The sequence below is a fragment of the Bacillus cereus group sp. BfR-BA-01522 genome (assembly GCF_022662635.1).
Lineage (GTDB): Bacteria > Bacillota > Bacilli > Bacillales > Bacillaceae_G > Bacillus_A > Bacillus_A cytotoxicus.
In genome coordinates, this window is sequence record NZ_JAKUDY010000013.1 from 1 (window position 1) to 57,671 (window position 57,671).

A 57,671-nucleotide genomic window follows, 5' to 3' on the forward strand; every position below is an offset into this window, starting at 1 on the left:
CTTACCATACACAAAGACCACAAAAAGGGCTCATTTTACATACTGATTTAGGAACACAATATACAAGTCAGGAATTTCAAACTTTACTCGCGAATTATAAAATAAAGCCTTATTTCAGTAAAAAAGGTTGTCCATACGATAACGCTTGTATTGAGTCATTTCACGCCATTTTAAAGAAAGAAGAAGTATATCGTACAAAATATGTCTCATTTGAAGAAGCAAATCTAGCACTATTTCAATACATTGAGGGATTTTATAATCGTAAGCGAATCCATAGTAGCATCGGTTATAAAACTCCTCAAACAATAGAAGATCTGGCTATAAAAGTAGCTTAGATTTAACTTTTTTGTGTCCAAAATATTGACTCAAATCCAGAGTATATTTTTTTCTAAATTCCGCATTAGTTATTGATTGTTTAATAAATAATAATTAATCTTAAATAAATTATTATTCTCTACTCATAATTTTGTTCCAGATTTTAATCCTCTTTTCTTTTAATTTTTCCCATTAAGAAGTTTAACGTTTCTTTTAGCCCCTCTTTATAAGGTGTAGCTATTATTTTACCTATTCTATTTTCATATTTTTCTCCGCTTAGAGTAAATCCTTCTTCTGTAAGATACATAATTTCTACTACTTCTTTCATAACTGGGTCAAACAATCCACTTATACGGATTGCATTTTTATTTAATGGAATAACCATTTTCTTATTCCCAGTAATTTCACGTGCATATTTTATTATTTCCTTTCCTGAAATCAAACCAGCACCAGGAATGTTCCAATTTTCTCCATAAGAATCATCTTTGTTCGCTATTTCTACAATCATCTTGGCAGCATCTGGTAAATAAACATATTCTCTTGGTGTTTTTAGATTACCAATAAAAATAGAAATTTTATTTTCTGCAAGTCCAGTCAATGTAGGATGTAAGTAAGAATTCTGCGAAGTTATACCATAATAGTCCGGCAATCTAACAATTAATGCTTTTGCATTTCTCCATTTCTTATCAAATATTAATTTTTCAAATTCAACCCTAATCTTCCCTTTTTTTGTATGAGGTTGTTTAGGATGATTTTCATCTCCTTTAGCTACTTGGTGACCATAAACATATATTCCATCAACAATAACTATTTTCTTGTTTAAAATATCTGCTGCCTTCATTACATTTTCGCCAAGTAAAAGGAGTTTATCTGCCATTTCGTGATATTGAACATTCGCGCATTGAAATATGACATCTACATCTTTTGCAGCCTCTATGATAGTTGTATAATCAAAAATATCGCCTAACTTATACGTTAACAAAGGTGTAGAACCATTCTCTTTCATTAATCTTTTTAATTTGCTTTCTGAACGTCCAAAAGCAATAACTTCTAATTCTCTAGATAATAGTTCTGATACAATCGCTTGACCAGATCCACCTGTTGCTCCTAAAACAATTGCCTTTTCCATATTATAAATCCCCCTTTAATTTTTCACTCAGTTAGTTATCAATCAATAACTAACTTTGAAATAAAAAACCGAAAAGAATCGGTTAGCTTATTTTCTTTCATTATAAATGAATTCTGGTAAATCTAGGTAATAAGAAATATTACAAAGTATTCCTCTAGCTAAAAAAGTTGTTACTTCCTCCTCTGCATTTGGAACATTCGCTGATTGGAATCTCTCCAAAATATAACTTCTAATACGAGACAATCCAGTTTTTGTACAGTTTCTTATTGTATCTTCTGTAACTGAAAGTCCTATTACCTGTAAGGCAATTTCATTAGGATAAGATATAGACAGCTTTTCATATGCTTCAACCATTTTAGATTCATTGCACAAGTGTTATATTTTTTGCGCCAGAACCTTTTTTCAGCTTGTCCAAAATTAATAATTGTTCCTTCATGTATTGTTGCCCCTCTCATATTATGGGCACCAACGAAAACACCTTTATTTTCTATTTGACTATCAATCAAATCCCTTGCCTTCTCTCCAAAATCTCTTTCAATACCGTTGTATCTTCTTGTAAATCCAAGCCGCCTAAAATTATCTCTTTCGGTTGACGAATTTGAACACCTAAAGCGGTTAACTTCGTATAATTTGGAACAGTCATAAACCGCCTTTCTGATAAAAGTTTCAAACGTTCCATTTCTTTTTCAGAAACATAGAACTTTACTTGTTTTTTAGTCATTTATAGTACTAAAATAAATATAAAAATCAAAAGACCAATTAGTACTACGTAAATAAGTACTAATTGGTCTTTTTTTACTGTTTATTGTAAAGGTGGATACTTTAACTTTTTCATCTCTGTATCACTAAGACCACTTCCACCCCACTGTTTATTCTTTATAGCTTTTTCAGAATTAAGATACGCTTGAAAGTTAACTTTTTTATCTTTATAGAAATATTCATAATGAATATCAGGATTTTCTCCTTCAACATAAACAGCCATCCAATATCCACCAAATTTAAGATCTTTATGAAAATCTATATATTTTAACTGGCTTTCTTGTATGCCTTGTTTAGCAATATAATCATATATCGCTTTTTTTGCTTGTAATCTATGAAATAAAATAAAACTACCCAATAAAACTAATAAGGTAAGAATTGTAAGGAGTATCATCTTTTTTTTCAAATTCAATCCTCCAAATTATTTGTTAATATGTTTTTACTAATGGTGGTTTATACGCTGCATTAAAAGTATCAATTAAACCATAAGGAGTTACGATTCCGCTAACTGCTTTCATCACATTTCTTGAACCAGAACCATAATATAATGCTTGGAATACTAATTTAGAACAATATGTTGGATTTTTTTCGTATAGACGTAAATTAATGCTATAACTTAAATGAATATTTTTAGTTGCACTTCCAGTAGTGGAATAAAAATTTCTATCAGCATATCTAGCTACATCCCTAGCAAGATTTTGATCTTTTAAACGATAAACCTTAATCCATTTTCCTGACTCAGTATATCTGTTCATCCACTTAGATGTAGTTAACTGTTCATTTTCTTTACCAGCACCAGGCATATGTAAAATATAATTATCGCCATTGGCAATAGCTGCATGTCCTAAAATCCCTGAAGAACTTGTAGCATTTGTTATAAATATATCACCAGCTTTTAACGTAAAACCACCCCAATTTGCTCTTCTGATAGTTACATCTTCCAAAATTTTATTATCTCCAGTTGGTGAAATAGGGGGTTGTCCATAATTATTTAATTTTAACCATTCAGTATAAGATAGTGGCTCTTGAAAAACACCTTGATTCAAACCATCTTGATATACAGGCATAAATTCTTTTTCATTTTGTTCAAGCCATTGATCAAAAGATACACTATTTTGATCTAAAACTCCTTTTTCAATTGCTTGGTTATAAAGAGACTGATAATCAATAACCTCTTCAGCTGAAAGCATCTTCAAATTAAAACCAAAAACAAAAAATAAAATAGCAATAAAACCAATCAATAGTTTTTTCATCAATCATCCTCCTGAATCATTATGTTATTTGTATAACCTTCCATAAAAATAACATAATTTTCAAATACAGGATGAAAATACATGTGACAGAAAACATACACATAGTTCACTAACTAAATAACTAATCTACTAAAATAAATAGAGGAATCCCCTTGTTTTCGGGTGTGAGTGCTGGCTGGGGGGTTAGGGGGCTAATCCTCTAGAACGTAACTTTATATAGAGTAAGCTTATCCCTTAGGACGATAGGACTGGCGGTTCGGTGGGTACAATTGCTAGTCCAAGTCGAGCAACCGATATCCTCGTTTTTAGTCTGTTCGACTTGGCGAAAGCGAAAAACCCGCCGAAAACAGTTCCGCAAGGACAACATCAAAAAGAAAAGACAATAGTCTTTAGGTGAGGATAAACGAACCGACTTTTTGATGGTGAGGGTGGAGATTTTTGAGTGGGTTTCTCAAAAATACGACCCGTTCCTTGCGGAACTTTTAGCTCTATATATAAGAGTGAGATAGGCAAAATGAAGAAATCTAGTAATATCAAGGGTTTATAAGACATAGGGTGTTGCCAAAAAGCCACACCTAAAACATCTAAAATAAATAAATTGGTAATTTATGTTTCTTTCCGTCTTCACCAAGAAAATTTCTAAGTGCCTTTTTAAAAATCTTTTGAGTTGCCTTATCCACTCCATCTTTCGGACTACAACACATAATATTAGGATTCACAAACCATGTTCGACTCGTACAAATCCGTCCGTCTTCTGTTGTAGTACCTGTTTCAGCAACCGCTAAAATTCCTTTTTTCATTAAAACATTCATCATTTTTGAAATCTTCGAACGATCTCTTTTTAATTCCTTAGCGAAATAACTAGGCGTAGCACTATCTGAATCAAATTCATTTTCTTCATTCGCTCGTTCTACAAGAATATTAGTTTTAAATTCTATATAAGGTATCAAATCCATCAAAAAAGCCTTTTCCGCATTGGTTAGATAGTTTATTTTAAGCAAGTAATTATAATTGTCCATAATAATCTGCACAAATTTCACCCTATCTGTAGGCTTTTTCTTTTTACCTATGAAATATTCTTCACCAGTAGTCTTGCTTAACAATTGCAAAAGCATTGCTTTTTCTTCTTCTGAATAACCACCAGCTTGTAACTGATCATAAATACTATCAATCTTGCTATCTCTTTCTTTTGCCCTTTTTTCAGCTTGTCCAAAATCAATAATTTTCTTTGTCATATCTAAGTTAATTCCTCCTTAATTGAGGGAATCAACAAAAATACCTTGTCCGTACTATTTATATTTTTCCATATTTTTTTGTTTGTATCTTTTTTAAATTATGATAATCTATAAATAGATGATTTAAGTTTTCAAGGTATTTACGTTGAATACCCAATAAACGAGCCATGTTAGCCGCATGGCTCGTTTTTTATTCTATCATTCTATCACACATATGCTCTCAAAATATTGTCAAACAAAGTTCCCCAAAAATTTTACTTAAATCGTTATAATATCTTCTAACGATTCATATCAAATCCCCGTTGTCTACTAGCTATTTCTCTTTTATGTTCACTCTCAAATTGATTACTTACACTCTTATTAACTAGTTCATTTTTAACATGTTCTCTAAACGTCTGAAATTTCTCTTTAAGGACTTTTTTAGTTTGTTGATATAAAACCCTTATATTCATCTCCAAATCTTTTATATGAGCCTTTAATGAGCTTATTTCAGTATTTAACATTCTAACTTCTCTTTCTAATTTTTTATTTTCTATCTTCAACTCTTTATTGTCTTGTATTAGATATTCTCCCCCCAATCGTAAACCTTCATTTTCCTGTACAAAATTTGTTTTTCTCAAACGCTCATAATCATTTTTGATAGTAACCGCTGCATTCACTTGTTTTGTAAATTCCTGATATTGTTCCTGTGATAATACATAATTTCTTGTCTGTTTCTTCGTAATTTCAGCTTTCCCAAACATTTTATCTTGTACTTCTGTTATTACTTCTCTACGTAAAAACGGAATCACAACAGGCTCATTTGGCACTTGATCCGTAGCACTATCTAATTCTTTTTGCATTTGTTCTACTCTTTTTTCTAACTCTACATGACGCTGGCTAATTAGCTGCAGCTTTTCACTTCCATTCTCTACTTGTCGTTTTACTATCTCTAATTCTTTGTACTTATCAATGACATCCCTTTCCAAACTCTTTTTTGTTACCTGTAATTCGTTTGTTTTCTCTTCAACATTTTTTAAATGATAGTCAATCCCTTGTAATTTTGTTTCTTTTTCTTGCACTTGGTTTTCAATAGTTGACTTTGCTTCTGCATATTCCTTATATTGACGGACTTTCATGTATTTATGGGAACCTACATTAGCACGTTCAAAGTTTGGAATTTGTTCTTTAGCCAAAGATTCAATATAATCCGTTTCCAATTGTCTCCAATTCGCAATTAGCTCCGTCCCTTTTCCTTTTACAGCTTGTTGTTGCAAAGCTCTATCCATTCCGACACGCCTTGTTAATCCTCGACTACTTTCGAAATTCGGTACATAATTAATATGTAAATGCGGATTGGCTTCATCATCATGTAAAACCATGTTATACACTGCCAGATTAGGATTTCGCCCTTGAAACGCCTCAGCATACCGTTTTAACGCTTCCTTTTTGGCTTCCCTATACTTTGGATCATCTTTTCCTTCCCCAATCGCTACGACCAATTCTCTTTGCTCATGCGTCTTTTCATCTTTACGTATTTTTTCATAATAGTCCTTAATTTTGCGATCATTCCGTTTTTTCTTTTCGTTGTACCTTGTCAACTGCTTCTTGAAAAACATCCTTGTATACACTTCGGATGTCCTTTTGAACAAAGTAAATATTCTGATCCAACCTGGTTGGGTCTATGCCAGGATTTCCATGAATGTTTTCCCTGTTATTATGGCTCAATGAACTTTTGTGAGATTGGTTAAATGAAATAGAGAACAACATAAAATGTCACCACTTCCCCTAGATGAATTGATACCATAAGTCTAGCAAAGCGACGAAATGGAGTCAATTTATGTAAAATCTATATGTATTTTGATGCTAACGCATCAAAATACATAGGGGTCTGCGACGCTTGTCGGCTCCGCCGACCCATGTTTAACATGGCAAAAAACCTCGGACTTTGTCCGAACCTACAAGGGGGAGAATCCCCCTTGACCCCTTCAATCGAACTCCCCAACCCCTCAATCCTTGAGGGACTCCCTCGCCAGTTGGCAGGCCAAAACGTAAACGTTTTGACAAACCAAGAGGGTCGCATAGTGAGTGTGTCAACTCCTTATCCTCCCTCACCCTTACGGGTTCAGTCCGGTACCGTTGACACACGCCATGTAGAGTCGGAAAAATAGAACATTACACAAAATATACATAATTATCCTAATTTAAAAATCTTGAATTATGGTAAATTAATATTGTGAATAGTCAAATATTCACAATTAATAATCTTTTTGTTTATCGAGTATCTAAATTAATTTAACAAGGAGATGTTTAGTATGAAAAAGGAATTTGAAAAACCTGTAACTATTCGCCAAAATGTTTGGGGAAAACATTAATTTAGATTTGCAGGAGTAGAAATTAATCTACTCCTGTTTCTATTTATTTTTATGACGAATTGTATTATTAAGTGCGACACCTAAAGAAAAAACAAAAAAGCCCACCTCGCTTCGTGTAAAATAGAAGTTACCACACAACCACTTACACGGAGGACGAGTATGAGCTATTCCCATTTTACCACGTTTGAGCGTGGACAACTAGAAGCATTTCATAAATTAGGGCGTTCTACTAGAGAAATTGGTAAGATTCTCAAGCGGCACCCTTCTTCTGTTGCGAGAGAATTAAAAAGAAACACACAAAAAAACGGTACGTACAGTGGCGAAAAAGCACAAGAACAATATGGACAGCGAAGAAAATCTTGTAAACCAATAGGAAAATGGTCTGTAGAACTTGCAAAAAAAATCCAGGAGAAGTTAGAAATTACTTGGTCTCCTGAACAAATCCAGTATGGCTATTTGAAGGGTGAGATTTCCTTTAAAACGATCTATAACTGGTTATATCAAGGGAAACGATTCAAAAAAGACCTTTCTCTACTCAGACAGAAAGGAAAACGTCAAAAACCTAGAGAAACACGTGGACGCTTTAATATCGGGACATCGATTCAAAAGCGCCCATCTGAAATTAGAAAACGAGAAACATTTGGGCATTGGGAACTCGATACAATTGTCTCGAGTCGCGGGAAAAGTAAAGGGTGCTTTGCGACATTTATAGAACGAAAAACACGGTATTATCAAGCGATTGTCATCCCAGACCGAACAGCAGAATCTATGGAATTCGCCATCAAACAAATTACTGCCATGTATCCAAGCGCTGCATTACAAACAGCTACAGTTGATAGAGGAAAAGAATTTTCGTGTTATCAACGAGTAGAAAAAGAGTTAGAAATCGCAGTGTTCTTTGCCGATCCCTATTCTTCTTGGCAACGTGGAAGTAACGAAAACGCAAACGGTTTATTACGGGAGTTTTATCCGAAAAAAACAGATTTGAGCCTTGTGTCACAAGAACAATTGAATCAAGCACTACTTCTTATTAACCAAAGACCAAGAAAATGTTTAGCGTGGAAAACTGCCCACGAAGCGTTTCAGGAGGAACTGTCGCACTTAGATTGACAAACTGTCTTATGAAAAGGAGTGTTTTTATGAGAAATTATTATACTGCGCCTTCTTTAGTAGATATAAGTATTACCAATAGATGTAATTTAAAATGTGATTATTGTTATGCATCTTCTAGTCCATTTGAAACAAAAAATGAAGAAATGGATCTAGTTCATTTAAACACCTTATTTCAAGATTTAGATGATATGAATGTTCATAGGATTTCTTTAACCGGGGCGAGCCTTTTATTAGAGATGATTTTTTCGAGATATTGAATGCTACTCAAAAATACAAATTTGCTAAAATAATTAATTCAAATGGAATTTTAATAAGTGATAAAATTGCAAATAAATTATCGAAATTTGATTTTGATAGAATATGTATCACCCTAGATGGAAGTTGTCCAGAAGTACATGATATAATCCGTGGTCATGGTAGCTTTAAAAAAACAATTAAGGGTATTAAAAATTTACAAAAATATAATTTACCTGTATCTACACTTTTTACATTAAATAAAACAAATGTTAATGACCTTATTAATACAATTAAACTGAATAAACTATTAGGGATAACTTATATGACAGTAATGGTAGTTTGTCCAACAGGTAGAGCCTCTGATGGAAGTATTTTAGCGGATAAAGAAAATTGGTATCCTATGTTTTTAAATTTATCTGAAATGAAAAGTAGAGACAATATTAAATTAAATTTTAAAATAATTCCCCCTAATGAAAGCCCTGTATTTTGGTTATATTATTTTCCTTTAGAATATTATAATCGTTTAGATTTATTATCTGTTTGGGATCAAGATTTAAATTTAGCGAATCTTAATACAAAAACAAGGGAAATATCATGTCAAGCTGGTGTAAAAGCCTGTTCTATTGCTTACAATGGGGATGTATTTGGTTGTGATTTGATGATGGGAATTGATGAATTTCGAGCTGGTAACATTAAAAGTACATCAATCAAGGAAATTTGGAATAACTCTTCTGTTTTTAATAGATTAAGAAATATAACATTCAATAACATAACTGGTAAATGTAGTTCTTGTAGTCATAAATGGTGTGGGGGAGGCTGTAGATCTTCTGCATTTAATTTAACAAATTCAATATATGGTTCTGATAGTAGTTGCTTTTTTGAGGAGAGTGTAAAAAATGGATGATATTAAATGTTTTACTATTGAAGGTAAAAAAAATATATTGTTTAGACAAGAAGGCAATCAATATGTGTTTTTTGATCCTATTGCTTTAGAATATTATGTAACAAACTACATAGGTGCAGAAATTCTATATTACATTTCTAAAGGAAAAAATTTCAAATTCATTGTAGATAAAATATCAGAGGAATATGACATAACTGAAGATATGGGTAAAGAAACAACAAAAGAATTTCTATTGGATTTCCCTCTATTGAGTATTATATCTTCTAATTTAATAGAATCTGATATTTATAAAGAGATTTCAGCATGAAGTTTAATTGTTTTAAAAATATTAAAGAAATTAATCACATAGCTATACCATTAATTGCGAATTCAATAGCTGGATTATTAATAAAATTAGTTGATCAAGCTATGATTGGTAGAATTTCTGTCGAAGCATATGGAGCTATCGGTGTAGTAAGTTCACTTTTATTTACCATTGCAGGTATATTAGGGGTAATGTCTGTTACCTTTAACATTTATGGGTCCAGAAGTATGGGACAAGAAGATATAAAATCATTTAACAATTATTTTATATCTTCAATTTTTCTTAATATAATTATAGGTGTTTCATTAACATTCTTATTACTAATATCTCAAAGACCTTTATTATCCATCGTTTTTGGATTTAAAGGAACTATCTTAGAAGACTCTCTTCAGTATTTAACAATTATGAGTGTGTATGTATTAATTCAATTATTATTATTTACATTTTCTACTTTTTTTAAAATAATAAAAGAAACTAAATGGATATTTATAGGTTCAACAATCGCTTCAGTTATGAATGTTATCTTAAATTTCCTCCTAATTTTTGGTAACTGCGGATTTCCTGAATTAGGAATACGAGGTTCAGCCATAGCAACTATAATTGCTTTAAGTACAAATTTGATTATTTATGTTTATTTGTGCAGAAAACATTTAACAGTTACTTTTACAAACTTCACAACATATATTAATAATTTAAAATTCATATGTAAAAAAAGCACTTCTCTAGTGGGTCAAGAAATCTTAGAAGGTGGTATTTTTATAATAGCCGTTAATGCAATGATTGCTCGAATAGGCGATATACAATTATCAGGATATTTATTAGTTTCTCAAATTTTAAGTATTGTTTTAATTCCAATGTATATGTATTCTTCATCTATTCTGACTTTAGTTAGTGAAAGATATGGATCTAATCAACTAACAGATTTAAGAGAATTTCCTAAAATAACTCTAGGGCTTATTATGCTATTTTACATATTTTTAAGTATTATTTTTATATATTTTAAATATGAGGTTTCAGCTTTTATTACAAATGATATTAATTTGATTAATTATGCTACAAATATTCTTATCTTTATTATTTTAGCTAATATTTTCAATCCCCTACATAATGTTTATAAATATGCTTTACAAGCTATTGGCCAAAGTAATTATGTATTAATAAAAACAGCTATAATAAATTTGATTACTTTTTTAATAATGCTAATTTCTATCTTTATGTTCAAATTAAATTTATTTGGTGTTTTTATTAGCTTATTTTTTAATTATGTAATGTTATCAATTATTTTTTCTAAAAAATACAAAGATGTTCTTAAAAATATCTCTAGTAATAGGGATAGTGATAAAATTGTATAGATAAGCCTAATACTAACATAACACTACTTATCGATAGTATCCAAAAAAGCTTAGAGTTCTCATATGATTCTAAGCTTTACTTTTGTAAAAGATTATTTCCAAAACTCATACCATTTCTTATCTTTACTTGCGGCAATCATCTTCTTAACTTCCTGGACTTCTCTTATTGTTTGCATAAGCATTTCATCACGCCCTTGGTTCTTCGCCACATCCTCGCTAGAATTTGTCGCTATAAGTACCTGGGATTCCTGTATCATTTGTATAGCGCTTAATAATTCTGATTCTCTTTGTGCAAATCGCCGGTCTTGTTCAATTAAACGTTTGCTTAATTCTTGTAGTAATTCATTTTGCTTTTTAATGACCTCGTTTTGATCTTGAAGCATCGTCTGTAGCGTTGTAGCGTTGAAATCCGGTTCTTCATAGCGCTCAACTTCATGTCGCTCTAATGGCAACACTTCAACACCTTGATGCCATTATACTATTTGCTTTGTGGCATTTTCTAATGTCATATCTGTGTCATTCTTCAAGTTTATGATCTTACGGAATACTATTACATCGCTTTCTCTATATTTCCTATGCCCACGTTCATTTTTAATGAAGGTATAACCCTCCTTTTCGAGTACATCAGCATACTTACGTAATGTGCTAGATTGGATACCTAATTGCTCTGCCACGTCGCCAGGACTATATAACGTCTTCATAGCGTTTCACCTCAAAAATATATTCGCTATAGCAATGATATATCCTTTTTCCTAATAATTCACGTATGATTTGTTTTAAAATTAAACATTTAATACCAACATCAAAATCTTTTTTCTATATACAAGATTTTATGCAAAAAAAGAATAGCGAGGATCCCTAGAATCCCCGCTACATCAACGATGTATAAAATCCTGTATACGAGATAACCAGACAAAAAAAGAATAATCCCTGATAATACAAGGATTCTATGAAAACGTTGCTACCGATAATGAGACGTTATGTTAACCTTACATGAATAGGATATACAATTTACATCAAGTTATTTAAGAAAAGGTTTACTAGTAGACATATAGATTTTGAATTGTTAAAATATTCAAGTTGTTAAAAAAGGAGGGGTATAGATGAAACAAGAACAAATGAGTAACCTTAATAAAAAAAGTTGGGAACATTCAGCTTATCAAGCTTGGGTAAATAGGCATGGGGTTCCAATAGATTTTGCTAAAACAATCACTGCAAACCCGCAAAAACAGATATCATATTACCTTCAATATACAGGAAATGTAGAAAAGAAAAGAATAATTAATCTGTTAGGATCCAAAGGAAGTAAAGCTGTCGCATTTGCTTTAATGGGCGCTGATGTAACTGTGGTAGATATTTCTGAAAGTAACGCCCAGTATGCAAATGAATTAGCTTACGAGTCAGGTGTTAATATTACATATATTGTATCCGATGTTTTGGATCTACCTATAGATATACAAGGATTTGATTATGTAGTGTTAGAACTAGGTGTGTTGCACTATTTCGTTGACTTAAGGCCTCTTTTCGATACAGTCTATAAATTACTAAAAAAGGGTGGTATGTTCATCTTGCGTGATTATCATCCAGTTTACTCTAAGCTTATACAGTTTCAAGATGGAGAAATAAAAGCCAGCGGTAATTACTTTGATAATGAAATTATTGAAGAAGAAGTAGTTTACACTAGTTTACTATCAGAAGATGAAACAAACTCTATACCCTCAGTAAGAATTAAGCGGTGGACCTTAGGTGAAATTATAACAAACTTAGTTCAATCTGGATTACAAGTACAATCACTAACTGAAGAATCTGGCCCACATCAAAAATGGGTTTTCCCCCAAGATGCACCTACGGAAACAGAATTTAAGATTCCTGGACTATATACACTAATAGCTATTCGATAATAGATAGATTATAAATTCAAGTGACTTCCGAAAACGGATTTTACGTCAACTAACCCTTTTTCGGGGTTAGTTGGTTTTTATTTCTCCTTGTTTTTGGGTGTGAGTGCTGGCTGGGGGGTTAGGGGGCTAATCCTCTAGAACGTAACTTTATATAGAGTAAGCTTATCCCTTAGGACGATAGGACTGGCGGTTCGGCGGGTACAATTGCTAGTCCAAGTCGAGCAACCGATATCCTCGTTTTTGGTCTGTTCGACTTGGCGAAAGCGAAAAACCCGCCGAAAAAAGTTCCGCAAGGACAACATCAAAAAGAAAAGACGATGGTCTTGTTGAACTGTACCCTATAAAATGGACAGTTCAATATTTACATACATCGTTTTGTTTTTATTCATGAAAGGAGTATGCGAAAATGAATTGGATTAAAAAAGTGTCTGTTAATCCATTAAATGAGAAGTCCTTTGAAATGAGCCCTGCAAATAGCAATGATGAATTAAGAATACAAAGTGTACATTTAGAAAGAGAATATAATAATATATCTATACTAGCACAATTATTTATGGCAAATCATATACTGTACGATGTGCCAACTTTATTATCTGCTATACCTATCACAAGCCCCCAAATAAATGAAATTGCAAATCACTTTAATAAATTCCAAAAAATATATGTTAATAACCAATTAAAACGTATTCAGTTCCAGGAATTAAAATCCTTTTCAAAAAATCAGTTTAAAGATATGCTCAAAAATAATGCCATCCATCCTATTGTTCAAGAACTATATTTTTTGACAGAAAAAGAATCTATAGAGGATAGATAAATAAATACAAGTGAAAAACAACAAGTAAAATATAAAGTGTTAAAAGAATATATAGAACCCTCTACCATTATCAATTCAGATTTAACTCGGGCCATGTGGTTTATTAAAAATACATTTTGTTTAACGGAGACATCATTTACTGTATTACCAATTGGATGGGAGTTAAAAGATAATCTAAAAGAATTAGAAACCCTTAAACTATTTAACGAAATGTCGGATTCCCTATTAATGACCATTGATTCAGAAAACAATAAGGTACTATATATTGATTGTATTAATAGGAATATAAAAAATGGTGCATAAGACGATCGTTTATTGAAGATACATTTAGCAAAAAATATTTTTTAATGATCCAATTCTTCATTGCTTGCAACAGGATATGTGAAAGTATGTACTTTAAAGTATTAGATGTTTTAGTTGAAGAAAAACTATGGAAATAGTTAAACTTTTTAAAAAATTTATATACCATTAAATAGAGCTTCTTGGGTTGTCTTTCAATCAATTTTGATTTACTTAAAACAAATATGTACCTTTTCCCTCTCCCTTCTCTTCCTTGTTTCTTTCTAAATATTGAGGCGAGAGTCTTAAGCGAGACAAAGAAAGGAAATGACAAGATCTGAAAAAAGTTCTTGTCATTTCCCTTCTTGCTTTTCTAATGCATATAAGTCTTCTTCTATATTTGTTAATTTATCGACAATTAACTTTCTTGCGTCTTCAATCCCTTGATTATACGCATATGGTCCTATTAATTTGACCATCTCCTCGATTAAACGTTCCGCTTGAAAGCGCCCAATTTCTTCTAAATCTTGTTCTTCAAAAAATCGCTGAATGTTTGCTACAAGTTGACCTTTTCTCTCATTTGATATTTTTACATTCATCATCTATAAATCGCTCCTCTATTTTTGCGATAACCCTTTTCTTAACTGTACCATAGAAAACCTTGTTCCCGGACAAGATTTTGTCACACCTTCTAATTCACGATGACCAAGTATGTGTTTTTCGCTTAATGCAAACTGCTTCATAAATGTTCGGCATAATGCATATAACGATTGTATTTGCGCAGGTGTTGGGTCATATTTATCAAAATTTCCCGACATACATATGCCAATCGTTTCACTATTATGTCCTTTTGCATGTGCTCCTACATGCAACCCTCGCCCTTCCAATACTGTTCCATCTTCTTCAATAAAATAGTTATATCCAATACCGCTCCACCCTCTTTCTTTTTGATGAAATTCATGCGTTTTATATATGTCCCATCCATCTTCAGCAGTATGGTGGATAATCAAACTGTTGACATTTTTTAGTGACTGTAATTCATCACGAAATGTTAACCGCGTTTTCTTCACATTCATTTTAACTCTTCTCATCCCTTTCTAAACGATAAAGAATGCGTTCTATATTTTTCTACATGCCAGACAGATCAATGCTCACTATCGTTTTATCATCGGGACGTACTCGATCTTGTTTCTCTAATTCTTCTATTATAGATATATATGTTTGTATACCATTCGCTCTTATATATTGCACCGTTTGCTCAAATGACCAATTCGGATGAAATATCCCATCTGAGCAAATAAAAATTTCCTTTATTTGTTCTACCGATATCTCTCCCTTTTGAATCCATTGCATCGCTTCTGGCATTCCATTGGCTACGGAATAACCATTTGGCATGTTTGCTAAATAACGATTATATTTTAGCTGCTCTTGAATATTTTGGAACACATGCTCATCCGGTACTGGTAAGCCTTTCTTCCGATCGTCTTCGCGCTTTCTTTTTGCACGTGCACTAATTCCTTTTACTGTATCCTTCGTTAGTACTTTCACTGTTTCATCATGAAATGTAACAGCAATCATACAATCGCCGAGCTGTGCATATTGAACGCTTGTTTCTCCTATTCGTACTGCAGCAATACATGTACACCAAAGATGATCTTTTTTTAATGTATCAACCTTATATCGCTCCATTTCTTTTTGCAACGCCTCATTCGCTTCTATTATTTCCTTTTCTAGCGATATGATCTCTTTTTGTGCTTTAAAACGATTGGCAAATAAATTTGATGCTAAATACGCCCCATTATGTCCGTTTTCATCTTGAAATGCAACAAGTGGTGTTGCCCCATCACATACGCCATACATCTTTACATCCTCATTACAAAAAAAGGTATCTTCACATTCTCTTTTTAAAGGGCTTTTCTTCTGCCACGTTTTGATTCTCAAAACCGCCCCTCCTTTACTATTAAATAATTTGTTTTTTCAAATTAATCTAATTTACCAAAATAAACTGTTTTTCCTTAAAACTTCCTCTTTCGTATATAATTTTGAAATAATATGATTTTTTAGTGAAGGACGGGAAAAAGATGGTCAGATTTCTTGGAGTTATTATCGGGTCTATTATTATTGCAATTGCCTTTAATCTTTTCCTTATCCCACACAAAATTTTAAGTAGTGGAATTGGTGGAATTGCTATTATCTTAGGAATTGTAACACCTGTAAATACAGGTATTATTAATTTTGTCTTAAACGTGCCCATTCTTATTTTAGGATACATAGGCCTTGGAAAAAAAGTTATTTTTAATACAATTGTTTCTGTAATTGTATTATCTGTTTCTTTATATTATGTTCCAGTGCAAATTGTCGCAAAAGATCCTCTTCTCTCTTCCATATTTGGAGGCGTGATTGCTGGAGCAGGTGCCGGTCTAGTTTTTAATTGTCAAGGCTCAACTGGTGGCTTCGATATTATCGGAATGTTACTATCTCGTAAAAAAGATATTAATCTTGGTGGGTTTCTCATTTTCTTAAACGGAATTGTTATCATCATTGCGGGATTTTTCTTTGACTGGGATGTAGCATTAACAAGCTTACTTTCCATCTATGTAACGGGTAAAGTAATTGATGCGACTTATACAAAACATCGTAAAGTTACACTTATGATTGTAACAAATCAAGCTGAAGAAATGAAGCAAAAGCTTCTTTCCACTGTTGTACGTGGCATTACACTTCTTGATGGTGAAGGTGCCTATTCTAGCGAGAAAAAACGTGTATTGATGACAGTCGTTTCAAAAGAAGAACTCGCTAGTATGAAACTAGCTATCTCCGAAATCGATCCTAAAGCATTTGTGAATATTACGGAAACAGTAGAAGTGCTAGGATTGTTTAGAAAAGCTTAAAAAGCTAGGTGCAACACCTAGCTTTTTATTCTATTCCCCATGCACTCAATTCTATTGCCAAATGGATCAAAAAGATAAAAGCGAATTACATCTGGACGAGCATCATCATCAATAACTTGAATTCCTTGTTCGATTAACCTTTCTTTCAATTCATCAATTCGTTGAACGAAAAAAGCTGGATGTGCTTTTTTTGCTGGCAAAAACGCTTCTTCAACTCCGATATGAATCTCTTGATCCCCGCACCGAAACCAACACCCGCCACGCTTTTTTAATTCCTTCGGTTTCGGTATCTCTTCTAACCCCAGCACCTCTCCATAAAATTGTCTCGCTTCCCTTTCACACCCTATAGGTGCAGCTACTTGTACGTGGTCAATCCCTTGAATATATGTCACCATTCCCTTCCCCCTTTACATGCTTATTGTACTGCACTGCGCTAAGAAATGAACTTATTTCATTGTTATACCACTCAATAGCATTTACTTATCGTTATTTTCACTTAATTCCGAATAAAACACAAAACACACTTCTGTAACTTTGTTTTATATAGAAATACATATTATTTTTCATATATGATATATTATAACTTATTGAATCTGTCTTACATGATTGTTGTACGGAGGAAAAGCTATGATTCGTAAAAAGTTGTCACCTATTTATAAAAAGCGTCAATCCATTAAACCACGACGTTTTCGCAATACTATAAAACAACATTCCTTGACAGAAGGGTACGCATCCCTTTTTCAGCATAATCCCGATGGTATTATCTCTTTAGATTTGCAAGGAACTATATTACATATTAACCCATCTGCGGAAAAAATATTAGGATATGCCTCACATGAATTAGAGCAAACAGTGATTACCGCTATTGTTGAAAAACATATTTCCGATCACGTATTGCGGTATATTAAAAACACGACGTCCGATTATCAAACAGAATATAGAATTTCTATTTATCATAAGAACGGTTCTAAAATAGATGTTATCACAAAATTAGTCCCAATTTTTATTCACAAGCAACTGACTGGCGTATATGCGATTATCAAACCACTTGAAAAATCTGAGAGAATTGCACAAATACTAAAAGAGAGCGAAAAACGTCTGCGAACGTTAATGAATGCAATGCCTGCTTTTGTTATTTTTAAAGATCATGAAGGGCGCTGGATAGAAGCAAATGATTATGCACTTTCTTGTTTTGACTTCCATGATGTTCCTTATCATGGAAAAAAAGATAGTGAACTGATCCAATATAATGAGGCATATCGAGAAGCTTTTCTACACTGTGAAGAAATTGATGAAATCGCTTGGCAAAAGCGAGAAATTATTCACGGTGAGGAATTTATTATACATAAAGGTACTTCTAATCTGATTCTAAATCTTTCTAAAGTTCCTCTTTTTCATTCAGACGGTTCTAGAAAAGGAATCATTGTTATGGGAAGAGATGTAACGGAGTTAAAGGAGACTAAAAAGTTATTAAGAAAGTCTGAAAAATTAGCGGTAGTCGGACAACTGACAGCCGGAATTGCTCATGAAATTAGAAATCCGCTTACGTCATTGAAAGGATTTTTAACTTTATTAAAACCGGAAATTTCCGAACAAAACAAATGGTATATTGATGTAATGTTAAGTGAAATTTCACAAATGGAATCTATTACAAGTCAATTTATGGCCATGTCTAAACCACAGGTGTTATCAATTGATTTCCATCAAATCCAAACATTAATTGAAGAAGTTGTTACATTTATTTTACCTACCGCAATCATGCATAGTGTCCATATTATTATGGATCATACTGCAGTCATACCTGAAATTCAATGTGACGGTAATCAATTAAAACAAGTTTTCATTAATATTTTAAAAAACGCAATTGAAGCAATGCCAGATGGAGGAAATATTTTCATTCAAACTGAAGCATTGGATAGTGAATTCATTTGTATTCGAATAATCGATGAAGGATGCGGCATTCCAGAAAATCGTATTTCTCGCCTCGGAGAACCTTTCTATAGTTTAAAAGAAAAAGGAACTGGCCTTGGGTTGATGATATGCTACAAAATAATCGAAGAGCACCAAGGGAAATTACAAATTTTAAGTGAAGTCAATAATGGAACGACTGTTGAAATATATTTACCTACTTCGACATCTACAAAATAAAATTGCCATCAAAAAAGGTAAATGAAAAAACATTTACCTTTTTCTCTGAATCTATTTCTTTCAAACTACTACAACCTCTACTCTGTCGCTTGTCCCAAAACTGTTTCCATCTCATGAAACTCTCGATGTACAGCTTTTGAAGGTTCTTTTGTTAAAATACTAACAATAATAACAGCTAATAAACTGAAAGTAAAGCCTGGTACCATTTCATATAGCATTTCCTTTAAAAACGGAATCTGTACCCATGCAATGACTGTAACAGCACCAACAATCATACCCGCGAGCACGCCCCATTTTGTCGTTCGTTTCCAATAAAGACTAAGCAAAATAGCTGGTCCAAACGCTGAACCAAATCCTGCCCATGCATAACCAACAAGGGTTAAAATCGTATCACTTGGATGATACGCTAAAACAACAGCAATCATTGCGACGACTAAAACAGCAAGCCTTCCGATACATACAAGTTCTTTATCTGATGCGTTACGACGGAAAAATGTTTTATAGAAATCTTCCGTTACCGCACTAGAGATAACAAGTAATTGTGAGGAAATACTACTCATAATAGAAGCTAAAATAGCTGAGAGCAAGAAGCCTGTAATATACGGGTGGAATAAAATATTCGAGAATGCTACAAAGACCATCTCTGGGTCTGCTAATGTACTATCACTTTGAGAATAGTAAGCAATACCAACGAGTCCTGTAAGCATCGCACCGAGTATAGAAATACTCATCCACCCGATACCAATTCTTCGCGAAGTTTTTAAATCTTGAATAGAGGTAATTGCCATAAAGCGGACAATAATATGAGGTTGACCAAAATATCCAAGTCCCCAAGCTAAAAATGAAATAATCCCTAGTATCGTAGTTCCTTTAAATAAATCTAGACGAGCCGGGTCAACAGCCTTGATCCCATTGAACGTTTCTGCTACCCCACCAATATCTGTAAAAGCAACAATTGGAACTAAAACAAGAGCTATAAACATAATGCACCCTTGAACAAAGTCCGTCCAACTAACTGCTAAAAATCCACCAAATAGTGTATATGCGACAACAACACCGACTGTTACAAATAAACCAATTTTATAATCTAAGTTAAATGAACTTTCAAATAGACGGCCACCTGAAACTAAACCAGCTGACGCATAAAATGTAAAAAAGACTAAAATAACAATGGCGGAGACAAAACGAAGTATTTTTGTACGATCTTGAAATCGATTTTCTAAAAAGTCTGGTATAGTAATAGAATCATTTGCTACTTCCGTATACGTACGTAAGCGCGGTGCTAATAATAAATAGTTCGCATATGCACCAAGCAAGAGACCAATAGCGATCCACATACTGGACAATCCTGTTGCATACATTGCACCAGGCAATCCCATTAGCATCCAACCACTCATATCAGAGGCACCAGCCGATAAGGCCGTAACTGCTGGACCAAGTCCTCGTCCCCCCAACATGTAATCTGATAAATCGGACGTCTTTTTATAAGACCAATATCCGATATACAACATACCTGCCATATAAATAGCAAGCGAAATTATAATTTCAACCTTCACCAAATCTCTCCTTTTTCGTTTCCATAAGCCACTTAACATTTCGAAAAATGACTTTTTCTATTTTGTTTTCGCTTATGGTTTCCTACCTTAACAAAGATTTTTCATTCCTTCAAGTGAAAATGACTTTTTCCGTTGTTACCAAAAAACCGATAAACGCTTTTATCCCAGTGGATTACCCGGCTTTTCAAAGAAAATAAAGTAAAAATATTCAGAAAATAAAAACCAGCTGTTTGGGACATGTTTCAAGTGAAACTTCCATTCGTGAAAAATTCCTTAATCTTAACAAATTATTACGCTAAACCAATCACATTTTTACAGACGACCGTTCTCTTCTTCGTTTCTCTCTGAATCTTAAAATAAGGGTAAAAAAGAACACGTAAAGCGTTCTCTTTTTACCCTTATTCGTACACATATAGCAGGATGCTTTTTCATATTATATTCCGCTTCACTTTTCCAAATTGGAAACTTATAAGCTAACTTGCTTACTGATCGTTTCCCTTGCTAGTAAAAAGTTCATAATGACTTGAGCAGCTATCCGGCTCGTCATATCGCGAAAATCTAACGTTGGATCAATCTCTACAATATCCATACCTTGAACAAGCGGTTCTTGACCAAGGTATGTGATTGCATCAAGCAATGTCATACTATCCATTCCGCCCGGTCCAATTGCTGGACAACCTGGTGCAAATGCTTGATCTAATACATCCATATCGACAGAAACATAAATAGCTGTAACTCCTTGTCTACGCAAAATTTCGATACTCTCTGTAATTATATCTTTTATGGATCGTTCACGCACATGTTTCATTGTATATATCGTTATATCATTCTCTTTTGCATACTCATGGTACGTACGAGCATTGGAAAAATTACGAATCCCAATTTGTACGAGTTGATTTCCTACAATCACATCATGCTCTAGCAAACTACGAAATGGCGTTCCATTCGATGGTCCCCCATCTTCTAAATTACGTAAATCATGATGCGCATCAAATTGAATAATGCCAACTTTCCCTTTACTACTTGCAAAACCACTTATACTCGGAAAACTGATAGAATGATCACCGCCAAGAACGATTGGTACCATTTGCGGATTTACTTTTGTCAAATGCTGAAGCGTCTTCGCAATACGAACATGACTTTCTTTTATATTTGTTACATGCATCATAATATCACCGCAGTCATATAAGACACTTTCTTTCATATCATGTTCTTCGGTAATCGCGTATGTGCTATATGCATCTAACATTGTACGAATCGTTTTTGGTGCAAAGCATGCGCCAGAATGACTAATAGACGGCTTCGAAAGAGGCGCACCGATTAATGCCGCGCCAAATATTTCTTCCCCCTCCCATCCTTTTATCATATCACTCCATTTTGTTACTTCACGATCGATAAACTTTGCATTTTTCTTTAAATAGTGGCTTTGCTCCACGCTTTGTCACCTCTTGTATATGCAAGATTTCCATTCTTCCATACTGTATTTACATGACTTACACCGTAATGATACGGTACATACGCATAATGATGTGCGTCCCACAAAACTAAGTCTGCCTTACGCCCAACGCGAATTTTACCTGCGACATCACCGCGATTAATTGCATACGCTGAATTGACTGTTACAGCATTCCAAACTTCTTCCGGTGTCATTTTCAGTTTCAGCATCGCAATGCTCATAACTAGCTGAATGTTTTCAGTTGGACAGCTACCTGGATTAAAATCTGTCGCTAATGCAACAGCTACACCTTCGTCAATCATTTTACGCCCGCGTGCAAAGCTTTCTTTATTTAAATAGAAAGTCGTTCCTGGAAGGAGCGTAGCGACTGTATTAGAATTTGCAAGCATTTCAATTCCTTTATCGGATGCTCCTACTAAATGATCAGCTGATGCAGCCCCAATCTCTGCCGCCGCTTCTGCACCACCAAGCGGATCAATTTCATCTGCATGGATTTTCACATCAAACCCAAGTTCTTTCGCTTCTAATAAAAATTCTTTCGACTCTTCAACAGAGAATACACCTGTTTCACAGAAAATATCAACGAATTCAGCCAATTCTTTTTCTTTTATTGCTGGTAATAAATCTAACATCCATTGTAAAAACTCTTTTGACTTGCCTTTATACTCTTTCGGAACTGCATGTGCTCCTAAAAATGTCGAAACTAAATCAATAGGATGTTCTTTTTGAAGCTGCGCTACTACTTCCAATTGCTTCCATTCTGTTTCATCATCCAAACCGTAGCCACTCTTCGCTTCCACCGTTGTCACGCCAAATGATAACATGCGGTCTAAATGAAAATTCGCCTTCTTTACCAGTTCTTCTTTTGATGCTTTCTTCGTTGCATTTACAGTTGAAAGAATGCCGCCACCTTGCTCTAAAATCTCTAAATACGGTACTCCTTGCAATTTAAGAGCAATTTCATTTTCACGAGATCCACCAAATACAAGGTGTGTATGAGGATCAACTAAGCCTGGAGAAACAACTTTCCCTTCGCAATCAATGATTTCTCGTGCTTGTAACCCTTTTGCTTCTTCCGCTGTGCCAACGAACATAATCACACCGTCTTTTATCCCAACTGCACCACTTTCGATAACAGGAAGCGTCTTCATTGCTTCCTGTCTTAATACGCCATCTTCTTGATCCATTGTTAATAATTGACCGATATTCGTTAGTAAAATGTCCAGCATGTTGTGTTCCTCCTTATTTCATCATTGGAATGTTAACGCCTTTTTCCTTCGCTGTTTGAACTGCTAAGTCATATCCTGCATCTACGTGGCGAACAACACCCATTCCAGGATCGGAAGTTAAGACGCGTTCAATTCGTTTTGCTGCTGCTTCTGTTCCGTCTGCAACAATAACCATTCCAGCGTGAAGCGAGTATCCCATACCAACTCCACCGCCGTGATGAACAGATACCCAGCTTGCACCGTTCACACTATTGATTAATGCATTCAAAATTGGCCAGTCTGCCACCGCATCACTACCATCTTTCATTCCTTCTGTTTCACGGTTTGGCGATGCTACAGATCCACAGTCTAGATGGTCACGACCAATCACGATTGGTGCTGATAATTCCCCGCTTGCAACCATTTCATTGATAATGCGTCCAAATTTTGCACGTTCCCCATAACCCAGCCAACAAATACGAGATGGTAATCCTTGAAATTCAACTTGCTGACGTGCCATACGAATCCAATTACATAAATGCTCGTTATGAGCAAACTCGCGTAAAATCACTTCATCTGTCTTATAAATATCTTCTGGATCACCAGAAAGTGCGACCCAACGGAATGGACCTTTTCCTTCACAGAATAACGGACGGATAAACGCTGGAACGAATCCTGGAAAATCAAATGCATGTTCCAATCCTTCATCGAATGCAACTTGACGAATATTATTACCATAATCAAACGCAATGGCACCTTTTTCTTGCATCGCAAGCATTGCTTCTACATGTTTTTTCATGCTTTCTTTTGATAATTGTACGTAACGGTCTGGATCTTCTGCACGAAGTTTGGTAGCTTCTTCTAACGAATATCCTGCTGGAACATATCCATTTAACGGGTCATGTGCAGATGTTTGATCCGTTACTAAATCTGGCGTAATACCGCGGCTTACTAACTCCGGCAAAATTTCCGCAGCATTTCCTAATAGTCCGATTGAAATAGGTTCTTTCTTTTCTTTATATTCTGTCGCAACAGCTAATGCTTCTTCTAACGATTCTGTATACATATCGCAATATCTTTTTTCAATGCGGCGCTCGATGCTGCGTTTATCTACATCGATTGCAATAACCACACCGCCATTCATCGTAACAGCAAGAGGTTGCGCTCCCCCCATACCGCCTAAACCAGCCGTAAGCGTTAATGTCCCTTTTAATGAACCACCAAAATGTTGACGCGCTGCTTCTCCAAATGTTTCGTATGTTCCTTGTAAAATTCCTTGTGTACCGATATAAATCCAGCTACCTGCTGTCATTTGTCCGTACATCATAAGCCCTTTTTGTTCTAACTCACGAAAATGCTCCCAATTCGCCCACTTCGGCACTAAATTGGAGTTAGCTAAAAGAACACGTGGTGCATCTTCATGTGATTTAAAAATAGCAACCGGCTTTCCTGATTGAACAAGTAACGTTTCATCACTTTCTAATGTTTTTAACGAATCAACAATCGCCTGATAGCTCTCCCAGTTGCGAGCGGCACGACCAATGCCACCATAAACAACTAACTCTTCTGGCTTTTCTGCTACTTCTGGGTCTAAGTTATTCATAAGCATACGAAGTGCAGCTTCTTGAATCCAGCCCTTTGTTTGCAACTCTGTTCCTCTTGGTGCACGAATTGTTTGTTTTACGTTTTCCATATTCAATCTCTCCCTTTTCCTTTTTATAATGTTGCATTTACATTTAAACGTTCCAATGTGAATGGACTTGTTTTCAACCAATGTGCAATATTTTCAATGTCTGTTGAAAATATGCGATCATTTGTAATAGAAGGTACTTGCTGTCGACCTTGATGATAAAATATTTTCGTTGCAGAGCTCATCTCTTCTATACCACGATACTCCGCTGCTTGCATTGCACAAATCATTTCAATCGCAAGTACACGTCTTACGTTTTGAATAATTTGATGCGCATGACGTGAAGCGATTGTTCCCATACTTACGTGATCTTCTTGGTTTGCTGATGACGGAATAGAGTCAACACTTGCTGGGTGCGCCAATGTTTTATTTTCTGATACAAGTGAAGCAGCTGCATATTGCATAATCATTGCACCAGACTGAAGACCTGGCTTAGGGCTTAAAAATGGTGGTAAATCATTTAACTGCGGGTTCACAAGACGCTCAATGCGGCGCTCTGAAATATTCGCAATTTCGGCCATCCCTACCTTTAAAAAATCCATTGCAAAGGCAATTGGTTGCCCATGGAAATTCCCGCCAGAAATCACTTTTTCCCCTCCATCAAAAATAAGGGGATTATCGGTTGCTGCGTTCATTTCAATCTCTAATTTTTCTTTTACATAATGTAATACTTGCCAAGAAGCACCATGAACTTGAGGGATACAGCGTAATGAATAGGCATCTTGTACCCGCAGTTCCCCCTGTTTTGTTACAAGCTTACTATCTTGAAGAATGTTACGAATACGCTGTGCTACTTCTATCTGTTCTTTATACCCTCGCGCTTTATGAACATTTTCATCAAACGCATCAATAATGCCGCGCAAGCCTTCAAGTGTCATAGATGCAATTAGTTCTGACTGATAAGCAAGTGTTTCCGCTTCGATATAAGAAAGAATTCCTTGGGCTGTCATTGCTTGTGTACCATTAATTAATGCAAGACCTTCTTTCGCCTCTAATTCAATTGGTTCCAGACCTTCTTCAGTAAGAGCTATCATTGCATGAACGCGCTTTCCTTTATAAAACACTTCCCCTTCTCCTAATAAAACAAGAGCAAGATGCGATAATGGTGCTAAATCGCCACTTGCACCTAATGAACCTTGCTGCGGGATAACGGGATGAATGTTTCGATTTACAAGTTCTAATAACATGTTCACAACAAGTGGACGAACACCAGATACTCCTTTTAACATCGTATTAGCACGTAAAATTAACATACCTCGCGATACTTCTTCTGGAAATGGATCACCCACACCACAAGCATGCGATTGAATTAAATTATGTTGAAGTTCTTTCACATCCTCTTTTTGAATAAGCACATCGCTAAACTTACCAAATCCAGTTGTAATACCATATACAACTTTTCCATCTTCTACAATTTTTTCAACAGCTTCACGGCACTCCGCTACTTTCTGCATGCTATCAGGGCAAGCTGTTACCCCTTCCCTCTCAAATAGCAATCGCTTCATTTCTTCAACTGTCAATGAATGTCCTGTTAACGTAACCATTCTTATTTCCCTCCTAAAAAAGCAAAAGGAGACCTTCCCTTTTCAAGACAGACTTCTGTCCTAAAAAGCAAGGCCCCCTTTTCACTAATAAACTATGGGCAAATCATATGTGATTAATTCCTAAACCAATCGCCTCATGCTCAGATCCTTTTACAGGCGCACCTATCGTTCCGTAAAGCGCAACAGCCACCCATTCGCCTTCTTTTTTTCCATCGTATGGTGTACCGCGTACGATTGCAAATCGAAGACCTACTGTACGAAGAACGTCTGCTAACTGAATTTGACCTCTCGTTACCCCGTACAATGCTTCCATAATTGCATGATAAAGTGCATGAGTTTCCCTATAAACATCCGTTTCAATCACTTGGTTGCTTTTAGCCGCTGTTTCCATTGCTGCAACAACTTTTTGCGAGTTCATAGATCCAACTTTTCCAGTACAATATTTCCATCCTTTTGGAATCGATAATACTGAGCTTTCACTCTCATCTGCAAGTGCAAGCAACATCGCCATACGACCAATTCGATGTGTTCCTTGAAGAAGCATGTGACTCTCTCATTTCTTAATAATTATTTGAATATTTCTTAATTTAAGAATATACAAAAATAGTTTCATCGTCAATAGTTTATACAATATTTTAAACAAATTTTCTAGAAAATTCGTCATCATACATAGAAAAACCTTGCATATGCTACAGTCTCTTTAACTAATAATCATAAATTATCAACAAAATACTTCGAGCCTTGTTTCCTATTTCTATCTCGCTTATAATAAAGCTAGAGACGATTATGGACGCCTTTTATGTAAGCTTGGAAAGCCAAGCTTACATTATTTTTTGCTTTCCCTTTTATTTGAAACGAGATATACTAAGTTAGAACATACGTTCTTAACGATTACATATAGTAAGGAGATAGAACAAATGGTATATGATACAAAAGTAATTTCTTGGAATGAATCTTTAAAACAATTACAACGTCGCTACACAAATCAACCGGTAGATCGCAAACAGTTTGAAGAGGTTGAACTAATGGAGTTTTTCCGCGACAATGACTACATTTCCCTCCCTACACATATTAGCGGCTTATCAACAGAACGTTTTACTTCTTACTCTATTTTCACAACTGAGGATAAAGATCGTAAAGTAGGCACACTGATCATTGAATATTTAGAAGACGATCATCATATATTACGCATTGAACAACTATACTTTGTTTAATTCAGAACGCTTGGTCAAAATCAACCAAGCGTTCTTGCTTTCTAATAAACTCACTGCTTATAATACTAGTAAAAGCTATCGTAAAGGAGGTATACACTTGCTGGAAGGATGGTTTAGTTGGTTTATTATTGCTTGGACTGTTATTTTATTAGGGCTCATGTCTATCGGTGGATATTTTATGTTCCGAAAATTCTTAAAAAGACTCCCGAAAGAAGATGGCATGTCTATTTTAGATTGGGAAGCATATTACATTGAACAAACGAGACATTTATGGGATGAAGAACAAAAACAACTATTAGAAGAACTTATCAGCCCAGTTCCTGAACTTTTCCGAGATGTTGCACGTTCTAAAATTGCCGGAAAAATTGGACAGTTAGCATTAGAAGCAAAGACATCAAAAATAACTGAAGATTTAATTATTAAAGGGTATATTATTGCGACACCAAAAAGAGATCATAAATTTTTAATTAAAAAATTACAAGAAAAAGAAATTGATTATTCTTCTTATCAATCTCTTTTAGCAAAATAAAAAAACCTCAAGTTCCCCCTGAGGTTTTTTACGTTAATTTCATATCTTTTTCATTATAAAATCCATCTTCTTTTTCCATTTCCTTTTGTAACTTCGTAAAGGAGCGATACATTGCAATTCTCCATGATACAATCATTGCGAAAGCAAGTAAGAAGAACATGCCACTCAGTTGACCTAAATCAAGCGATTGACTTAAATATGTTTTAAAAACAATCCGTACAACAAGCAAACCGATTAAAATAAATACGAATGCTTTTGAACGTTTTAAGTAAATGTCTTGCCCTCGTACTTCAAACTTGGAAGTTTTAATTAGAAAAATGGAGAAAAACAATCCAACACCAATTGCTTCTAACATTTCCGCTGGTGTTAGCCGAAATTCCGGGAAAATATACATGAGTGCCCCCGTACTCATAAAAAACGGTGGAAGAATAATTTTTTTTAATGTTGCCGGTTTCTTCGCTGCTTTTAGACGAATAAACATCGCGCCAACGGCCATACATACCGCAACAATACTTGATAAAACAACTATGTTCATACGTTCTCATCCTTTTTTTTGGCAATATAAAAAATTATAGTTTCATTATATGCTTTTCTATTAGTATTTCCAACAATTTCACGGAATCATACTAAAAGCCTGTGAAACCGCCAAATAAACTTGAGAAATACACAATGATTTTTGTCATCCAATTAAAGTATAAAACAACCCCCATGACAATCATAATGTAACCGCCGACTTTTACAAACGTTCCACTATGGCGCTTTATCCAAGACATTTTTGTAATAAAGAATGACAGGACAAAAAATGGAATAGCAAACCCAAGTATGTATGCAATCATATATAACATTGCGGACTCTAGATTTGTCGTAGCAAGCCCAATCACCGCTACTAAAATAGGACCTGTACACGGAGTCCACCCAGCAGCAAACGCTAACCCAATTAAAATAGAGCCGATATAGCCGCTCGGCCGGCTTTTAAATGTAAATTTGCGGTCTTGCATTAAAAACTTTGGTTGAAATACTCCTACAATGATTAGACCAAACACAATAATAAAAAGTGCTCCTAGTTGTCTAATTAAATCTTTATAGTCCTTGAAAAAGGATCCAAGAAAACTTGTACTAAAACCAATTGCAATAAATACAATCGAAAATCCAAGCAAGAAAAATGCTGTATGAAGCATACTTCTTTTACGAAGCATCGCATTTTCTTCTTTTAGCTCAGAAACAGACATTCCTGTTATGTAAGATAAAAACGCTGGGTACAGCGGTAAGCAACAAGGGGAAATAAATGATAAAAATCCCGCACCAAACGCTAAGAAAATATTAATATCTTGCATCGTTTCACTCCTCTCTTCTTCAATATTGTAGCAAAAACAAACAAAAATACTATGGATAATTGATGAATTCAAACTTTCCAGCATGCGAATATGAAAAACATGATTATTGTTACGCACAATCACTTTTCTATAAAACGTTTTCATTTTCCTTCTATTATTAAGATGCTCGTTACCCATAACATAACAAAGCTTTCTACGTTTCACAAACCATTCGCATGCATACACCTATTTCTTATAAAAAAATTTTTTAAATGATAGTTCTATGCACTTCTACACTTATTTTACAATACTTTTATTATTATAAATTTAAAGATTATGCATAAATATCATATTTTTATTATTATTCCATAAAATGTCGAACTTTTCTTTCATTTGACCCTTCATTTTTAATTTTGTATACTTCCATCTAGTTATATATGTCCGTTTAGGAACAATTTCATATAGATGGGAGGAGTTGTTTATGCTTCGCTATTCACTTTTGGTTTTATTAGGAGCATGTAGCTATGGGGTTTTAGCAATCTTTGTTAAATTCGCATACGCGGAAGGCTTTTCACTTGGGGAAGTAGTCGGTAGTCAATATTTATTCGGTTGGCTTATTTTACTGAGTATTACACTTTTATTTGCGAGACATCATGTCCCGTTAAAACAAATGTTCATTTTATTTATCGCTGGTACTTCAGCTAGCTTTACAGGGATTTTTTATTACGCTTCATTACAGACCGTACCGGCATCCATCGCTATTATCCTTTTATTCCAATTCGTTTGGGTTGGCATTATTATTGAGGCAATCGCAACAAAAACATTGCCATCAAGAGAAAAAGTTATTTCGGTTATCTTTTTATTAACGGGTACATTCTTATCGAGCGGATTAGTCGAAAAATCCATAGGCGATTTTGACATAACAGGAATTTTATTAGGATTATTATCTGCGGTTGCATTCGCAACATACATCTTTGTCAGTGGGAAAGTGGCGGTTGAAGTACCATCATTACCACGCGGTGTTCTATTAATGGCCGGTGCATTAACTTTAGTCATGATTGTATTCCCACCAACATTCCTTTTTAACGGTGCGATTTCACAAGGCCTTTGGAAATATGGATTAGGTCTAGGAACGTTTAGTATTGTCATTCCATCTATTGCCTTTACAATTGGCATTCCTAAAATAGGATCTGGGTTAGCAACAATTCTTGGAGCAGCTGAGCTTCCCGTTACAACCATTATGTCCGTGTTCGTTTTAAAAGAGGCGGTACTTGCTTCTCAATGGTTTGGTGTGGCATTTATTTTAATTGGCATCGCAATCCCACAAATCGCATACACAATACGCGGAAAATCTCGCAAACATCATACACATAAAAAAGTTGCTGCATAATTTAGTAAAAAGGGGGTTCTCAAAATGAGAAATCCTTTTTACTGTTCTAATCTTTTCTCGAATTATATATATTTATGCTACATTTTGTAGTATATCTTTTGTTTATACGGAACAAAATGCAAAAGTTACATATTGTGAGGAAGAGGGCAAACGAAATGAACGCTATTACAAATCAATTAACAGAGAAATTAATCTCGATTCGTCGTCACTTACATCAATATCCAGAGCTATCTTATGAGGAGTTTAAAACAACAAAATTTATTAAAAATTTGTTACAGGAAGCGAATATCACAATAAAGGACACAAATTTAAAAACTGGAGTCATCGCAGAAGTTTCTGGTAATAGAGGCGGCCCAACCATTGCGCTTCGTGCCGATATCGATGCGCTCCCAATTCAAGAAGAAACCGACTTACCTTACGCATCAAAAAGTTCTAATAAAATGCATGCGTGCGGACACGATTTTCACACCGCATCGATCCTTGGTGCTGCTTACTTATTAAAAGAGAAAGAATCTTCATTACGCGGAACCGTTCGCTTTATATTCCAAGCCGCCGAAGAAAGTGGAAACGGCGCATGTAAAGTAATCGAAGCGGGGCATTTACAAAACGTACAAGCTATTTTTGGTATGCACAATAAGCCCGACTTACCAGTTGGTACAATTGGTATTAAAGAAGGTCCACTTATGGCGGGAGTAGATCGGTTTCAAATTACAATTAAAGGCGTCGGAACACATGCTGCTGTACCTGATGCAGGAGTAGATCCTATCGTAGCTTCTTCTCAAATCGTCATGGCACTGCAAACCATTGTAAGTCGAAATATTAGTTCTTTTCATAATGCTGTTGTAAGTGTAACAAACATTCACTCAGGAAATACGTGGAATGTTATCCCTGAAAAAGCAACGTTAGAAGGTACTGTTCGCACGTTTCAAGCTGATACGCGTCAAAAAATCCCACAGCGAATGGAACGTATTGTGAAAGGTATTGCTGATGCACTAGGAGTTGAAGTGGAACTGCATTGGTATCCTGGCCCCCCCCCCGCCGTTCAAAATGATGGATACCTTACTGAACTATCTACTCATGTAGCTCAAACAATGGGGCTGCAAGTTATTTCACCAAAGCCTTCTATGGCAGGAGAAGATTTCTCGTTTTATCAACAAGAAATTCCAGGTTCATTCGTCTTTATGGGGACAAACGGAACACATGAATGGCATCACCCTTCCTTTACTTTAGATGAAAAAGCATTACCAATTAGTGCACAGTATTTTGCTTTACTAGCTGAAGAAGCACTAGACAAACTCATAATGAAAAGGCGTTAAGTATGCACTTAACGCCTTTAGACTGATTTACTAGAAATTCATTCACAAAATATGAAAAAAGCTGTCTCGTTGTCAGAAATTCGACTTACGAAACAGCTCCATTTCCTTTTATAAAGTGGAACTTTAATCAGCAGTTTTTTGCGGGCAGCTCATTTTCAACTTCAATTCGTTTTTTATCTCTTGCAATTTTTAAAAACTCTAATAGTTCAGGACTACTATTCGTTTTTCGGTAAGCAACTGACATCTCAGCTATAAAATTAGAATCATATATATCTTTATATACAACTTCTGTTTTGTATAGCTTATTAGCCGAAACTGGAATAACAGTGATTCCAATTCCTGCTGCTACTAATCCCATTACTGTTTGGTATTCTGTTGCCTCTTGAACAATGCGCGGACTAAAACCAACTCCGCGGCATAATGACAATATAGTGTCATAGAGTGCAGGCCATACTGGTCTTGTGATAAAGACAAATGACTCATCTCTCAAATCTTCAATGTGAATTTCTTCTTTCTCCGCAAGTGGATGTGCTTTTGGTAAACATAGTGTACAAGGTAGTTTTTGAATCGGTTCAAGTTCTAATAATTGCGTTGAAATCGGCGGACGTAAAAAGCCGACATCAATTCGATTTTCATGAAGTGCATGCACTTGCTCCGGTGTAGATAATTCATGAAGCGCAACCGATACCCTTGGAAATTTCTTTCGATATTCTCTTACAATTGAAGGTAAAATATCGTATATAGCAGCTCCCACAAATCCAATCGAAAGAGATCCTACTTCCCCTCTTTGTGCGCTTTGCGCCACTTCTACCGCCTTTTCAATTTGATCAAAAGCTTTCTTTACTTCTTTTAAAAACATTTCTCCCGCTTCTGTAAGCTCAACTTTCCGCTTCGTTCTTTCAAATAACATAACTCCCATTTCTTGCTCCAACTGTTGGATTTGTTGACTAAGTGGTGGCTGTGTCATTTGTAAACGAGCCGCTGCTCGTCCAAAGTGTAGCTCTTCTGCCACAACAATAAAATATTGCAAATGCCGTAATTCCATCTTGGACACCCTTTTCAATTAATATGTATAATAAATTAATAACATATAATTTATATATTAGACAAACTTTTTGAAAGAACGTATAGTAGAAATTATGAATTCTTGTTTATCATTTTTATGCAAAGAAATGAAAGGGGGGTTACTGTATGAAATGGTGGAAATTAAGCGGACAAATTTTATTATTATTTTGTTTTGCTTGGACAGGTGAATGGATTGCAAAGCAAGTACACCTCCCAATCCCAGGAAGTATTATCGGCATTTTTCTATTATTAATTTCGTTAAAATTTAACCTAGTGAAAAAAGAGTGGATTCAAGATGGTGCAGACTTTTTATTAAAAGAACTCATTTTATTTTTTATTCCTTCTGCTGTCGCTGTTATCCGCTACAAAGATACATTATCACAATATGGCATCGATCTCATTTTTATTATTATGATTAGTACTCTTTGTGTAACTCTTGTTACAGGAATCTTGACAGAATTGCTATTGAAGCGGAAAGGATCTGTACAATGATTGGCTTTTTTTGTTTACTATTGACACTATTCACATATTGGATTTCTAAAAAAATGTATCAACGTTGGAATTGGAGTTTACTTTCTCCTTTACTCGTTTGTCCAATCATTTTAATTGCTTTATTACTAGGATTCGATACATCGTATGAAACATATAATTCTGGAAGTCATTGGTTAACTGAACTATTAAAACCAGCAACTGTAGCTTTTGCATGGCCAATTTATAAATATTTTGATTTATTAAAGAAACATGCAAGTGCTATTTTAATTAATGTAGTTGTAGGTTCCTTTTTATCAGTTATTACTTCTGCATTGTTAGCAAATGCTTTTAAGATTGATGCATCACTAGAACATAGTTTAGCGCCACACATTGTAACAACACCGATTGCAATGGCTATTTCAGAAATGATTGGCGGCATGTCCCAATTAACAGCTGTATTCGTAGTATTGACGGCATTGACAGGAGCTCTGTTAGGCCCTTCTCTTATTAGATTATGCCGCATTAAAACAGCGATTGCGAAAGGAATTATGTTAGGAACGAGCGCAAATGGCACAGGAACATCGAAAGCATTTGAAATCGGTCCTGTTGAAGGTACCATTGCAAGTTTATCTATGCTCTTAACCGCTGGAGCTAGTTTAGTCATTGTACCGCTTTTCTTGGCTTGGATACATTAAAAAATGAGAACAAGCTAGCAATTGTGTTACAATTGCTAGCTTTTTTCTACTTTTCAACTATACTTGTGACATTTGATTCCTAGCGAGTAATCTATCAATACATACTGGTAACATATCCAATAATGTTTCAAACGCATAATCTACATCTAAACGCTCAGTCCACTGGTGCGCATCTTTTCCTACAGGTCCAACATTTAATACAGGAACATTAAACTCTGCTAATTCTTGTAGTGGAATCGAATACCCTTTATTCCATAAAGGCATATTTTCTACAAGTGAAGTCATTGCTTCAACTGGATATTGTAATCCTACATAACTTAAGTCAGAAATTCCGCCAAAATAATTTTGAGTTTTAAATGTAACTCCATGTTGGTCATGTCCATAACTTTCTAGTTCTGCTACTGCGCTTTGAATGAATGGATTATTACGAGAACTTACAGCCGGATAGTAAGGTGGCGCAAAGAACAGTATGATCATTGGCCCTTTTTCTTTACATAAAATGGCTAACCTATCCACAAGTTCAATCGTAATTGCACGGTCATCTTTTCCCCCGCGATTTTCCAAAACAATCGCTTGCATTTTATCAATTGCTTCTTTTCCATGTTGTTCAATGGCATAAGCAACCAATTCCTCATAAGTGAGTACATTCACTTTTAGACTGGGCGGTATAAACGGATTATATTTAGAAAAATGATATGCCTGTTTCGCATACGTTTCCTCGATTTTCTCCGCTACTCCCATTGCCTTTTTATATAGCAACGAAACAACATCTGGCATCGTTTTTTCTAATAAAAATAAATTAAACAATGTCACTGCACGATGAGGAATTTGTACCGAATACTCTTCTTTTAAATCCCTTTGCAATAAATTTGTCGGAGGTGGACTTGCTTCGCCTTCTACAATATCACAAAGTTCCGTATTTAATTCCAATTCCGCAGTTAATAATGAAGCCATATAATTCGCATTTAATCCCGCAAACGGTTCTCCTACATGCGTTTCCTTTCCATAACAAAGAAAACCAGGTAATACTTTTCCAATAGATCCTGTATAAATATATTTATTTTGATCTCCTGGATAACATGTAAACATTGGTTCAGAATTGAGGACTGCTTTATACTGAAGATCGTGTTCTTTTGCAAGCTCTAATAATTTTGGAACAGCGGTTCTCATTCCTACAGAGTTCACCTCTTCATCTGGGACAGTTAATAAAAGAATATTCCCATCAAAACTCCCTTCACAAGCTTGTTCAACCATTGCCATATGCAAAGTTAAACCGCACTTCATATCCATTATCCCTCTACCAAATAGCCAATCACCTTGTTCTATATCTTGCTGAACAGGATATGGCACTTCATCTTTATGTGAATAAAACATAGATGTGAGTTTTTGAGGTTGAAATGCATATTCTTTCCATATGCCATAGTCCTCTACATCTACAACATCAAAGTGACTCACTAAAACAATTGTATTTTTCAAATGTTTTTCTTTCTTTACTAAAGCTGTAATAAAATAGCGTCCATCCCCTGTTGGATGTTTTTCTAAATGACTAGGATTCTCCTTGAAGTACGATAGACTAGATAGTTGTTCAACAACAAAGTCTGGTAATACTGTTTCAGCTTTTGATCCAGTAATACTAGGAATTTCAACAAGATTACTCAATAATTGTACTAACTCTTCTTTTGTCTGCCATTTTGCCATATATATCCCCCTGTTTTCCGTATTATGAAAATCAATTCCAATATATGAATAAAAAACGACAGAATATTCTCCTATTCCTTTCCTGTTCCGCCGATTTTTATTGATATTTCATTCGCAGCATTTATAACCTGATTAACAAGAAAAGCCAATCGCTCCTCATTAATCCGTTCACTAATTAATCCAATACTGATTGCTCCTACCACTTTATGATTAAAACCTATAATGGGTGCAGCAATTGATGCGGTTCCTTCTGTCTTCTCACCATAACTTACCGCATATCCTTCTCTTCTTATCACAGTAAGCTGATCAAATAGCCGTTGTTTTTGCTCTGATATAGAAGGCAATAGCTGATCTACAATATGTTCTACCTCATTTGTTTTCATATTCGCAAGTATCGTTTTATTAGCAGCACCGATGGAAAGTGGAATTTGTTCTCCTAAATTATCGATAACACGAATCTTTAAAGGACTATCTATTCTCTCAATAATAATAGAATGTGTCCCATTTGGAATATTTAAGTATACGCTTTCTTCCACTTCATATGCTAAGCGTTTCATTACTTCTCTTGCGACAGATCGATAGTCTACTTTTTCTAATTGCCGTAGACCTACTTCCATCCACATCGGTCCGATTGTATAATGCTTCGTTTCCGGAATCTGTGTAACTAATCCATGTTCCATTAAAGAATTTAATATTCTATGCACTGTACTAACTGGCAGATGTGTTCTATCAGCTATATCAGAAATAGCCCAATGTTCCTTATCATTTTCTGAATACAATAGTTTTATAATACTGATTGCTCGATCAATAGATTGCACAGGCATGCTCCTCAACTTCACTCATAATATCTAACTAACCTTAATTATCTACCAATTTAACAAAATCTTCTCAAGAAATCAAACAAATTATTTAATTTTCAAAAAAAATAAAAAGATTGACTTTTCGCTATAATTATCTAAAAATTAAAACTATATTCCGTATGATGAAATATATTCCACTATACAGAAAATTGTATTTGAATCTATTACATGGGGAAGTGAGGAAGAATATGACAGAACTCAATAAACAAAATCATGAATTAAAACGCACGATGAAAAGCCGACATCTGTTTATGATTGCACTTGGAGGCGTAATTGGAACCGGATTATTTAATGGATCTGGCTTTATTATTAGTCAAGCTGGACCTGGTGGGGCTGTACTTGCTTTTATTGCAGGCGGATTGTTAATGTACTTTGTTATGCTATGTCTCGGTGAACTTGCTGTAGCAATGCCCGTTTCTGGATCTTTTCAAGAATATGCAACAAAATTTATAAACCCAGCCACCGGCTTTACAATTGGTTGGCTGTATTGGTTAAGCTGGGCAAATACGACTGGACTCGAATTTACAACTGCAGGTATTACAATGCAACGCTGGCTTCCAGGTATTCCTGTATGGGTATGGTGCCTCATATTTGGTGTCACAATCTTTACGATAAATGCCCTATCTGCTCGTAGTTATGCTGAAACTGAATTTTGGTTTTCAAGTATTAAAGTATCCGCTATTGTAGCTTTTATTATTCTTGGAGGCGCAGCTATGTTGGGCATTATTGAGTTGAAAGGAAATGAACCTGCCCCGCTGCTTTCTAACTTTATCGAGCATGGCGGCCTATTTCCAAATGGTATTGGTGCCATTTTATTAACAATGGTTACTGTAAATTATTCTTTTCAAGGTACAGAACTTGTTGGGATTGCAGCTGGTGAAAGTGAAAATCCTGCAAAAACATTACCGCGTTCTATTAGAAATATTATATGGCGGACAATGTTTTTCTTTGTTTTAGCAATTTTCGTTCTAGTCACTTTAATCCCTTGGCAAGAAGCTGGATTAACGAAAAGTCCTTTTGTTGCTGTGTTTGATCGTATAGGTATTCCGTATGCAGCTGATATAATGAATTTCGTTATCCTTACTGCAGTTCTTTCTGTTGCAAATTCAGGTCTGTATGCCGCAACTCGAATGCTTTGGTCCCTATCAAAAAATAGTATGGCCCCGGCATTTTTACAGAAATTATCATCTAGAGGTATCCCACTATATGCCCTCATCATGACAATATCTATTTCCGGATTATCTTTACTCACAAGTGTTGTAGCTGCTGAAACAGTGTACTTATGGTTAATTTCCATTTCTGGAGTCATAACTATTATTGTTTGGATGTCTATCTGTGCTTCCCAGCTTCTTTTCCGCAAACAATATGTAGCAAATGGCGGGAAATTAACAGATTTGAAGTTTAAAACTCCATTGTATCCCGTTATACCAATTCTAGGGTTCGGACTGTATGGAATTATATTAGTTAGCTTACTCTTCATCCCGAATCAAAGATTAGGAATCTACTGCACAATCCCATTTATTATCTTTTGTTACACATACTATTACATGAAAATAAGAAAGAATAATAACTTCGAAAGCGAAAACACTCAAAAAGTTTATAACGTAATAGAAAAATAATAGATCCCAGCCCGTTATGAAACTGTAATGGGCTCGGAGTATTCCCCCCTTACTCTTCTTCTCTATTTTAGGGAAGTAACAAGCCCGATGAATCAAACGAGGGATGGAGCCCACACTGATTAAAGTTTCACTTGGTTCCATCTCAATATTCAAAAGTTATAAGAAAAATAAAGTCTTTCCCCTACATTTTCCCCTCAGAAATAGAGGGGAAATACATTTTACATCGAAAGGTTATATCAACTTCCAAGACAATTCATTCCTAATCATTCATAAGAAAGGATGAAAATATGATTTCTAAATATGTTGTGGAATGTGTCTTTTGTGAACAAAATCGAACATCGAGAAGGACAACGGTTACGGTATCTGCTACTTCTCATACTCTCGCCATTGAGAAAGTAACGAATGAATGTAAACGCCGCTTTGGGAAATCTCTTCTATTACAAACAGAAATTACTGAAGAATATAGTGCATATCAAAAAAAAAGCTGACCTGAATAGGGCAGCTTTCTACTTCCGATCATATTTTCATATGAAGATTAGGGGCATCCTCTTTAAGGATCGGGATTTCACCATTATGTACGTTCTATAATGGTCATCGAACAATATATTTCTATTCATTGAGAAATGAAATAGAATAGGGCAAAACTTGTTCGCATTTTTAGAAAAGGGATAGGGATATAATACTAGTAATACGTCGAATACTCGAACGTTACACTCATTATATTATAGCAAATCCCTTTATATTTGAAATATGAATTACTTACATAATTCATATGTAAAACATATTAATAGCTTGTTATATATGTTCCACAATTCCTTATCTCTTTTATGTAAAGGCAATAAGACCCAAATCCTATTCTACTAACAGCAGACATCCTGCTGCAATCGGTGTTATAATCATAGACAGTTTCAAAACAATACGTGGAGCAAAGTTAGTAAATTTCGCTCCTAAATAGGCACCTAACATCGTTCCTATTAAAACTTGTACCAATAATACATAATTTAAATATCCGGCTGAACTATAACCAATCCCACCTCCAATTGCAATTGGAAGAATAATGAGCATTGTCGTTCCAACCGATTGCTGAATTGTTAAACCTAATAATACCATTAATCCTAGTTGAATAAATGGTGCTGATCCTATCCCAAAAGCACCCGCTAAACTTCCAGTTACTAAACCTAGTAACATACTTTTCACTAATATAGTGATAGATAATCCTTTTTCATGATTCATTTTCGATTGATTGTGGAAATAGAGTAATCGAATACACATACATATGGCTGATAAAAATAGCATACTAGCAGTAAACCAATGAAGAAGCTGCGCTGGAATTACTGCCCCAAACTGAGAGCCAACATACGATCCAATCGCCCCAAATATTCCTACAACCCCTCCTATTTTTAAAGAAACATTCCCCTCTCTATAATGACTTACTACACCTGAAAGTGTTGTAAATGCCATTGCTGTTAGCGAAGTTGCAAGAGCTATATGAACGGGCACTTGGAATATAAGAGTTAAAACTCCAATTATAAACCCTGCTCCACCAGCTCCAACAAACCCTAATAAAATCCCCATTGCAAACATTGTAAGAATAATAGCCACTTTTTTTCCCTCCAGTAGCTCTATTATCTAATAAAATTCTTTTCCTGCAAACGAAAAAGCATCCTATACGGATGCTTTTAATCATAATATGTACAGCTAGTCTTGATTAATTAAAATAAGAGCTGGCCCAGATACGACAACCCCTGCTACCTCGATTTTTTCAAATTCCCTTACTGTAATAGATATAATCCCTTCTCTTTCCATCAATTCTTTACTCAGGACTTCAGTCGGTATTTTTCCCACCGTCTTACCTCCTTTTCATTCTTGTTCTAAAATCCATTATGATTTTCATGAAAAGTAGAACAAATCATCTAAATATATTAGATTCACTCCACTTTTATTCCTTATTCCATACAAAATATGCAATTCCTGTTTCAGATATATTGAAAAAGAAAAAGTACCCACAAACGTGAGTACTTTTTGCTTATTACCTCTCTATTACATATAACATTCTATTTATAAATGCTGCTGATTCGCCGCGAGTAGCTGTTCCTTTTGGCATAAATTCATTATTTTCATTTCCTTTTACAATTCCTAATCCATAGACACGTTTTAATGCTTGCTTGTCATATGCTAAGTTTTGATCAGAAAATGGTACTTCAACTAAAGTTCCTGTGATACCTTTATACTGTAAAGCACGATCAATCATAATGACAACTTCATCACGTTTAATTGTATCATTTGGATCAAACGTATTGTCTCCTCGACCATTAATAATTCCTGCACTTGCTGCACGATTAATACCGTCTACTAATGATGGATGAGCTTCATTTAAATCTGTAAACGTTGAACTTCCTTCTGGCAGCTGTAATGATCGCGAAATGAAATTTGCAAATTCTCCGCGCGTCACAAGACGATTTGGCCAATAGGAACCATTTCCATCCCCAACCATAATTCCTTTCGCAGCTAATTCGCGAATATCTTGTTCATACCATCCACCTGTAATATCATCTTGATGATTTTCATCATAGTAACTTTTTGCACCTTGTAAGAAAGCATTCCACGCACCGCGTTGAATCATAATTGCGGGACAAATTTTCCCACTCCAATATTGGTGTTTTTTCACATTTTCTATAGGAATGTGTAACTCTCCCATCAAATAAGCTGTTAATTTCCGAGCATTTTCTACCGCTTTATCGTAATTCCCATCTTGATTTACAGCAATCTCAATCGCAATGGATTGTCTATTACCTGTTCCATTGGATCCATCTCCTGCATGCCAACCATTTTCATTTAACGGAAGATGCTGATAAATCTCTTTATCATCCACTGTAAAATGCCAAGATGCTGAGCGATCTGTATCCCCTGTTGCTTGATTATATAAATATTGAGCATGATTTCTAGCCCCTGCACCAACGCTATAATTATCCGTTTCATGAATGGTAATATACTTTGGATCCATTGCATAACCAGGACGAATATTATCATTTCCTTTTGGGACAATCCATTCTGTAAATGGTACCCCATAAACAGATCCTATTTTTAAAGCAGACGGTGCTGCATAATATAGACCTGCCTCACGTTTTTTATAAGTTGGCATCTCGTTATTTTGAATAAGGGATGCTTTTGTCCCTTCAAACGCTACATTTGAGGAATGAATCCACTTTTTCCCTTCATTTGTTTCAACTTGGAACCAATCTCCCGCTTGTCCAATCGCTACAACTGTTTGAGGTTGTAATGTACTTTCTTCTTGAAATGAATCGAAAGGTGAAGAATACAGAGCAGTTTCTTCATGAATAACGAGTCTCTTATTCGATAATGGATAAATATTTCGAACTTCAACATGATTATCTATATGTTGTATCCACCCTGCTTCATTTCGTGTTTGAATGTAATAAGCATTTCCTTTTCTCTTTGAAGCTTTCACCACTTGCTTAGAAAAATTCTTCCCAGTCCATTCCTTTAAGTCCGATGATTCATATATTGACGTTTCTTTTTTTATATGTACCAGAAAATCCCCTTGTACTTCACTATTAGCTTCTTGACTATCACCACGTCCATCTTCATGTTTCATATGATTCTCAATACTTTTCAACGCTTGCTCATCTGTTGATAACTCTATCGTTTTTTCTAACGGTGCTGCAAAAGAATCACTTGGAATCATTACCACCTGCAATGCAATTGACATTGCGAAAACATTATAAAGTCCTTTTTTCATTCTACTTCTTAACACGTTATGTCCAACAACATTTCGTGTTCTTACGCCTCCTTTTCTCATACAATTATATTTTAGCAACCTACTAAATTACTTAACTACCTTAAATTATAACGACTTTTTTCTTATTCGTATAGATAAGATTCGACATCATTTATCGTTATTGTACATATATGAAAACTGTAAAAAAACAGAAGGTGCTAACATACCTTCTGTTTTTTTATATTCCGCTATTTTAGTCCGTTTCAATTCTATAATCTATTATCCTATCATTATGATTTAAATATAAAATGAGACATTCACTATCAATCGGGATAAATCCTCCTTCAGTTCCTAAATAATATATCATTTGATGGACAGTTTCAAATTGTCTTATTTCTGTTGGTGTACCCAATAACGTGATAACCTCTTCCTTGGATGTTCCAACTAGTTTATGTTTCGCTAGTAAATCATCTATCATATACACTCGTTTGCCATCATTTTTTAACCATGTTTCTTGGTGAAACCTCGACTGATATTCATTACCCCCTAGTTGTATGATACATACAGTAAATAATGCCGCACCAACAACTGTAATACTTTTCAGTTTCTTACGATATATTTCTTGCTCATCACTTAAAGCAAGTTTAAACATCACCCGCCGAAACAAAAGCAAAATTATAAATGGAATTGATACCGCTAAAACACTCACTATACTATAGGATGAATGAGCTATAACAATTATGCATATAAAAGCTAGGTAAATGAATAAGTAGAAAAAAGTATATAAATACAATGTTCCCCATAATAAAGGTTTCATATATGTTTTCAATAATGCGTCTCCTTTATGGCATCATTTTTGAGCAATCACCTTGTCTATCTGTTCTATCACGTTTTTTATTTCTTGTAATTCTTTTGCAGTATATAACACTTTTTCATTTAACAGCACATTTTTAAAATACATAATAAATTGTTCTCTATCTTTCAATCTTGGGACTCGTTCATGAGAACAGTCTATTATTTCATATTGATTTCTCTCATTCTCAAAATATATAACCGGCTTTACTTCTTCTTTTATAATTTCTGCATTTTTCTCTTTTAAATACTCATATAAACTTTCCGAAAGATATTGTATCTTATAAACAACATTGCCTTCATTTACTACTTTCAAAGTTCCCGTTTGCTCTTCTTTTATAAAAATGAACGTTTCTTCTTGATTATGCTCATATTGATACTTTCCTATTTCATCAACCATAAATGAAAAGATCCCTGCATTATCTTTTGTTAAACCGTGTATGATTCTTCCTTTACATTCTACTGTTTCAATCACATATATGCCTGTTCTTAATAACAACACATGATGAATACGGCGATTTTTCATCTTCCTTTTTGTTCTGCTTGATATTTTCGGCAAAAATATATTTGGAATCATGTATATCTCATTTTCTTTTACAATTTCCTGCTGAATAAATTGTTGTTTCATGTTATGTAATAGTTCATGCGTATGTATTTCCGCTACATTTTTTGAATACACCTTTAAATCTGCAATAAAATTTTGTAATATTTGTACTTCATGATTATGTTTCTGCTGCATTTCACTGCGCTCTTTACTATGTTGCATTGTGAGTTCGCTCTTCATCATTCGCATATTTTCAATTTCACGAGCTGCTTTCACTTTTAAATCATTGTATTTTTGTTTTTCTATATTTTTTATCGTTTCTTGCTGCTGTTCATAATTTTCAACTGTAGCAGCAATCTCCCCTTGATAGTTTTCTATGACTTGTGCTTTTTCAAAATCTACTTGTTGCTTCTCAGATTCTAGCTGTTTATTTTTATAAAACAATACAAATGCTACAGCTAATAAAGCCAAAATGACACATATAAGCACATATTCCATTTTCCTTCTCCTTTATTCCTTATCAGATTCTGATTCTAAAATATTTTTATCCTATTATACTATAAAGTGAAACTTTAATCAGTGGGGGCTTTCTTCATCCCCACTGATTATGAGCCCTCACCAATCGAGCTGTTACGGGCAGCCCTACTCCCACCTATCTTCCTTGCTTCTCCCTAAATCTTGAGGCGGGAGTCTTACTGCCCTAAAATAGCGGGATAAAATTGCAAAAAGCCTTGCTACTACAAGGCTTTTTGCAGACTTCCTTTATTCTGAAGCAAATACATATTATAGTAGAGTCCTTGCTTACTTAGCAGTTCTTGATGTGTTCCTCGTTCGACAATTTCTCCTTCATGCATTACAAATATTTGATCGGCATCTTGGATCGTGGACAATCGGTGCGCAATCGCAATTGTAGTTCTTCCTTTACGCATACGCTGCAATGCTGTTTGAATTGCTTCTTCTGTTTCCGTATCAATATTTGCTGTCGCTTCATCTAATACAAGTACTTTCGGATTCGTTGCAATTGTTCTTGCGAAAGCAATCAATTGTCTTTGCCCACTCGAGAAAGCCGTACCCCGTTCCACTACTTCTGTATGATACTGCCCTGGCAACTTTTCAATAAACGTATTCGCTTGAACGAAGCGGGCTGCTGCTTCTACTTCTTCATCCGTAATACTTTCATCATACATACGAATATTTTGCTTCACATTTCCAACAAATAAAAATGCATCTTGCAAAACAAGACCAATCTTTTGTCGAATTTCCTGTTCCTCAAATTCTTCTAAATTTACACCATCTATTCGAATACTTCCTGACTTAATGTGATAAAATCTCATCAATAAGTTCATAATGGTACTTTTTCCACTACCAGTGTGCCCAACAAAAGCAACCGTTTGTCCAGGCTTCACATGAAACGACACATTCTTTAACACATCTCGCTTCCCATCATAAGAAAAAGTAACATTTTGAAACTCAATTTCCCCTTCATGCACTTGTGGCTTTTCATTCCCTTGTTGAACGGGTGCCAAATCATTTTCATCCATTAAATGAAACACACGGGAAGATGAAACGAGTGCTTGTTGAAAGAACGAAAGCTTCATCATCATTTCATTTACAGGTTGAAAGAAACGGTGAATATAGTTAACAAAAGCATATAATACTCCAACTTCAACAGGACTATTCAATGCATGAATCCCAAACAATGCAAGTACGAATGCAATTGCCATAATGTGCACAAGATCTGTTGCTGGACGTAAAAGCAATGCATCTAACTTTAACGTTCGGCGACCAGCATTATAATGCTTACCATTTATCTCTTCAAACTCTTTTCTCATCCGTCTTTCTTGCCGGAATACTTGCACAATATTCATACCTTGAATCGATTCATTTAACTTCGCATTTAAAATACTAAGTTGACTGCGTAATTCTAAATAAAAAGCTGAACTTTTCCGGCGATATACTGCCATAATCGTCACCATAATTGGAATCATGATAAGAGAACATAAAGCTAGTTTTACATCCAGCAAAAACATTGCTACTAATATTCCAATTAAAAATACAATATTTTTCACAAACGTCGATAATACACTCACATAAAAATCTTTAATTGCTTCTGTATCATTCGTTATGCGCGATACAAGTGTCCCAATTGGGGTACGATCAAAAAAACTTAGCGACAGCTTTTGCACATGTTCATATACTTCTACACGCATATCTTGCACAATTTTAAATGCAATATTTTGAAAGTATAATAGGTTTAAATACGTAAATAAAACTTTTAATAAATGGGCGACCATATATATAACAAATAACGTTATTAATGCCGATTGTTCAAAATTACGTGGAACTAAGTGTTCATCTAGAAATTGTTTAATTAAAAATGGCCCCATCATTTCAGTAACCGTTGCACCAACTAAAAATAGAAACGCTAGTGATAACAACCCTTTATATGGTTTCATATAAGAAAGTAATCGCCATAAGTCACTTCTCTTTTTCTCAGCCATTATATGCCTCCTTTCTCAACTAGCGCCTCTAACTGTTGACTTTCATACATCTCTTTATACCACCCCGTTTGCTTCATCAATTGTTCATGCGTCCCTCTCTCTACAATCTTTCCTTCATCTATAACAAGAATAAGATCGGCATGTTGAATCGCACTTAACCGATGTGCTGTTATAATCGTTGTTTTTTGTGCTCTTTCTCGTTTTAAAGCTGTTAAAATGTTTTCCTCAGTCTTGGCATCTACCGCAGATAAACAATCATCTAAAATTAAAATTTCAGCATCTGTTAATAATGCACGCGCAATAGAAATTCGCTGTTTTTGCCCACCTGATAAAGAAACTCCTCTTTCCCCTACTACTGTATCATACCCTTCAGGAAATTGAACAATATCATCATGAATACATGCAATTTCAGCAGCACGCACAATTTCCTTATATGACGCATTTGTTTTTCCAAATGCAATATTTTCTCCTATGCTTGTTGAAAATAAGAAATGGTCTTGCGGAACATAAGAAATAGCCGCCCTAACACTATGAAGTGTCATATTGCGAATATCTTGATTTCCAATTTTTAATTCACCATTAAAATGATCATACTCTCTAATCAGACATTTTAATAACGTCGTTTTTCCCGCACCTGTTCGGCCAACAACGCCTAATGTTTCTCCCTTTTTCAATTCAAAATGAATATCTTTCAAATTCAACACTTCATTTTTCTTATAAGAAAATGTATCGATTGCAAATGATACATCACCGCTCGCTACACGCTGTATTGCATCCTCTTTATTCACGACAGCTGAAGTTTGAGATAAAATTTTTTCAACGCGATCATATGACGCTCGCCCGCGTTCCATAATATTAAAAAGCCAACCAAACGCTAACATCGGCCAAACGAGAGTTCCTAAATATGTTGTAAAAGTAATTAACCCACCTACTGTCAATTCTCCTCGCACAACTAAAAGTGATCCGTAACAAACTGCGATTAGAAATGAAAAACCAACAATAAGGGCAATTGTTGGATCAAACAATGAATCAATACGAGCAACTAACATATTTTTATATACTACATCTTCTGACTTTTTTCGAAATGCTTGTAAGTCTTCTTTTTCTTGACCAAGTGAGCGAATTACCTTCACCCCACTCATACTTTCTTGTACTTTATCGTTAATTTCCGAAAATGCTTGTTGTGCTTTATGAAATCGTCTATGTAACAATGTACCATAATAATTTGTAGAAATTGCTACAATTGGCATAGGAAGGAGGCTAATTAACGTTAACTTCCAGCTAATCGTAAACCCCATTGCCATTAATACACACCCTCCTACAGCTAGAGAGTCAACAAGTGTCAATACACCAGAGCCAGCTGTTTGTTGAATCGCTTGAATATCATTTGTCGCATGAGCCATTAAATCACCTGTACGATGCGATTGATAAAACGAAGGGCTCATATTTGTAAAGTGTTCATATAACCTACTCCTCAATTGACGTGCTAATTTTAAAGAAGAACCGAAAATCATAATACGCCATATATAACGTAATATATACATTGTAATTCCAACAATGATTAAAAGCCCAACCCATTGTAATAACTTTTCGGCAGTTAATGTTTGATTATTAATCTCATCAACAATAATTCCAATTACTTTTGGTGCCACAAGCTCTAATAATGCTACTCCAAATAATAAAATAATTCCCGTTATGTACGCTCGCTTTTCTTGTTTAAAAAACCAAGCTAACTTAAAAAATACTTTCATGTTATCCTCCTCTCTTAAAATAAGCGATGTGTTCAGTTTATCAAAAATACAGAATTTTTAAAAGTTTTTAAAATTAGTACCTTCAAATGAAAAGGACATCCGTGCCGGATGTCCTTTTCGCGCTTATTTCATTTGCTTGTTCATCGCGCTCATCATTTGATTAATTTTCTTTTGAGACGGTTTTTGTCCCATTTGCATCATCATCATTTTTAACATTTGTTCATTAATTGGTGGATTTTTTTGTAAGTAGTTCATCATATATTTACGAGCGATAAAAAAACCTAACGCTACGCCTGCTAGTAATGCTACTACACCAACTAGAATACCTGACCAAATTGGCATATATTTTCCTCCTTCATGTTGTCTACCTTACAGTGTACTAAAACCTTTTCAATAAGACAAGATGATATTCGACATTTTTTATACATATGTTCGTGCTTGCTTGAGAGGATTTAGCCAACCATACTTCTTATTTTCATAATCCATTGCTAAAAATGTTAATTCACATTTTCTGAGCACCTCAAAAAAAGTTGTCTCCATTGAAACATTTCCAGAGGTATTCATTCGAATGTACTGTGGTTTCACCATTATTTCTCCGTATTCCGTCCCTGTATACAGCATATGTGTATGATATGTTCTATTATATTTCCCTAAATGGTGTAAAGCTTGTTCTAATTTATGATGAATTTTTATGACTTGTAAAGGCATCGTAATATACATCATCTGCTTATATAGTACTTTTTTTTCCGAAAGGGATTCAGATTCTGAAAATCGAACAAATAAATCAAAAAGCAAAGATTCACGACCAAAGTATGTCTTCGCAATATCTTCTTGAATTAAATACAATTCATACGTTTTCATTTTTCTCCTCCCGATCTGGACAATCTTTTTCTCTACATTATATAGAAGAATATGTGCAATGATTGTCTGACTACGGAAAAAGAAAAAACTTTTTCTGTCGAATTCAGTCATTTACATAGAAAAACCTCTCCATATCGGAGAGATTTTTCAAAGCTATTAAAGCATTTCTTTCACTTTACGTACAACGTTTTCTACAGTGAATCCGTACTCTTCCATAATCTTTTCACCAGGAGCAGATGCACCAAACATATCGATACCTAATATGTCGCCTTCAAGACCAACGTAACGATGCCATCCGAATGTAGCACCCATTTCGATTGCGAAACGTTTTGTTACTGCTTTTGGTAATACTGATTCTTTGTATTCAGCAGATTGTGCTTCAAAACGATCCATAGATGGCATGCTGACAACAGATGCATCTATACCATCTGCCGCCAACGCTTTTTGCGCTTCAATTGCTAAGCTTACTTCAGATCCAGTTGCAAGTAAGATGACATCAGCTGTTTCTTTCTTGCTTGCAGAAATTACATATGCACCTTTTGACACTTTCTCATAAGTATCTTCTTTTGCACCTTCTAATGTAGGAAGATCTTGACGAGTTAAAATTAATGCCGTTGGTGTTTTTGTAGATTCTAAAGCTAATCTCCAAGCCGCTACAGATTCGTTACCATCAGCTGGACGGATAACAGAAACATTCGGCATCGCACGAAGAGCTGCTAATTGTTCGATTGGTTCATGTGTTGGACCATCTTCACCAACAGCGATACTATCATGCGTGAATACATATGTCACAGGTAATTGCATTAATGCCGCAAGACGAATTGCTGGGCGTAAGTAATCAGAGAATACGAAGAATGTACCACCGTAAGTTTTTAAACCGCCATGAAGTGCGATACCGTTCATTGCTGCACCCATTGCGAACTCACGTACACCATACCAAATGTTTTTACCGCTGTAATCAGCTCTTGTAAAATCTTTCTCGTTATTCATATATGTTTTGTTAGAACCAGCAAGGTCTGCAGATCCACCGAAGAATGATGGTACAGCTTCTGCGATTGCATTAATAACAGCACCTGAAGAAGAACGAGTTGCTGTTTTTGATCCTACTTCATAAGTTGGTAGATTTTGTTCCCAGCCTTCTGGAAGCAGACCTTTCATCGCCATTTGTAATTCATTTGCTAATTCTGGGTATGCTTTTGCATATTCACCGAACATTGTGTTCCATTCAGCTTGTGCTCTTTCACCAACATCTTGCACTGTTTTACGGAAGTTTTCATATACTTCTGCTGGTACGTGGAAATCTTCTTGTGCAGTCCAAGCGTATGCTTCTTTTGTTAATTTTGTTTCATCTTTACCAAGCGGAGAACCATGCGAAGCTGATTTTCCTGATTTGTTTGGAGAACCGAAACCAATTGTTGTTCTTACTTCAATTAGCGTTGGGCGTTTTTCGTCAGCTTTCGCGCTTTCAATTGCGTTTGCAATTGCTTCAATATCATTGCCATCCTCAACGCGGATTACTTGCCATCCGTATGCTTTATAGCGATCTTCTACACTTTCAGAGAATGAACGATTTAAATCACCATCTAATGAGATATCATTGGAATCATATAATACAACTAGTCGTCCTAAGCCTAAATGTGCTGCTAACGAAGATGCTTCAGCAGACACGCCTTCCATTAAATCACCATCACCGCAAATTGCGTATGTATAATGATCTACAACATTGTATGCATCACGATTATATTTCGCTGCTAAATGTCTTTCTGCCATCGCCATCCCAACAGCAGTTGAAATACCTTGTCCAAGTGGACCAGTTGTTGCGTCTACACCTGGTGTATGACCGAATTCTGGATGTCCTGGTGTTTTACTTCCCCATTGACGGAAGTTCTTTAAATCATCCATTGTTACATCATAACCAGATAGATGAAGTAAGCTGTATAACAGCATAGAACCATGACCTGCAGATAATACGAAACGATCGCGGTTAAACCAAGTTGGATTATTTGGATTATGTTTCATAAACTTAGTCCATAATGTATAAGCCATTGGTGCTGCCCCCATTGGCATTCCTGGATGACCAGAGTTTGCTTTTTCAATCGCATCAATGGATAATGTGCGAATCGTGTTGATAGAAAGTTGTTCGATTGAATGTGACATGCTATTCTTCCCTTCGCTTATATTAGTAAACGTTTTATACATTTATATGATAGCTTCCCACGCAAGATTATACAACATGTATCGACAAATATGTTGATGTTTTTTTGTTTTTTATAAAAAAACAACGCAATCCTTTGAATGTATGGGCATTCAATCTGTCATACTTTTTCCTTGTTTTTATATTAAAAATAAAATAAATTATCCGTATATTTATACACAAATATCTTATTGCTTCATTTTTTATCTTTTCACCTACCTCTTCCCCTATAAAAATATGTATTGTTTCTGCATACTGAAACAATACATATCCGACTGCTATACAATTCGTTTTCTTATTGAACTTGAAAGAAAATCAACAATAATTACCATAATAATAATTCCAAGTAAAATGATTCCTGCCCTCGGCCAATTTCTTGAGCTTAATGCAAAAATAAGTGGTGTACCTATTCCGCCCGCCCCAATAACACCTAAAATCGCCGCAGATCGGACATTAATCTCAAAACGATAGAGCGTATAAGATAAAAAGTCGGGTAATACTTGTGGCCATACCGCATACCAAAGGATTTGAAAACGATTTGCTCCATTCGTCACCAAGGCTTCAATAGGTCCCTTCTCTATATTTTCAATTCCCTCTGCGTACAACTTCCCTAGCATACCGATAGAATGTAATCCTAATGCTAAAACACCTGCGAAAGACCCTGGTCCCACTGCTTTTATAAATAGCAGTGCCATAACTAATTCAGGGAATGTACGAATAAAACTAAGCACAAACTTTCCTATTGATGACATTCCTTTCCCTGCATTCATATTTTTAGCTGCCCAAAATGCAAATGGGATAGAAAGAAAAGCAGACACAAACGTACCTAATATGGCAATTGCTAATGTATCCACTAAACCGTGCAATAAATCTTCACCACCTGGTAAAGAGACATATGTCCAATCTGGATTCACGATCCCAGATAAAATCGCTTTTGTAATTTGTCCCGCTGTATCTTTTATCCCCTCAACAGGTATTCCTGAAAATGCCCATATATATAAGAGCATCAATGCAATAAAGATCATCCAACGATATAAACTCATTTGCTTCGGTTTTGGCACAATCACTGTAGGTTTGTTCATCATAATTTCTCCCGTAATACTGTACTTATATAATCAATTAACAACACAACAATAAGTGTATAAATAATAATAGAAGACGTTTGTTGATACTGTAAAAAACCAAGTGTACGGTCATAATATAATCCGATACCACCCGCACCAACTAAGCCTAAAACAGCTGCTGCTCGCACATTTACTTCAAACGTATATAATACATAGGAAACAAATTGCGCCATTACTTGTGGCATCACTCCATATACAATCCATTGCATTTTATTCGCTCCTACAGCTGTCATCGCTTCTAACGGACCTAGATCAATTGCTTCAATCGATTCGTACAATAATTTAGCAATGATTCCAACTGAAAAAAAGATAAGAGCGAAAATTCCCGGAAGCGGACCAATTCCAAAAATCGCAACAAAGATAGCTGCTAATAATAAATCTGGTATCGTCCGAATAAAATTTAGCACAAACCGAGCTGGGCCATATAAAAGAGCAGTTGTAAACACATTATTGGCTGCTAATACAGCAAGTGGAATAGATAGAATAGCTCCGAAAGTTGTACCAATAATCGCCATGCGAATTGTTTCTAAAATAGCAGTCGTAATGACTTGAAAGTAGCTCCAATCTGGAGGTACCATTTCCTTTAATAAATCGATCATATTCGGCCAGCCTGTTATAAGCTTCATAAATGATGCATCCACTTGTATGCCGCTACTCCAAAGTAATACAATCATTAAAGTCACTGTGAATATGTGCTTTAACTTCTTCGGCGGCTTCGGAATGTTTTTTGTATGAGTCATTGTTACATCTCTCATTTCGCCGCCACTCCTAGCAATTCATGCCGCTCAATAGAAGATCCATAAATTTCAGCAAATGTTTCATCTGTCGCTTCCTCTACCGTCCCGTCAAATACGATTTCCCCTGCATGCAACCCGATAATCCGCGTAGCATATTCCCTCGCTAATTCAATCGAATGTAAATTTACAATTGTAGTAATCCCAAACTCTTTATTGATCTGCTTCAAATCATCCATCACTTGTTTTGTAGTCAGGGGATCTAGCGACGCAACTGGTTCATCAGCTAAAATAATTTTTGCTTCTTGTGCCAAGGCTCGCGCAATTGAAACGCGTTGCTGTTGTCCTCCTGATAACTCATCAGCACGCATATATGCCTTTTCTAAAATGTTCACCCGCTCTAACGCTCGAAATGCAAGTTCTACATCTTCTTTCGGAAACAGTCCCAATACGGTACGCAATGTTGAATGGTACCCAACGCGTCCAGCCAACACATTTTTCAACACGGTAGACCGTTTTACGAGATTAAAATTTTGAAAAATCATTCCGATATCCCGGCGCATATGTCGTAATTCTTTTCCTTTTGCCTTCGTAATCGATTGTCCATCAATGATAATTTCACCTTCTGTAATTTCATGCAGTCTATTAATAGAACGAAGGAGCGTCGATTTCCCTGCACCAGACAACCCAACCATAACAATAAATTCGCCTGTATGAATTTTTATGTTGATCTTATTTAAACCTCTTGTACCATTCGGATATATTTTCGAAACATTTCGAAACTCAATCACACTTCTTACCTACTTTCTACTTGTTTTACGAAACAGAAAAACGGCTAACTAACAAAAACTACGTTACAGCTTCGTTAGTCGGCCATTCAACATTGGCAGTTCACCTATTCAGTTACTGTGTTTTTACTTTCTTTCCGTATTCACGAACGATATCAAATTTACTGTCATCAGACTTAACATATCCTTCATGTGAATAGACTTCCTTTATAATTTTATGCCCTTCTTCATCTTTTCCAATTTCAATAAAGGCATCTTGCAGCTTTTTGCTCCATTCTGCATCTAAATCAGAACGCACCGCAATTGTATCGTTTGGAATTTTTTCAGTGAACTTTATAATTTTTGTCTTATCAAATACATCTGGATAATCCTTTTTAACAATATTACGAGCATCTTGGAATACAACTGCCGCGTCAACATCACCGTTTAAAAGAGCAATAATAGACTGATCATGTCCCTTTAATGTAACTGGTTTCACATCTTTTAATGGATCAATCTCTTCCTTCATTAAAACTGCAGCTGGCCAAACATATCCCGCAGAAGATGTAACATCTTGATATCCGATTTTTTTCCCTTTCAAATCTTTAATACTATTAATATTTGACTCTTTCTTCACGACAAACTCAGATTTATAAAAGTCTACTAAATCTTTTGTAGGTTGACCTGTTTCATCGTCTACTCCAAATCGTTGCGCCTGTAATATGACATTGGCTGCTTTCTTCTCATGTGCCAACACGTAGGCAGTTGGTGGTAAAAAGCCTACATCTACCTGTTTAGATGCCATCGCTTCGACAATCGTATTGTAATTCGTGGAAACGCTAACTTTAACAGGAATATTGAGCTTATCACTTAACAACTTTTCAAGCGGCTTTGCTTTCGCCTCTAACGTATCTGCATTTTGTGAAGGAACAAACTGAACATTTAATGTTTTCGGTACATATCCTTTTTTCTTCTCTTCACTCTTCGTTGCACTTGATTCCTTTGTCCCACAACCACTTAGTAGACTGGCTGCTAGTATGGCCGTCGCCCCCATCATGAAAACTTTTTTTAACATGTGAAATCCTCCATTTTCTTATTCATAAAATGACGAGCTGTAAACACGTAGAAATATACCATAAAATTCCTAACACAAAGTATTATTTACAGAATCTTTACACATTCTAAACATTATATACAATCGTATTTATATTTATTTGTTATGATAAATGTATAAATAATATAAAAGGATGATTGAGATTGAAAGAACATCATACTGTACAAGTCAATATTCTACTTACAAGCGATATACATGGAACCGTTTATCCACTTCATTACCGAAATAACGAAAGCGCAGAAATTGGATTAGCAAAAATCGCAACACGTATCCAGCAGGAGCGTTCACAGCATAAACATGTCATCGTAATTGACAACGGTGACTTCATTCAAGGGACACCGTTTACTTACCACTATGCCACTTACGAAAGTGATAAAGATAATCCGATGACAATACTTGCTAACTACATCCACTATGATGCAGCCATTATTGGAAATCACGAGTTTAATTACGGAATGGACATACTAAATAAAGCCGTTTCACATGCTAATATGCCTTATCTCTGTGCAAATATTTTAGATAAAAGAACAAAAAAACCTTATTTTGGGAAGCCTTATTTGATCAAGCATATCGAACCAAATATAAAAATCGCTATTTTAGGAGTTACAACACATTACATTCCAAATTGGGAGCAACCGCATCATATTCAAGATTTACAGTTTGAAGACGCATTAGAAACAACAAAAAAATGGGTTTCTTTTATTTATAAGCATGAAGCACCTGATGTATTAGTTGTAGCTTATCACGGTGGATTTGAAAGAGATTTACAGTCCGGCGCACCAACGGAAACTTTAACAGGGGAAAATCAAGGTTTTGCCATGTGTCATGAAATAGAGGGAATCGATATCTTACTAACTGGTCATCAACACCGCTTCATCGAAAACGAAACAATAAATGGTGTAACTGTGTTACAACCTGGATGTAATGGCCATTCATTAGGGAAAGTTCAAATAGAATTGGAACAAAATAATAGTCGGTGGACCATCAAAACATGTCGTTCTGAACTGCTATCTGTAGAAGATGTTCCGGCAGATCATACGTTACTTTCACTCGTATCTGACTATGAAGAGCGAACGCAAAAATGGCTTGATCAACCAATTGGTACAATTGTTGGCGATATGAAAGTTCATGATCCGATGCAAGTTCGTTTACAGGATCATCCTTTTATCGAATTTATCAATAAAGTACAAATGGACGTAGCTGAAGTTGATATTTCTTGTACAAGTTTATTTCACAATGCATCTCCCGGATTCCCAAATGAGATTACAATGCGCGATATTGTTTCTAATTACATTTATCCAAACACATTAAAAGTCATTCGCATTACAGGACAAGATATTCTGGAAGCGCTTGAACGATCTGCTGAATATTTCTCATTGAATGAAACCGGAGAGATTGTTGTAACCCCTGCCTATATCAAGCCAAAGCCACAACATTATAATTATGATATGTGGGAAGGTATTTCATACATACTAAACATTTCAAAACCAGTTGGAGAAAGAGTTGTTTCCCTACATTACAAAGGAAAGCCTCTTTCTCTTACGGATGAGTATGATGTTGTTATGAATAATTACCGGGCAAGCGGTGGCGGGAACTACTTTATGTATCAAAATAAACCGGTTATAAAAGACATACCGATTGATATGTCTGAAATCATTGCAAACTATATATTGAAAAGAAAAGTGGTTGAAGCAACTCTCAATCAGAACTGGACGGTAATAAAATGAAGATCTAAAGAAACTACACCACTATATATTTCTATGAAAATAAAAAAGATGGGCTTGCCCCATCTTTTAATTTAGCTTGACATTATTTTTCTTTTTTAACGCTTTTAATTTCGCTGGGGTAATATCTTTCCCCTCTTCATTCACGATTTTAATTCCTTTTAATTCGTTTAACATGTTTTGGCGAAATCCTTTTAAATATTGTTCACGGAGCGATTGACGTTCCCGTTGTTCTTCTTCAGTTAAACCTTCATTCTTCGCTTTCCTCGCTAAGAAGTTAATGCGTTCAATGAGTTCGTGACTTAGCATCTCGAATCCCCTTTCTACTAAAAACTGATTATTATCATACAATAGTTAGTCTTGTTTATCAAGCAATTGCTTCGTATATTCCACATACCTGCGATGCACAGTAGCTTTAGAAACATCATATCCAAATCCACGAAGTGTCGCAGCAATCTCTTCAAAAGTTAATTCATTGCGGCGCAAACGAACAATCTCTTCAATCGGCACTTCTTTTTTCTCACGCCCCGTACTCAAGTGTCGGTTTTTCAAGTTTTTCTCCGGTCGAAATCCTCTTTCTACCGCTCTTTTCATGCCACGTTTAATCTTTAAGTTATGAATTTTCCTTTGATACTCTTCCACGATACTAATAATATCAAGTACCATTGAATCAGAATCAGACAGCTGCAATTCACCGTTATGTGTATGCGTATACACTTTTACTCCTTCTTTATATAAGCAATGCATTAAAGCAATCTTCGCATTTCCTCTGCCAAGCCTTGTTTCATCTTGAATAAGAAGTACCTCAATTTGCTCGTCCCGTATTATATCTAATATTTCCAATATTCCTTCACGTTCAATCGTGTAACCACTTGCTTGTTCTTCAACCACCTTTATAACATTCATTTGATATCGCTCAGCTAAATGCAACAATTCATCTTTTTGACGTGCCAATGATGTTTCTTGTGCCTCTTTCGTTGTACTTACACGAGCATAAATGATTGCATTCATTTGAAACCCTCTTCCTCTTTTTGATTTTTTTATTAGTTTAGCATAAATCTCTTACATGTTCGAACTTATGTTTGTAGAATGTTTTTTCACATGGTATACTTATGAATAAGAAAAACGAAAAAACGAGGTGTTAAAAAATGAAA

At 35.1% G+C, this 57,671-nt stretch carries 55 protein-coding genes and 4 pseudogenes (1 of these 59 running past the window's edge); 20 read left to right on the plus strand and 39 right to left on the minus strand.

Annotated features, from left to right (window positions below; all coding sequences use genetic code 11):
• Window positions 1-335, plus strand: a 335-nt coding sequence (locus MR059_RS16775; protein WP_242161915.1) for an integrase core domain-containing protein, incomplete at its 5' end; no start/stop codon positions are given.
• 143 nt (window positions 336-478) lie between these two features.
• Here the strand turns inward: MR059_RS16775 and MR059_RS16780 are convergent.
• The 7 genes and pseudogenes from MR059_RS16780 to MR059_RS16810 all read right to left on the minus strand — a co-directional run bounded on the left by MR059_RS16780 (window position 479) and on the right by MR059_RS16810 (window position 6,440).
• Window positions 479-1,444, minus strand: a complete 966-nt coding sequence (locus MR059_RS16780; protein ID WP_012094731.1) for an NAD-dependent epimerase/dehydratase family protein — start codon at window positions 1,442-1,444, stop codon at window positions 479-481.
• A gap of 87 nt (window positions 1,445-1,531) precedes the next feature.
• A pseudogene (locus MR059_RS16785) lies at window positions 1,532-1,801 on the minus strand (TetR/AcrR family transcriptional regulator); the annotation flags it as partial.
• Between the two features lie 145 nt (window positions 1,802-1,946).
• Window positions 1,947-2,087, minus strand: a complete 141-nt coding sequence (locus tag MR059_RS16790) for a hypothetical protein (RefSeq protein WP_237701306.1) — start codon at window positions 2,085-2,087, stop codon at window positions 1,947-1,949.
• A gap of 159 nt (window positions 2,088-2,246) precedes the next feature.
• Window positions 2,247-2,597 carry a DUF3139 domain-containing protein gene (locus MR059_RS16795; RefSeq protein WP_048723157.1) on the minus strand — a complete coding sequence of 117 codons (351 nt, stop codon included), beginning with the start codon at window positions 2,595-2,597 and terminating at the stop codon, window positions 2,247-2,249.
• Window positions 2,598-2,631: 34 nt separating this feature from the next.
• Window positions 2,632-3,456 (minus strand): C40 family peptidase, encoded by an 825-nt coding sequence (locus MR059_RS16800; RefSeq protein WP_012094735.1) that lies wholly within the window; start codon window positions 3,454-3,456, stop codon window positions 2,632-2,634.
• A 584-nt stretch (window positions 3,457-4,040) separates the two neighbouring features.
• Window positions 4,041-4,691, minus strand: a complete 651-nt coding sequence (locus tag MR059_RS16805; RefSeq protein WP_012094736.1) for a hypothetical protein — start codon at window positions 4,689-4,691, stop codon at window positions 4,041-4,043.
• Window positions 4,692-4,969: 278 nt separating this feature from the next.
• Window positions 4,970-6,440, minus strand: a pseudogene (locus MR059_RS16810) (plasmid recombination protein).
• A 545-nt stretch (window positions 6,441-6,985) separates the two neighbouring features.
• On the opposite strand from MR059_RS16810, the gene wgkA reads away from it, so the two are divergent.
• From wgkA to wgkD, 5 genes and pseudogenes are all read left to right on the plus strand, one after another.
• On the plus strand, window positions 6,986-7,045 hold the full coding sequence (gene wgkA, locus MR059_RS22505) for a tryglysin family RiPP peptide (RefSeq protein ID WP_425319874.1): 60 nt from the start codon (window positions 6,986-6,988) through the stop codon (window positions 7,043-7,045).
• A gap of 159 nt (window positions 7,046-7,204) precedes the next feature.
• Window positions 7,205-8,155, plus strand: coding sequence for an IS30 family transposase (locus MR059_RS16815; protein ID WP_012094738.1), 951 nt, complete (start codon window positions 7,205-7,207; stop codon window positions 8,153-8,155).
• Between the two features lie 29 nt (window positions 8,156-8,184).
• Window positions 8,185-9,299, plus strand: a pseudogene (gene wgkB / locus MR059_RS22510) (radical SAM/SPASM peptide maturase WgkB).
• Window positions 9,292-9,606 carry a PqqD family peptide maturation chaperone WgkC gene (wgkC, locus tag MR059_RS16825; RefSeq protein ID WP_012094739.1) on the plus strand — a complete coding sequence of 105 codons (315 nt, stop codon included), beginning with the start codon at window positions 9,292-9,294 and terminating at the stop codon, window positions 9,604-9,606. Before wgkB ends, wgkC begins: the two are co-directional and overlap by 8 nt.
• Window positions 9,603-10,955, plus strand: coding sequence for a tryglysin-associated MATE efflux transporter WgkD (gene wgkD, locus MR059_RS16830; protein ID WP_012094740.1), 1,353 nt, complete (start codon window positions 9,603-9,605; stop codon window positions 10,953-10,955). The genes wgkC and wgkD overlap by 4 nt, the downstream gene beginning before the upstream one ends.
• Before the next feature lie 92 nt (window positions 10,956-11,047).
• Here the strand turns inward: wgkD and MR059_RS16835 are convergent.
• A pseudogene (locus MR059_RS16835) lies at window positions 11,048-11,656 on the minus strand (DUF3967 domain-containing protein).
• Between the two features lie 402 nt (window positions 11,657-12,058).
• On the opposite strand from MR059_RS16835, the gene MR059_RS16840 reads away from it, so the two are divergent.
• Together MR059_RS16840 and MR059_RS16845 are read left to right on the plus strand one after the other, a co-directional pair.
• On the plus strand, window positions 12,059-12,856 hold the full coding sequence (locus MR059_RS16840) for a class I SAM-dependent methyltransferase (protein ID WP_012094741.1): 798 nt from the start codon (window positions 12,059-12,061) through the stop codon (window positions 12,854-12,856).
• 406 nt (window positions 12,857-13,262) lie between these two features.
• Window positions 13,263-13,670 (plus strand): hypothetical protein, encoded by a 408-nt coding sequence (locus tag MR059_RS16845; RefSeq protein ID WP_012094742.1) that lies wholly within the window; start codon window positions 13,263-13,265, stop codon window positions 13,668-13,670.
• Window positions 13,671-14,302: 632 nt separating this feature from the next.
• On the opposite strand, the gene MR059_RS16850 is transcribed toward MR059_RS16845, so the two are convergent.
• Genes MR059_RS16850 through MR059_RS16860 form a run of 3 tightly spaced genes read right to left on the minus strand, consistent with a single transcriptional unit; the run spans window position 14,303 to window position 15,890 of the window.
• On the minus strand, window positions 14,303-14,551 hold the full coding sequence (locus tag MR059_RS16850) for a DUF2164 domain-containing protein (RefSeq protein WP_012094744.1): 249 nt from the start codon (window positions 14,549-14,551) through the stop codon (window positions 14,303-14,305).
• 15 nt (window positions 14,552-14,566) lie between these two features.
• Window positions 14,567-15,025, minus strand: coding sequence for a peptidoglycan recognition protein family protein (locus tag MR059_RS16855; RefSeq protein ID WP_041809868.1), 459 nt, complete (start codon window positions 15,023-15,025; stop codon window positions 14,567-14,569).
• Between the two features lie 52 nt (window positions 15,026-15,077).
• A complete protein-coding gene (locus MR059_RS16860; RefSeq protein WP_012094746.1) occupies window positions 15,078-15,890 on the minus strand; it encodes a protein phosphatase 2C domain-containing protein in 813 nt (270 codons plus the stop codon).
• A 140-nt stretch (window positions 15,891-16,030) separates the two neighbouring features.
• Between MR059_RS16860 and MR059_RS16865 the strand changes: the two genes are divergently transcribed.
• Window positions 16,031-16,840, plus strand: coding sequence for a YitT family protein (locus MR059_RS16865; protein WP_012094747.1), 810 nt, complete (start codon window positions 16,031-16,033; stop codon window positions 16,838-16,840).
• A gap of 17 nt (window positions 16,841-16,857) precedes the next feature.
• Here MR059_RS16865 and MR059_RS16870 read toward each other — a convergent pair whose 3' ends face one another.
• The gene (locus MR059_RS16870; protein WP_012094748.1) at window positions 16,858-17,235 is read right to left on the minus strand and encodes a VOC family protein; all 378 of its coding nucleotides are present in this window, start codon (window positions 17,233-17,235) and stop codon (window positions 16,858-16,860) included.
• A 232-nt stretch (window positions 17,236-17,467) separates the two neighbouring features.
• Here MR059_RS16870 and MR059_RS16875 point away from each other — a divergent pair, with 232 nt between their 5' ends.
• Complete coding sequence (locus MR059_RS16875) at window positions 17,468-18,988, plus strand: BA3702 family sensor histidine kinase (protein WP_012094749.1); 1,521 nt, start codon at window positions 17,468-17,470, stop codon at window positions 18,986-18,988.
• A 77-nt stretch (window positions 18,989-19,065) separates the two neighbouring features.
• On the opposite strand, the gene putP is transcribed toward MR059_RS16875, so the two are convergent.
• From putP to hutP, 6 genes are all read right to left on the minus strand, one after another.
• Complete coding sequence (gene putP, locus MR059_RS16880; RefSeq protein WP_012094750.1) at window positions 19,066-20,544, minus strand: sodium/proline symporter PutP; 1,479 nt, start codon at window positions 20,542-20,544, stop codon at window positions 19,066-19,068.
• A gap of 466 nt (window positions 20,545-21,010) precedes the next feature.
• Window positions 21,011-21,979 (minus strand): formimidoylglutamase, encoded by a 969-nt coding sequence (gene hutG, locus MR059_RS16885; RefSeq protein WP_012094751.1) that lies wholly within the window; start codon window positions 21,977-21,979, stop codon window positions 21,011-21,013.
• The gene (gene hutI, locus MR059_RS16890) at window positions 21,958-23,229 is read right to left on the minus strand and encodes an imidazolonepropionase (protein WP_012094752.1); all 1,272 of its coding nucleotides are present in this window, start codon (window positions 23,227-23,229) and stop codon (window positions 21,958-21,960) included. The genes hutG and hutI overlap by 22 nt, the downstream gene beginning before the upstream one ends.
• A 13-nt stretch (window positions 23,230-23,242) precedes the next feature.
• The gene (hutU, locus tag MR059_RS16895; RefSeq protein WP_012094753.1) at window positions 23,243-24,901 is read right to left on the minus strand and encodes a urocanate hydratase; all 1,659 of its coding nucleotides are present in this window, start codon (window positions 24,899-24,901) and stop codon (window positions 23,243-23,245) included.
• Window positions 24,902-24,924: 23 nt separating this feature from the next.
• Window positions 24,925-26,442: a histidine ammonia-lyase gene (hutH, locus tag MR059_RS16900; RefSeq protein WP_012094754.1), complete on the minus strand. Its 1,518-nt coding sequence runs from the start codon at window positions 26,440-26,442 to the stop codon at window positions 24,925-24,927.
• A gap of 103 nt (window positions 26,443-26,545) precedes the next feature.
• Complete coding sequence (gene hutP, locus MR059_RS16905) at window positions 26,546-26,986, minus strand: hut operon transcriptional regulator HutP (RefSeq protein WP_012094755.1); 441 nt, start codon at window positions 26,984-26,986, stop codon at window positions 26,546-26,548.
• Between the two features lie 373 nt (window positions 26,987-27,359).
• Here hutP and MR059_RS16910 point away from each other — a divergent pair, with 373 nt between their 5' ends.
• The gene (locus tag MR059_RS16910) at window positions 27,360-27,656 is read left to right on the plus strand and encodes a hypothetical protein (RefSeq protein WP_041809870.1); all 297 of its coding nucleotides are present in this window, start codon (window positions 27,360-27,362) and stop codon (window positions 27,654-27,656) included.
• 97 nt (window positions 27,657-27,753) lie between these two features.
• Window positions 27,754-28,185, plus strand: coding sequence for a DUF2621 domain-containing protein (locus MR059_RS16915; protein WP_087095169.1), 432 nt, complete (start codon window positions 27,754-27,756; stop codon window positions 28,183-28,185).
• A gap of 28 nt (window positions 28,186-28,213) precedes the next feature.
• Here MR059_RS16915 and MR059_RS16920 read toward each other — a convergent pair whose 3' ends face one another.
• Entirely contained in the window at window positions 28,214-28,720 is a 507-nt protein-coding gene (locus tag MR059_RS16920; RefSeq protein WP_012094758.1) for a CcdC family protein, read from the minus strand.
• 91 nt (window positions 28,721-28,811) lie between these two features.
• Entirely contained in the window at window positions 28,812-29,519 is a 708-nt protein-coding gene (locus MR059_RS16925) for a cytochrome c biogenesis CcdA family protein (RefSeq protein ID WP_012094759.1), read from the minus strand.
• 460 nt (window positions 29,520-29,979) lie between these two features.
• Between MR059_RS16925 and MR059_RS16930 the strand changes: the two genes are divergently transcribed.
• Window positions 29,980-30,888, plus strand: a complete 909-nt coding sequence (locus tag MR059_RS16930; protein WP_012094760.1) for an EamA family transporter — start codon at window positions 29,980-29,982, stop codon at window positions 30,886-30,888.
• A 155-nt stretch (window positions 30,889-31,043) separates the two neighbouring features.
• Entirely contained in the window at window positions 31,044-32,204 is a 1,161-nt protein-coding gene (locus MR059_RS16935) for a M20 peptidase aminoacylase family protein (protein ID WP_012094761.1), read from the plus strand.
• A 127-nt stretch (window positions 32,205-32,331) separates the two neighbouring features.
• On the opposite strand, the gene alsR is transcribed toward MR059_RS16935, so the two are convergent.
• On the minus strand, window positions 32,332-33,249 hold the full coding sequence (alsR, locus tag MR059_RS16940) for an acetoin biosynthesis transcriptional regulator AlsR (RefSeq protein WP_012094762.1): 918 nt from the start codon (window positions 33,247-33,249) through the stop codon (window positions 32,332-32,334).
• Between the two features lie 146 nt (window positions 33,250-33,395).
• Between alsR and MR059_RS16945 the strand changes: the two genes are divergently transcribed.
• The gene (locus MR059_RS16945; RefSeq protein ID WP_012094763.1) at window positions 33,396-33,761 is read left to right on the plus strand and encodes a CidA/LrgA family holin-like protein; all 366 of its coding nucleotides are present in this window, start codon (window positions 33,396-33,398) and stop codon (window positions 33,759-33,761) included.
• On the plus strand, window positions 33,758-34,435 hold the full coding sequence (locus MR059_RS16950) for an LrgB family protein (protein ID WP_012094764.1): 678 nt from the start codon (window positions 33,758-33,760) through the stop codon (window positions 34,433-34,435). Before MR059_RS16945 ends, MR059_RS16950 begins: the two co-directional genes overlap by 4 nt.
• A gap of 57 nt (window positions 34,436-34,492) precedes the next feature.
• Here the strand turns inward: MR059_RS16950 and MR059_RS16955 are convergent, their stop codons facing one another.
• Window positions 34,493-36,133, minus strand: coding sequence for a M20/M25/M40 family metallo-hydrolase (locus tag MR059_RS16955; RefSeq protein WP_012094765.1), 1,641 nt, complete (start codon window positions 36,131-36,133; stop codon window positions 34,493-34,495).
• A 71-nt stretch (window positions 36,134-36,204) separates the two neighbouring features.
• Window positions 36,205-36,957 (minus strand): IclR family transcriptional regulator, encoded by a 753-nt coding sequence (locus tag MR059_RS16960; RefSeq protein WP_012094766.1) that lies wholly within the window; start codon window positions 36,955-36,957, stop codon window positions 36,205-36,207.
• Between the two features lie 224 nt (window positions 36,958-37,181).
• Here MR059_RS16960 and MR059_RS16965 point away from each other — a divergent pair, with 224 nt between their 5' ends.
• Together MR059_RS16965 and MR059_RS16970 are read left to right on the plus strand one after the other, a co-directional pair.
• Entirely contained in the window at window positions 37,182-38,612 is a 1,431-nt protein-coding gene (locus tag MR059_RS16965; protein WP_012094767.1) for an amino acid permease, read from the plus strand.
• 287 nt (window positions 38,613-38,899) lie between these two features.
• Window positions 38,900-39,100, plus strand: coding sequence for a DUF3903 domain-containing protein (locus MR059_RS16970; RefSeq protein ID WP_012094768.1), 201 nt, complete (start codon window positions 38,900-38,902; stop codon window positions 39,098-39,100).
• 364 nt (window positions 39,101-39,464) lie between these two features.
• On the opposite strand, the gene MR059_RS16975 is transcribed toward MR059_RS16970, so the two are convergent.
• The 14 genes from MR059_RS16975 to MR059_RS17040 form a co-directional block, all read right to left on the minus strand.
• The gene (locus MR059_RS16975; protein ID WP_012094769.1) at window positions 39,465-40,214 is read right to left on the minus strand and encodes a sulfite exporter TauE/SafE family protein; all 750 of its coding nucleotides are present in this window, start codon (window positions 40,212-40,214) and stop codon (window positions 39,465-39,467) included.
• A 96-nt stretch (window positions 40,215-40,310) separates the two neighbouring features.
• Window positions 40,311-40,457, minus strand: coding sequence for a BC1881 family protein (locus tag MR059_RS16980; protein WP_012094770.1), 147 nt, complete (start codon window positions 40,455-40,457; stop codon window positions 40,311-40,313).
• Between the two features lie 184 nt (window positions 40,458-40,641).
• On the minus strand, window positions 40,642-42,372 hold the full coding sequence (locus tag MR059_RS16985) for an S-layer homology domain-containing protein (protein WP_041810463.1): 1,731 nt from the start codon (window positions 42,370-42,372) through the stop codon (window positions 40,642-40,644).
• A 232-nt stretch (window positions 42,373-42,604) separates the two neighbouring features.
• Window positions 42,605-43,003: a hypothetical protein gene (locus MR059_RS16990; protein WP_237701308.1), complete on the minus strand. Its 399-nt coding sequence runs from the start codon at window positions 43,001-43,003 to the stop codon at window positions 42,605-42,607.
• 198 nt (window positions 43,004-43,201) lie between these two features.
• Window positions 43,202-44,245, minus strand: coding sequence for an NERD domain-containing protein (locus MR059_RS16995; protein WP_242161916.1), 1,044 nt, complete (start codon window positions 44,243-44,245; stop codon window positions 43,202-43,204).
• A gap of 239 nt (window positions 44,246-44,484) precedes the next feature.
• The gene (locus MR059_RS17000) at window positions 44,485-46,248 is read right to left on the minus strand and encodes an ABC transporter ATP-binding protein (protein WP_012094774.1); all 1,764 of its coding nucleotides are present in this window, start codon (window positions 46,246-46,248) and stop codon (window positions 44,485-44,487) included.
• Window positions 46,248-47,999 carry an ABC transporter transmembrane domain-containing protein gene (locus MR059_RS17005; protein WP_012094775.1) on the minus strand — a complete coding sequence of 584 codons (1,752 nt, stop codon included), beginning with the start codon at window positions 47,997-47,999 and terminating at the stop codon, window positions 46,248-46,250. Before MR059_RS17005 ends, MR059_RS17000 begins: the two co-directional genes overlap by 1 nt.
• A 123-nt stretch (window positions 48,000-48,122) precedes the next feature.
• On the minus strand, window positions 48,123-48,341 hold the full coding sequence (locus MR059_RS17010; RefSeq protein ID WP_012094776.1) for a YneF family protein: 219 nt from the start codon (window positions 48,339-48,341) through the stop codon (window positions 48,123-48,125).
• A gap of 78 nt (window positions 48,342-48,419) precedes the next feature.
• The gene (sirA, locus tag MR059_RS17015) at window positions 48,420-48,860 is read right to left on the minus strand and encodes a sporulation inhibitor of replication protein SirA (protein ID WP_012094777.1); all 441 of its coding nucleotides are present in this window, start codon (window positions 48,858-48,860) and stop codon (window positions 48,420-48,422) included.
• A gap of 156 nt (window positions 48,861-49,016) precedes the next feature.
• Window positions 49,017-51,017, minus strand: coding sequence for a transketolase (gene tkt / locus MR059_RS17020; RefSeq protein ID WP_012094778.1), 2,001 nt, complete (start codon window positions 51,015-51,017; stop codon window positions 49,017-49,019).
• Between the two features lie 315 nt (window positions 51,018-51,332).
• On the minus strand, window positions 51,333-52,136 hold the full coding sequence (phnE, locus tag MR059_RS17025; protein WP_242161917.1) for a phosphonate ABC transporter, permease protein PhnE: 804 nt from the start codon (window positions 52,134-52,136) through the stop codon (window positions 51,333-51,335).
• Window positions 52,136-52,933: a phosphonate ABC transporter, permease protein PhnE gene (gene phnE / locus MR059_RS17030; protein WP_012094780.1), complete on the minus strand. Its 798-nt coding sequence runs from the start codon at window positions 52,931-52,933 to the stop codon at window positions 52,136-52,138. Before phnE (MR059_RS17030) ends, phnE (MR059_RS17025) begins: the two co-directional genes overlap by 1 nt.
• On the minus strand, window positions 52,930-53,703 hold the full coding sequence (phnC, locus tag MR059_RS17035; protein ID WP_210351726.1) for a phosphonate ABC transporter ATP-binding protein: 774 nt from the start codon (window positions 53,701-53,703) through the stop codon (window positions 52,930-52,932). Before phnC ends, phnE (MR059_RS17030) begins: the two co-directional genes overlap by 4 nt.
• 112 nt (window positions 53,704-53,815) lie before the next feature.
• The gene (locus tag MR059_RS17040; RefSeq protein WP_012094782.1) at window positions 53,816-54,754 is read right to left on the minus strand and encodes a phosphate/phosphite/phosphonate ABC transporter substrate-binding protein; all 939 of its coding nucleotides are present in this window, start codon (window positions 54,752-54,754) and stop codon (window positions 53,816-53,818) included.
• Between the two features lie 182 nt (window positions 54,755-54,936).
• Here MR059_RS17040 and MR059_RS17045 point away from each other — a divergent pair, with 182 nt between their 5' ends.
• Window positions 54,937-56,520, plus strand: a complete 1,584-nt coding sequence (locus tag MR059_RS17045) for a bifunctional metallophosphatase/5'-nucleotidase (RefSeq protein WP_012094783.1) — start codon at window positions 54,937-54,939, stop codon at window positions 56,518-56,520.
• 66 nt (window positions 56,521-56,586) lie between these two features.
• Here MR059_RS17045 and MR059_RS17050 read toward each other — a convergent pair whose 3' ends face one another.
• Window positions 56,587-56,826 (minus strand): DUF896 domain-containing protein, encoded by a 240-nt coding sequence (locus tag MR059_RS17050; RefSeq protein ID WP_012094784.1) that lies wholly within the window; start codon window positions 56,824-56,826, stop codon window positions 56,587-56,589.
• Between the two features lie 45 nt (window positions 56,827-56,871).
• Complete coding sequence (locus MR059_RS17055) at window positions 56,872-57,528, minus strand: YneB family resolvase-like protein (protein ID WP_012094785.1); 657 nt, start codon at window positions 57,526-57,528, stop codon at window positions 56,872-56,874.
• A 137-nt stretch (window positions 57,529-57,665) separates the two neighbouring features.
• On the opposite strand from MR059_RS17055, the gene lexA reads away from it, so the two are divergent.
• Window positions 57,666-57,671 carry the beginning of a transcriptional repressor LexA gene (gene lexA / locus MR059_RS17060; RefSeq protein WP_242161918.1) on the plus strand. Its footprint extends 615 nt past the window's final position, so 6 of the gene's 621 nt are visible here — the first part of the coding sequence; its start codon is at window positions 57,666-57,668; its stop codon lies off the right edge, out of view.

Excerpts from the sequence above, each read along its gene's own strand:
- MR059_RS16950 (WP_012094764.1), top strand. The coding sequence starts at position 33,758 with ATGATTGGCTTTTTTTGTTTACTATTGACACTATTCACATATTGGATT.
- MR059_RS16990 (WP_237701308.1), bottom strand. The coding sequence starts at position 43,003 with ATGTTTAAACTTGCTTTAAGTGATGAGCAAGAAATATATCGTAAGAAA.
- wgkD (WP_012094740.1), top strand. The coding sequence starts at position 9,603 with ATGAAGTTTAATTGTTTTAAAAATATTAAAGAAATTAATCACATAGCT.
- MR059_RS16855 (WP_041809868.1), bottom strand. The coding sequence starts at position 15,025 with ATGAATGTGAAGAAAACGCGGTTAACATTTCGTGATGAATTACAGTCA.
- hutP (WP_012094755.1), bottom strand. The coding sequence starts at position 26,986 with ATGCTTCTTCAAGGAACACATCGAATTGGTCGTATGGCGATGTTGCTT.
- MR059_RS16960 (WP_012094766.1), bottom strand. The coding sequence starts at position 36,957 with ATGCCTGTGCAATCTATTGATCGAGCAATCAGTATTATAAAACTATTG.
- MR059_RS17055 (WP_012094785.1), bottom strand. The coding sequence starts at position 57,528 with ATGAATGCAATCATTTATGCTCGTGTAAGTACAACGAAAGAGGCACAA.
- MR059_RS16840 (WP_012094741.1), top strand. The coding sequence starts at position 12,059 with ATGAAACAAGAACAAATGAGTAACCTTAATAAAAAAAGTTGGGAACAT.
- MR059_RS17010 (WP_012094776.1), bottom strand. The coding sequence starts at position 48,341 with ATGCCAATTTGGTCAGGTATTCTAGTTGGTGTAGTAGCATTACTAGCA.
- wgkC (WP_012094739.1), top strand. The coding sequence starts at position 9,292 with ATGGATGATATTAAATGTTTTACTATTGAAGGTAAAAAAAATATATTG.
- hutU (WP_012094753.1), bottom strand. The coding sequence starts at position 24,901 with ATGGAAAACGTAAAACAAACAATTCGTGCACCAAGAGGAACAGAGTTG.
- MR059_RS16965 (WP_012094767.1), top strand. The coding sequence starts at position 37,182 with ATGACAGAACTCAATAAACAAAATCATGAATTAAAACGCACGATGAAA.
- MR059_RS17000 (WP_012094774.1), bottom strand. The coding sequence starts at position 46,248 with ATGGCTGAGAAAAAGAGAAGTGACTTATGGCGATTACTTTCTTATATG.
- MR059_RS16795 (WP_048723157.1), bottom strand. The coding sequence starts at position 2,597 with ATGATACTCCTTACAATTCTTACCTTATTAGTTTTATTGGGTAGTTTT.
- MR059_RS16995 (WP_242161916.1), bottom strand. The coding sequence starts at position 44,245 with ATGGAATATGTGCTTATATGTGTCATTTTGGCTTTATTAGCTGTAGCA.
- MR059_RS16805 (WP_012094736.1), bottom strand. The coding sequence starts at position 4,691 with ATGACAAAGAAAATTATTGATTTTGGACAAGCTGAAAAAAGGGCAAAA.
- tkt (WP_012094778.1), bottom strand. The coding sequence starts at position 51,017 with ATGTCACATTCAATCGAACAACTTTCTATCAACACGATTCGCACATTA.
- MR059_RS16920 (WP_012094758.1), bottom strand. The coding sequence starts at position 28,720 with ATGAACATAGTTGTTTTATCAAGTATTGTTGCGGTATGTATGGCCGTT.
- phnE (WP_242161917.1), bottom strand. The coding sequence starts at position 52,136 with ATGAACAAACCTACAGTGATTGTGCCAAAACCGAAGCAAATGAGTTTA.
- MR059_RS16815 (WP_012094738.1), top strand. The coding sequence starts at position 7,205 with ATGAGCTATTCCCATTTTACCACGTTTGAGCGTGGACAACTAGAAGCA.
- MR059_RS16875 (WP_012094749.1), top strand. The coding sequence starts at position 17,468 with ATGATTCGTAAAAAGTTGTCACCTATTTATAAAAAGCGTCAATCCATT.
- MR059_RS17050 (WP_012094784.1), bottom strand. The coding sequence starts at position 56,826 with ATGCTAAGTCACGAACTCATTGAACGCATTAACTTCTTAGCGAGGAAA.
- MR059_RS16780 (WP_012094731.1), bottom strand. The coding sequence starts at position 1,444 with ATGGAAAAGGCAATTGTTTTAGGAGCAACAGGTGGATCTGGTCAAGCG.
- MR059_RS16850 (WP_012094744.1), bottom strand. The coding sequence starts at position 14,551 with ATGATGAATGTAAAAATATCAAATGAGAGAAAAGGTCAACTTGTAGCA.
- MR059_RS17005 (WP_012094775.1), bottom strand. The coding sequence starts at position 47,999 with ATGAAAGTATTTTTTAAGTTAGCTTGGTTTTTTAAACAAGAAAAGCGA.
- MR059_RS16925 (WP_012094759.1), bottom strand. The coding sequence starts at position 29,519 with ATGCAAGATATTAATATTTTCTTAGCGTTTGGTGCGGGATTTTTATCA.
- MR059_RS16930 (WP_012094760.1), top strand. The coding sequence starts at position 29,980 with ATGCTTCGCTATTCACTTTTGGTTTTATTAGGAGCATGTAGCTATGGG.
- MR059_RS16985 (WP_041810463.1), bottom strand. The coding sequence starts at position 42,372 with ATGAAAAAAGGACTTTATAATGTTTTCGCAATGTCAATTGCATTGCAG.
- MR059_RS16970 (WP_012094768.1), top strand. The coding sequence starts at position 38,900 with ATGATTTCTAAATATGTTGTGGAATGTGTCTTTTGTGAACAAAATCGA.
- MR059_RS16935 (WP_012094761.1), top strand. The coding sequence starts at position 31,044 with ATGAACGCTATTACAAATCAATTAACAGAGAAATTAATCTCGATTCGT.
- MR059_RS16790 (WP_237701306.1), bottom strand. The coding sequence starts at position 2,087 with ATGACTGTTCCAAATTATACGAAGTTAACCGCTTTAGGTGTTCAAATT.
- MR059_RS16845 (WP_012094742.1), top strand. The coding sequence starts at position 13,263 with ATGAATTGGATTAAAAAAGTGTCTGTTAATCCATTAAATGAGAAGTCC.
- MR059_RS16800 (WP_012094735.1), bottom strand. The coding sequence starts at position 3,456 with ATGAAAAAACTATTGATTGGTTTTATTGCTATTTTATTTTTTGTTTTT.
- MR059_RS16955 (WP_012094765.1), bottom strand. The coding sequence starts at position 36,133 with ATGGCAAAATGGCAGACAAAAGAAGAGTTAGTACAATTATTGAGTAAT.
- MR059_RS17040 (WP_012094782.1), bottom strand. The coding sequence starts at position 54,754 with ATGTTAAAAAAAGTTTTCATGATGGGGGCGACGGCCATACTAGCAGCC.
- MR059_RS16945 (WP_012094763.1), top strand. The coding sequence starts at position 33,396 with ATGAAATGGTGGAAATTAAGCGGACAAATTTTATTATTATTTTGTTTT.
- phnE (WP_012094780.1), bottom strand. The coding sequence starts at position 52,933 with ATGAGAGATGTAACAATGACTCATACAAAAAACATTCCGAAGCCGCCG.
- MR059_RS16870 (WP_012094748.1), bottom strand. The coding sequence starts at position 17,235 with ATGGTGACATATATTCAAGGGATTGACCACGTACAAGTAGCTGCACCT.
- alsR (WP_012094762.1), bottom strand. The coding sequence starts at position 33,249 with ATGGAATTACGGCATTTGCAATATTTTATTGTTGTGGCAGAAGAGCTA.
- hutH (WP_012094754.1), bottom strand. The coding sequence starts at position 26,442 with ATGGTTACGTTAACAGGACATTCATTGACAGTTGAAGAAATGAAGCGA.
- hutI (WP_012094752.1), bottom strand. The coding sequence starts at position 23,229 with ATGCTGGACATTTTACTAACGAATATCGGTCAATTATTAACAATGGAT.
- MR059_RS16910 (WP_041809870.1), top strand. The coding sequence starts at position 27,360 with ATGGTATATGATACAAAAGTAATTTCTTGGAATGAATCTTTAAAACAA.
- MR059_RS16865 (WP_012094747.1), top strand. The coding sequence starts at position 16,031 with ATGGTCAGATTTCTTGGAGTTATTATCGGGTCTATTATTATTGCAATT.
- sirA (WP_012094777.1), bottom strand. The coding sequence starts at position 48,860 with ATGAAAACGTATGAATTGTATTTAATTCAAGAAGATATTGCGAAGACA.